Source organism: Flavobacterium geliluteum (assembly GCF_017948595.1).
Taxonomy (GTDB): domain Bacteria; phylum Bacteroidota; class Bacteroidia; order Flavobacteriales; family Flavobacteriaceae; genus Flavobacterium; species Flavobacterium flavipigmentatum.
This window is the reverse complement of record NZ_JAGFBV010000001.1, coordinates 57,672-115,342: the sequence shown is the minus strand read 5'-3', so window position 1 is coordinate 115,342 and position 57,671 is coordinate 57,672. Positions and strand designations below refer to the sequence as shown.

Here is a 57,671-nt window from a genome sequence, read left to right as displayed (position 1 = left end):
GGCCGTCATCATCATATTTGCTGTGGCAACAATTGAAGCTCCACTTGCTTTCTCTATCAGCTGCAACATTGGTTTTACTACCGAAGGATAACTTCTGGAATGCCCTGTAACCAATGCATCCGCTTCTCCTTCGTTTACCATCATCGCTGCAAAATAATTACGCTCACGCATTATCTTTTGTGAGTCAAGCAACGAAATTCCGCGTCTTTCTCTTGTTTTCCAGTATGAATTGGCAAATCTGTTTCTTCTACCTTCTTCTTCTTTAGTTTTAGGATCAATAATCTCAATATCGGCCTCAAAACCTAACTCTTCTTTAAGCTCCAGAATGATTTCTTTATTTCCTAATAAAATAGGGAATCCGATACCTTCTTCATACACAATTTGAGCTGCTTTCAATACATTCAAATGATCGGCCTCAGCAAAAACAATTTTCTTAGGATCCATTTTTGCACGATTTGTAATCAATCGAACCATTTTATTATCGTTTCCTAAACGCTCCAAAAGCTTGTCTTCGTAAGCTGCCCAATCTGTAATAGGATTTTTTGCAACTCCGGAATCCATAGCTGCTTTTGCAACTGCAGGCGCTACTACCGTAATCAATCTTGGATCAAATGGTTTTGGAATAATGTATTGTCTTCCGAAACCTAATTTTGTTGCTCCATACGCCACATTTACTTGCTCCGGAACTGGTTCTTTTGCTAAAATTGCCAAAGCTTTTACCGCAGCCATTTTCATAGCTTCGTTAATTTTTGTCGCTCTAACATCTAACGCACCTCTAAAAATATATGGAAAACCCAGAACGTTATTCACCTGATTAGGATAATCAGAACGGCCTGTAGCCATAATAACGTCATCACGAGTCGCTATGGCCAGATTATAATCGATTTCAGGATTTGGATTGGCCATTGCAAAAACAATAGGATTATCCGCCATACCTAATAACATTTCTGCAGACATGATATCTCCAGAAGATAATCCTAAGAAAATATCTGCGCCTTTTAATGCTTCTTTCAAATCAACCGAAGGAATATCAACAGCATATTTTAACTGCATTTCTGACAGCGAAGGATTATTTTTTGTCAAAAGTCCTTTGCTGTTAAACATTAAAATATTTTCAACTTTTACGCCTAATAACACATACAAATCAGCACAAGCCAAAGCAGCCGAACCTGCACCGGAAACCACCATTTTTACGTCTTCGGCTTTTTTACCGGCCAATTCAAGAGCGTTTATTAAAGCTGCCGAAGAAATAATTGCCGTACCATGTTGATCGTCATGCATCACCGGAATATCCAGTTCTTCTACCAGTCTTCTTTCAATTTCAAAAGATTCCGGAGCTTTGATATCCTCCAGATTAATACCTCCAAAAGTAGGTGCAATATTTTTTACTGTTTGAATAAATTCTTCAACATCTTTGGTATTTATTTCGATATCAAAAACATCTATATCAGAGAAAATTTTAAACAACAAGCCTTTTCCTTCCATCACTGGTTTAGAAGCTTCAGGACCAATATCACCAAGTCCTAACACTGCTGTACCGTTTGAAATTACGGCAACCAAATTGCCTTTGGCTGTATATTTGTAAACATCATCAATGTTTTTTGCAATCTCTAAACATGGCTCTGCAACACCTGGCGAATAAGCCAATGATAAGTCTCTTTGGGTTGCGTATTTTTTTGTTGGAACTACCTGAATTTTCCCTGGAGTTGGTTCTGAATGATACAGTAACGCTTCTCTTTTTTTATTGTCTTTACTCATTCGTTTTTAGCTTTTATTCTAGCTTACAAAGATAGAAGTCTTGGTTTAAAATGACATGATTTTATACATTTCTTTTCTCAAAAATAACTTTTTAACAAACGAGCAAAAAAAATAGCCCAACATATTTTAGACTATTTTATACATTTTATTTTTACTTTAATTTATTGCGAAATATAAGAGTTTAGATGGTTTATGGTATCTTTTTGAATTTCGATGATCGCTTTTACCACATCACTTATCGAGATGATTCCGACTACGGTTTCTTCATCTTTTACGGGCAAATGTCGAATTCTTTTTGTACTCATAATTTCCATGCAAGTATCAATATTATCCGTAGATTTTATGGTAAAAACATTGCTTTCCATGATTTCACTCACCAAAGTTTCCTTTGATGATTTGTCTTTCAAAACAATTTTTCGAGCATAATCTCTTTCCGATAATATTCCTTTTAGATCAGTACCTTCTATTACTAATATGGCTCCAATATTCTTTTCTCCCATCACCTTCAAGGCTTCATATACAGTTGTCGTTGGCAGTACCGAAAAAACATCTCTTCCTTTTGTGCTTAATATTTGATTTACAGTCATATTTGAAAAATTTTAGAAAGCTAAAGTTAAGAAAAATACCATAAAGAAAACAACCAAAAACTATTAAATAGTTGTTTTTGAATATAATACATCATTTTAGAGAGACAGAAAACATTCTTTTATCAAAAGAAATAAATTTGACTGCTTTTTTAATGAAATCTCAGACTTTTTGACTTTTTTCTAAAACATATACTACTTACAACTACCACTAAGCAAACAATGCCTTAACTACTTGTCCAGATTTAGTGACAGCTTTTAAGATGCATAATTACAGCCACATGGCAGAAACAAATAACCTAAATAAATGCGTTTTTAAGAGTAAAGTTTTGCATACGCCGCCTTGATTTGTGGAATACCACTATTGTAAAGAGATTGCTTCGAATTGAAAATTATCAGCAGAAATAAATTGAGCGAAATGAGGTAGAGATATATAAAGAGCTCTGAAATGAAGCTTTCGAAATTGATATAAAAAAAATATAAAGTGTAGACCATAGGTATATAGGTTCTAAGATTATGCTTACGCTTAAATTTGGTAGTTTTGGATGTGCTAAAGTATACAAAGACTTAACTAATCACTACATTAGTCGATAAAAAGCCTAATTAAACGTTGAATTACAGGTTTTAAGGAGTACAACGCAGGTATTTGTGGAAAAAACATAAATTTTCACTAACAAATGACCAAAAAAAGTCTTACAAATTCTTAATATCTCATCATTTGGTGTTATTTCTTATTAAAAATGTATTTTATATAAAATTAACGCCTTTTTTAATTTAAATGATGAGATAACATATTTAAAGTAATGAAAAAATATTAAACTAATATCTTAAAAAGTAGATTTCAAAAATGTAATATTGCGTTTCAGTCCCTCATATTTGGTTCTTTTGATGGGAGAATTTTTAAAAACAGCCCGAAAAGTTTCTTCCGTAATTTCTTCCCAGTCTTTTTTTGTAAAGGAGAGCAAATCTTGATTTGTATTGAATAAAGGTTCTGAATGAGGTTTTGAAAATCGGTTCCACGGGCAAACATCCTGACAGGTATCACAACCAAACATCCAGTCATCAAATTGTCCTTTCATCTCATAGGGAATATTCTCTTTGAGTTCGATCGTAAAATAAGAAATGCATTTGCTACCATCAACCACATACGGAGCTACAATGGCTTGCGTTGGACATGCGTCTATGCAGGCAGTGCAGGAACCACAATGATCTGTAGTAGCATGGTCGTATTCTAAATCTAAATCTATAATTAGCTCTGCTATAAAATAAAAAGAGCCTACTTTTTGGGTCAATAAATTACTGTTTTTACCTCTCCAACCCAAGCCACTTTTGGCCGCCCAGGCCTTGTCTAAAACGGGAGCAGAATCAACAAAAGCACGCCCAGAAACTTCACCAATATTTTCATTAATAGAATGCAGAAATTCTTTTAATTTTTCTTTGATAACAAAATGATAATCCTGCCCGTAGGCATATTTTGAAATCTTAAAGCTCTCTTCATTTTGCATCTCTGATGGATAATAATTCAACAAAAGTGAGACCACACTTTTAGCATCATCAACAAGCAAAGTTGGATCTAAACGTTTATCAAAATTATTTTCCATGTAAGTCATTTGGCCGTGATAATTATTATTGAGCCATTTTTCTAAACGTGGTGCTTCTTCTTCTAAAAAGCCAGCTTTCGATATCCCACAAGAAAGAAAACCAAGCCTTTTTGCCTCGGATTTTATGAATTTTGAATGATCACTTTTTTGGGAAATGAGGGTCATCTTTTAGAAAATATAACTTGTGCTCCTACCGGCTTTAAAGTTATCAAAGGATTAAGTTGGAGATCGGCTCCTGTAGCCTTTATTTCGTAATTTTTTACAAGATAGAAAAGTGTCAAACACATTTCGTAAATAGCAAATCCAACTCCGATGCACATTCTGGGACCCGCACCAAAAGGATAAAAATATTGCATCGATTCCTTTTTTTGCTCTCCCAAAAATCGTTCTGGATTAAATTCCTCCGGGTTTTTCCAGTATTTAGGATTTCTGTGTAATTCATAAAAAGAAACACCAATCAAAGTTGCTTTTAATAAATTATAATCTCCAATACTATCATCAGAAACATTCTCCCTATCCACAATCCAGGCAGGCGGATACAGCCTCATAGATTCGTTTAAAACAGCATTTATATACGTCATTTTTTGCAATCTGTCGACAACATTATCTGTTTCTGCTTCTATTTGATGGATTTCCTGTAAAATTTTATGCTGAATTTCCGGATGCTTAGCCAAAAGATAAAGTGTAAAAGTCATCGCATTGGCAGTTGTCTCGTGACCGGCTATAAACAAAATTTTGATTTCATCAATCAATTGATTTACCGACATTCCTTCGCCTGTATCTTCATATCGAGTTTCTAAAAGCATATTCAGCAAATCATTTACTTCTTGTTTTGAGGCTACTCTTTCCTCTACAATTTCCTTGATAATCTGATTGCTTTCTAAAGCCAGTAAACGATGTTTTTTTACCTGACCACTTAATGAAAACCACCACGCTTTATGAGGAAGACGTATTTCTTTGACTAAGAAATTTTGAACTTCTTCGATAATAAATTTTAATCGATCAAACTTGTTTTCTGCTGTCGAAATTTTAAATAAAGACTTTGCCACAACATCAAAAGCCAATTGACTCATTATAACAAAAAGATCAACAGGCTCATCCTTTGTCAAAAATGCTAATTCATTAGCAATGATAACTTCCATATTTTCGACTAGCTGATTCATTTTCTGTTTATGAAAAGCAGGCTGAATCAAACGTCTTTGTTTTAACCAGAAGTCACCATTGGCGGTCAAAAGCCCTTGTCCTAAATATTTTGAAAGATAAACCGTCTGGATTTGAGATTTCTGATAATTTTTTTGATTTTTTTGTAAAATATATTGGGCAACATCATTATCTCTTGATAATATTACATGTTTCGTTCTCCCTATTTTGATAGAAAAAGAATCACCCAATTTATCGAAATACTTTTTATGAAATGGAATTGGATTACGACGAATTCCTTCTGCATCTAAAAAGAATTTAGCTATTGAAAGTTTAGGCGGATACGTATATTTTTTATTTTCTAACATTCTAAATTATTAAAATAATCCGCCTTGAATATTGGTGTTTATTTTGCCCAAATGTTTATAAGCTTTATCGGTAACTTCGCGTCCTCGGGGCGTTCGCATAATAAATCCCTCCTGAATTAAGAATGGTTCATAAACTTCTTCGATAGTCTCGCTACTCTCAGAAACTGCTGTTGCCAAAGTAGAAAGTCCAACAGGACCTCCTTTAAACTTATTAATAATCGTTAATAAAATTTTATTATCCATTTCGTCAAGACCGTGCGCATCTACATTAAGCGCTTTTAAAGCATAACGTGCAATCTCGATATCTATAGTTCCATTTCCTTTAATTTGTGCAAAATCACGTACTCTTCGCAACAATGCATTAGCAATACGAGGTGTTCCACGGCTGCGTCCTGCAATTTCGATAGCAGCATCAAGTGAAATCGGCATTTTTAGTATGGATGCACTTCTTTCTACAATTGTAGTTAGAAGCTCTGTAGTATAATATTGCAAACGTGAAGAAATACCAAAACGCGCACGCATAGGAGCAGTTAATAATCCCGAACGAGTTGTTGCCCCAATAAGTGTAAAAGGATTTAAGTTAATTTGAACGGTTCTGGCATTAGGCCCAGATTCGATCATAATATCAATTTTAAAATCTTCCATTGCAGAATATAAATATTCTTCTACAATAGGACTTAAACGATGAATCTCGTCTATAAATAATACATCTCTCTCTTCAAGATTAGTCAGTAATCCTGCTAAATCACCGGGTTTATCTAAAACAGGACCAGAAGTAATTTTAATTCCAACTTCAAGTTCATTGGCCAAAATATTAGCCAAAGTGGTTTTTCCTAAACCAGGAGGCCCATGAAACAAAGTGTGATCAAGCGCTTCACCACGTTGATTGGCTGCTGCTACAAAAACTTTCAAATTCTCCAAAACCTGATCTTGCCCTGCAAAATCATCAAATGATAGTGGACGTAATCTTTTTTCGAGATCTAATTCTTCCGGATTGTATCCTTTTGCAGTAGGATCTAGATTTTCATTCATCTTACAAAGATATACAAACTAATCAGTTTGTAAAACATGAAATTTAGACATCGTAAACTTTAACTAAAACAAAAAAGACTATCATTACTGACAGTCTTTTCTATATTTTTTTAGTGATGTAAAACTTCTTCACCTTCTTTCATTGGTACATTTTGCGGTACAAAATCTACATCATGATTTGGATTACTATAATCGTAAGGCCAACGGTGTACGTGAGGAATTTCTCCCGGCCAGTTACCGTGAATGTGCTCTACAGGAGTAGTCCATTCTAAAGTTGTAGATCTCCAAGGATTTTGAACTGCTTTTTTACCATAGAAAATACTACTGAAAAAGTTGTACAAAAATACTAATTGGAAAGCTCCACCTATTAAAGCGAATGTAGTAATTAAAACATTCACATTTTGTAAATCATCAAATAATGGGAAGTTTGTATTGGTATAGTAACGTCTTGGCAAACCAGCTAATCCGATAAAGTGCATTGGAAAAAATACTCCGTAAGCACAAACTGCTGTTACCCAAAAGTGAATATAACCTAGATTCTTATTCAACATTCTTCCGTACATTTTAGGAAACCAATGGTAAATTCCACCAAACATTCCGTAAAGTGCAGAGATACCCATTACAAGGTGAAAGTGAGCAATTACAAAATAAGTATCATGAACATTAATATCTAAAGTACTATCTCCTAAAATGATTCCAGTTAAACCTCCAGTGATGAAAGTTGAAACCATTCCGATTGAGAATAACATAGCAGGATTGAATTGTAGGTTACCCTTCCATAAAGTTGTGATCCAGTTGAACGCTTTTACAGCAGACGGAATTGCAATCAATAAAGTAGTAAAAGTAAATACAGATCCTAAGAAAGGATTCATACCTGAAATAAACATGTGGTGACCCCAAACAATTGTAGATAAAAATGCAATTGCAAGAACCGACATGATCATCGCTCTATATCCGAAAATTGGTTTACGAGAATTCGTAGCCATAATCTCAGAAACTAGACCCATTGCTGGCAAAATTACAATATAAACCTCAGGATGTCCTAAGAACCAAAATAAGTGTTCGAATAAAACTGGCGAACCACCCTGGTAGTGTAAAACCTCTCCTGCAATATAAATATCAGATAAGAAGAAAGAAGTACCAAAACTTCTGTCAAAAATCAATAATAAGGCAGCAGACAATAAAACTGGGAACGAAATAACACCAATAATAGCAGTTACAAAAAACGTCCAGATTGTTAATGGAAGTCTGGTCATAGACATTCCTTTAGTTCTTAAATTGATAACCGTAACAATGTAATTTAAAGATCCCATTAATGAAGATGCAATAAAAATAGCCATCGAAACTAACCATAAAGTCATACCGGTTCCAGAACCTGGAATTGCTTGTGGTAAAGCACTTAAAGGAGGATAAATTGTCCAACCCGCAGAAGCCGGTCCTGCTTCGACAAACAATGAAGCCACCATGATAACAGCAGATAAGAAAAATAACCAATATGAAATCATGTTCATGAAACCTGATGCCATATCTCGTGCTCCAATTTGAAGAGGAATAAGCAAATTACTAAAAGTACCACTTAGACCAGCAGTCAATACAAAGAATACCATGATGGTACCATGTATGGTAACCAAAGCCAAATAAATATCGTTGGCCATTACACCATTTGGTGCAAATTTATCTCCTAATAATACATTAAAAATTTTGAAAGACTCTTCAGGCCAAGCCAATTGCATTCTAAAAAGCAAAGACATTGCAATACCTATGATTCCCATAATAATACCTGTAATCAAGTATTGTTTAGCAATCATTTTGTGATCAATACTAAAGATATATTTAGTAATGAAAGTCTCTTTATGATGATGTTCGTGCTCGTGATCGTGTCCGTGATCGTGTGCTTCTGCTGACATATATGTATACTTTAAATTTTCTTAATAAATATTATTTCATCGCTACTTTAGCCACAACTGCCTTAACAGTATCGATAACTGCTTTTACAGTATCATTTACAGCACTAGTACTATCTTTCGTTGATTCAGCTCCTTCAGCTGTTTTTTCTGCAGCTGCTGCAGCTTTGATATCCTGAGATAATGTAGTTTTCTCGCTCAACCATTTTTTGTATTCTGCCGGAGAATCAACCACAATTTTCATTTGCATGTTGTAATGCGATGCACCACAAATTTTATTACATAATAATAAATAATCAAATGTATAAGGATCTAAAGCCGTTCCGCCTTGTGCAACTAATTCAGCACTTTTTACAGCTCTAATTTTGTTGATGTTTGCTATTTTTTCAACCATAAAAGGCAACTCTCTGTATTCTGCAGTTGTATAAGTTGGAATAAAAGCAAATTCAGTTACCATACCAGGAACACAGTTCATTTGCGCTCTAAAATGAGGCATGTAAGCTGAGTGTAATACATCTTGAGAACGCATTTTGAAATGTACTTTTTTTCCTTTCGGAATATGCAATTCAGAAACAATAATATCATCCTGAGCGTTAGGATCAGACATATCAACACCTAAAGTATTGATACCTTCAATCAAACGAACATTTGCTTTTCCTAATACGTTATCTTGGCCTGCATATCTTGCTGTCCATTTAAATTGTTGTGCGTATAATTCGATTTCAATAACATCTTCATCTTTATCAACAAACATAATGTTATTCCAAGCATATAGCCCGTAAAGAATCAAAACTGCTAAAACAACTGAAGGGATAATACTCCAAATTGCTTCTAATTTATTACTATCAGCAAAAAACAATGCTTTTTTATCTTTATTCCCTTTATATTTAAAAGAAAACCAATATAGTAAACCTTGCGTAATAATTTGAACTGTAAAGATTAATACCCAAGTAATATTCATCAAACTGTCTACTAAAGAACCATGCTCTGAAGCTGGAGTATGAAGTGCTAAATTACCCCATTTTAATAAACCATAAATTGTAAATATATATATAAAGGCCAAAAACCCGAACATAATATATCCCTGAACATTATTATCATTATCTGATGCAACTTGTGAATCGTCCGAAGAAGATCCTACTTGAGTAAGATCAAAAATCTTGGTCAATTGCCACAAAGCAACTGCTAATAAAACTAAAACTATAATTACCAACAAACTTGTCATCTGTTTATTTCTTTAAATATTAATAATGAAAATGTTTACTTTCTTCTATAAAAGGATTTCTTTTTGCCAACAAAGGAGATTTAGTCAATGCTGTGAAAACAACAAAAATAAACAAACCTAGGAAGAAAAGAATAGATGCAATTTCAGAAACTCCAATGAACCATTTATCTCCAACTGTACCCGGCATAATCATATTAAAGAAATCAACATAATGACCTAATAGAATAACAATACCAGCCATTACAATAACCCAACTAATACGTTTGAAATCTGTATTAATTAATATCAATAATGGGAATACAAAATTCATCACGACAGCACCAAAGAAAGGCAAGTTGTATAATTGAATTCTTGTGACAAAATAAGTAACCTCTTCAGGAATATTTGCGTACCAGATCAACATAAATTGAGAGAACCATAAATATGTCCAAAATACACTAATCCCAAACATAAATTTAGCTAAATCGTGAATGTGACTTGTATTTACATATTCTAAATATCCTTTAGATTTTAAGTATATAGTAACCAAAGCGATTGTCGTAATACCACTTACAAAGAAAGAAGCAAATACATACCAACCAAATAATGTACTGAACCAATGTGGATCAAAAGACATAATCCAGTCCCAAGACATAATAGATTCAGAAACAATAAAGAAAACTAAAAATCCAGCAGATTGTTTGAAATTCTTTTTATAGTTTAAATCGTCATTAGCTTCATCCTGAGCCAAACAATTTTTTCTAGAATAGTAACGATATAAGTTCCATCCTAATAAAAATATTGCAGCTCTAGCGATCCAAAACGGAAAATTTAAATAACCCGCTTTACCAGCAATAATAGCATCATAATGCTCACTCTTAGGATCTGTAACTCCTTCACCCAACCATACAAAAATATGATTTAAGTGTAATCCACAAAGTACCAGAATAATAAAGAAGATCAAAGAACCAACAGGCAAATAAGCTGTAATACCCTGCATAACTCTAAAAAGTACCGGAGACCAACCTGCTTGAGCTACTTGCTGAATAGCATAAAATGCCAAAACACCCATAGAAAGCAACAAGAAGAAAATACAAGCAACATACAACGCAGACCAAGGTTTGTTTTGTAATTGGTGTAAAACGTGAGTTAAATGTTCTTTGTTTTCATCCTTAGCGCCAAATTTTGCGTGCTCTCCACCTTCGTGTGATTCATGCTCGGTAACAGCAACTTCGTGATGACCTGCTGCTTCTTTATGCGAAGTCTCTGCTGTCTCTCCGTGAGCAGCACCGTGTCCGCCATTTGCATCTGCAGCTAGTAATTTTTCAACTTCTTGAATATCTTTAGGAGCACTTAAAAAACCATACCCAATTCCTAATATACCAACGGCCATTAGAATGATAGAAAAAGTTTTTAATTTACTTGAAAATGTATACATATCTATTACGATCAGTTTGTTCAACAATTATAATTGGCTTTTTAGTTTTAGAACATAGTCAGCAACTAACCAACGTTCGTGGGCACTTAATTGATTTGCATGGGAACCCATTGAATTTAAACCATAAGTTACAACATGAAAGACACTTCCTTCAGTAATAACTCTGTCTTTATAACTAGGTACTCCAAGAAATTTTTCTCTCTCAACCAATTTACCTTTACCGTTTCCAGATGCACCATGACAACTGATACAATAAATTTCAAAAAGTTCTTTACCTTTTTCAGAATTTCTTTCAGCAGCAGCCAAAGGTGACATTAAATTAGCTTTAGCCAATTCATAACCTTCAGTGGTATTTGGGTATTCATAAGGCACAAAACCTCTATTGATAGTTCCTTCTGCAGGAAGTTGTCCTTCTTTTCCTCCCTTAAATACTTTTGCTTCTGAATAAGTTTCATACCCTACAGATTCATACATATTTGGGAAATACTGATAGTTTGGTGCCGAATTATTGTGGCAAGATGAAACTAAAATAGTTATACCAACTAAAAGTGTTATTTTATATATCCTTTTCATAGCTACAATTAATTCTTTTCAATTACTTTAACTTCAACTGCTCCTGTACCTTCGAAAAAAGAAACTAGTTCTGCTTCGTTATTGTTTACAGCAACTTCCATTAAAAAATGGTCATCTGTTGTTCTTACATCAGGATTTTCAGCTTCTTTAAATGGCCATAATCTACTTCTCATATAAAAAGTTATTACCATTAAGTGGGCAGCAAAAAATACTGTCATCTCAAACATAATAGGCACAAATGCAGGCATATTCTGAATGAAACTAAAACTTGGTTTTCCACCAATATCCTGAGGCCAGTCATGAATCATTATATAACTCATCATAGTTGTTGCAACAGAAATACCAACACAACCATATAAGAAAGCACAAATAGCTAATCTTGTTGGTGCTAAACCCATAGCTTTATCCAAACCGTGAACAGGGAATGGAGTAAAAACTTCTTCAATATGATGATGCGCAGCTCTGGTTTTCTTTACTGCATCCATCAAAATATCATCGTCATTATAAATGGCGTATATTACTTTATTACTCATGATGTGAATCTTTATTTGCTCTTTCTCTAATGTAATTATCTCCTGTTCCTTTCAAAATTGTTTTTACCTCTGCCTGAGCAATTACAGGGAATGTTCTTGAGTACAGTAAAAATAATACAAAGAAGAAACCAATTGTTCCGATGAAAATTCCAATATCAACAAATGTTGGTGAAAACATTGTCCAAGAAGATGGAAGATAATCTCTATGTAAAGAAGTAACGATAATTACGAATCTTTCAAACCACATTCCGATGTTTACCACAATCGAAATAATAAATGAAAACATGATACTTGTTCTTAGTTTTTTGAACCACATAAATTGTGGAGAAAAAACATTACAGGTCATCATTGACCAATATGCCCACCAGTAAGGTCCAGTAGCTCTGTTTAAGAAAGCGTATTGCTCATATTCAACTCCTGAATACCATGCTACGAATAACTCGGTAATATAAGCAACCCCTACAATAGAACCAGTAATCATGATTACTATATTCATCAATTCTATATGTTGTAAAGTAATATATGCTTCAAGATTAGAAACTTTTCTCATGACAATAAGCAAGGTATTTACCATAGCAAATCCTGAGAATACCGCTCCAGCAACGAAGTACGGAGGAAAAATGGTAGTATGCCATCCTGGAATTACAGAAGTAGCAAAGTCCATCGATACAATAGTATGTACAGAAAGTACAAGTGGTGTAGCCAAACCTGCAAGTACCAAAGATACTTCTTCAAAACGTTGCCAGTCTTTTGCTCTTCCACTCCATCCAAAACTAAGGATAGAATATACTTTTTTTGTAAAAGGTGTTACTGCTCTATCACGTAGCATTGCAAAATCAGGAAGTAAACCAGTCCACCAGAAAACTAATGATACCGAAAGATACGTTGAAATTGCGAATACGTCCCAAAGTAATGGCGAGTTAAAGTTTACCCAAAGAGATCCAAACTGATTTGGAATAGGTAAAACCCAATACGCTAACCATGGACGACCCATGTGAATAATTGGAAATAAACCAGCCTGAACTACTGAGAAAATAGTCATTGCTTCTGCAGAACGGTTAATAGCCATTCTCCAACGTTGACGGAAAAGTAATAATACCGCAGAAATCAATGTTCCAGCGTGACCAATACCAACCCACCAAACGAAGTTCGTGATATCCCAAGCCCAACCAACTGTTTTATTTAATCCCCAAGTTCCGATACCGGTAGATACGGTGTATATTATACAGCCTAATCCCCAAAGGAAGGCTATTAATGCGATTGAAAATACAATCCACCAATGTTTATTTGCAGGTCCTTCAACAGGCGCAGCTACATCTACTGTTACGTCGTGATAAGATTTATCACCTATAACTAAAGGTTTTCTAATGGGTGCTTCGTAATGAGACGACATAATCCTTTATATTGTTTCTTAATTAATAATTTTTTGTACTACGTATTTCTAACTTTAACATGGTAAACCACATTAGGTTTTGTTCCAACATGCTCCAACAAGTGATATGATCTTTCGTCAGCAGCCAACTTGGCAACTTTACTTTCTTTATCATTAACATCACCAAATATCATCGCTCCAGAAGAACAAGCACTTGAACATGCTGTTTGGAATTCTCCGTCAACAACTGGGCGACCTTCTTTTTTAGCTTTTAATATAGTAGCTTGTGTCATTTGAATACACATAGAACATTTCTCCATAACTCCACGAGAACGAACGTTTACGTCTGGGTTTAATACCATGCGACCTAAATCATCATTCATGTGATAATCAAATTCACTGTTTTTGTTGTACAAGAACCAGTTAAAACGACGTACTTTATAAGGACAGTTGTTGGCACAATAACGAGTACCTACACATCTGTTGTATGCCATGTGGTTTTGACCTTGACGACTGTGAGATGTTGCAGCAACAGGACAAACAGTTTCACATGGTGCGTGGTTACAATGTTGACACATTACAGGCTGGAAAGCAACTTGAGGATTATCTCCTGCTTTTTCCATCTCATTAAAAGTAGACAATGAACTAGATAAACCAGCAATATTCTCTTTTCTTTCATTATCCCCTTCAAAAGTACTTTCTGAAGAGTAATATCTGTCAATACGCAACCAGTGCATATCACGACTTCTTCTTACCTCTGCTTTTCCAACAACAGGAACATTGTTCTCAGCATGACAAGCAATAACACATGCTCCACAACCTGTACAAGCGTTCAAATCTATAGAAAGATTAAAGTGATGTCCTGTAGAACGATCAAATGATTCCCATAAATCAACTGTTGTAGCCTTAACTTCTTCGTGATCTAAAGATACCATTGGTTGTTCGTTCCAATATTCAGCATCCTCTTCATTGAAAATCTTAAGAGTAGTTTCTTTAATAATATCTCCTCTGCCCATTAATGTTTTCTGACCTTGAACACAAGCAAACTCATGCTCTCCATTTGCTTTCGCAATAGAAACAGATTGAACACTATTGAAATTTTTATATAAAGCGTAAGCGTTTAAACCTACCTGCATTTCGTCTTTTAAAGCAGCCTTACGACCATAACCAACAGCTAAACCTAGTGTACCAACAGCTTGTCCTGGTTGAACAATTACAGGTACTTTTTCAAGTTTTAAACCATCAGCAGTAGTAATTGTAGCATAGCTTCCGTTTAAACCACCGTTTGCAACAATTTCATTAGATAATCCAAGTTTTTTGGCATCTGCATTCGAAACGGTTACGTAATTATCCCAAGAAACTCTTGTAATTGGATCTGGAAACTCTTGCAACCAAGGATTGTTTGCTTGTTGCCCGTCACCTAAACCAGTTTTTGTGTACAATACTAACTCAAAATCACCAATAGATTTTGATTTAGACAAGGCACCAGCAGCTGCAGAATAGTCATAAGAACCTCCTGTTAAAGCTGTAGATCCTAACACAAAAACACCATCATGCAAAACTTGATTCCAAGAAGAACCTGCAATAATACCACCCGAATTGGCTTTGATATAATCGTAAAAAGTTCCAGGAGTTCCGTTTAATGATAGTAAAACATCTTGAAATTGTTTTGTATTGAAAATAGGACGAATGGTTGGCTGAGTCAAGCTATAAGTTCCTTTTGTAATCATAACATCACCCCAAGCTTCTAAATAATGAGGAGCTGGAGCAGCAATAGTAGTAAGTAAAGCTGTCTCATCTTCTTTTAAAGAAAATGCAACAGAAGTTTTTACTTTTTTCAATCCAGCTTCAAAAGAAGGGGCATCTGCCAAAGTATACACTGGATTAACTCCACTCATAATTAAAGTATGAACACTTCCTGCGTTCATGTCTTTTAATAGTTGTGCAACTGTAGCGTTAGAACCTTTTCTAATTTGTCTTGTACCAGCAGTATTAAAAGCTTCGCTAGACAATACCTGATTGATAGCCAAAACTAATAATTGTGCATTTTTATCTTCTAAGCCCGATACTAAAACTCCTTTAGAACCGGCAGCTTTAAGCTGTTGAGCAGCTTTTACAACTTCGTTTTTAAAGGCAGCCTCTAAAGAGACAGCAACATTAGCACCTACAACTATATTATATATTTGAACTAGAGCTTGCTTTTGATTAGCTATAGTCATTGGAACACGCTTATCAGCAGCAGCTCCAGATAATGTCATATTTGATTCGAACTGAAAATGACGAGACATTTTTCCGTTTTGAGGAATACGTCCTTTAGCATAACCAGCATCGTATCCACCACCTTGCCAATCTCCTAAGAAATCAGCTCCAACAGAAACAATTAAAGAAGCTTTTGAAAAATCATAATCAACCAAAGCTCTTTCTCCGTAAACAGTTTCGAATGCATCTAAAGCTTCCGAAGAAGAAACAGCATCGTAAACGACATGTTTTGCATTTGGATTTTTAGCAATAAATTCACCAATTAATTTCTCAGTTGATGGACTTGCCAAAGTATTAGTCAACAATACAACTTGTCCTCCTTTTGCTTTTGCATCAGCAATACTTGATTTAATTTTCAAATCAACTGCAGACCAAGTAGTATCTTTTCCTTCCAACTTAGGTTCTTTCAAACGCATACTATCGTATAATGACAGGATAGACGCATGAATTCTAGCATTGGCAGAAAACTTAGCTCCAGAAATAGTATTGTTATCAATTTTAATTGGACGACCTTCGCGAGTTTTTACCAAAAGGTTGGCAAAATCAAAACCATCAAAAACAGTAGTTGCATAATAATCTGCAACACCAGGAATGATTTGTTCTGGTTGCAACACATAAGGTATCGACTTGTGAACAGGACCTTCGCAAGCAGCAAGAGTTACGGCCGCAGTACTAAATCCTACGTACTTTAAAAAGTCACGACGTGAAGTTCCAGATGTAGCTAAAGCATCTGCATTCCCTAAGAATTCATCAGTAGGAATTTCTTCAACAAATTCGTTATTTCTAAGCGCCTCAACAATAGAACTATTTTCTAGTTCTTCAACACTTTTCCAGTATTTTTTGTTTGATGACATTTTATATAAATATTAAAATCTTAATAATTCGATTAATAGTGGCATTTGCCGCATTCTAAACCTCCCATTTGCGCTGCAGTCAATTTTTCTACACCGTATTTTTTAGAAAGTTCAGCATGAATTTTATCATAGTATGCATTTCCTTCCATCTTAACATCGGTTTTTCTATGGCAATCAATACACCATCCCATTGTTAATTTAGAATATTGCTTCATGATTTCAAACTCTTCAACCGGACCGTGACAAGTCTGACATTCAACACCTGCAACAGATACGTGTTGTGAGTGGTTAAAATATACGAAATCAGGCAAATTATGAATACGAACCCATTTTACAGGCTGTGTTTTTCCGGTATAAGTTTGTGTTGCCTTATCCCATCCAACAGCATCATATAATTTTTGAATTTCACCATCATAGAATGCTTTACTGTACTCAGGAGTAGCAGTAGTTTCAGCAACCTCAGCAATGTTTTTATGACAGTTCATACAAATATTTAAAGAAGGAATACCAGCATTTTTACTAACACGAGCAGCAGAGTGACAATACTTACAATTGATCTCGTTGTCTCCAGCGTGAATCTTGTGAGAATAATGAATTGGCTGAATTGGCTCATAGTTTTGATCCACACCCACTTGCATCAAGTATCCATAAACAAAATATCCACTAGCAAGAAGCAAAAATATAGATGTTACCAGTACTAAAAATTGATTTCTAGCAAAAGCTTTCCAAATTGGAGTTGTAGGTGCTTTGGGAGCAACCTCAATACCATTTTTACTCGCAACCTTGGTTAAAACTTTGTTCACCATGAACAACATCACAACCAAAATAGCCATCACAAGCGCTAGAGCACCTAAAATAATATTATTCGAAACACCTCCACCTTGAACTTTAGTATCTGGAGGAGTAGCCGAAGTCATTGCAACAGGCTCAGCTTTAACTTCTGAAGTATAAGCGATAATATTATCAATATCACCTTCTGACAATTGAGGAAAAGCAGTCATGACAGACTTGTTATATTCCTCAAACAATTTTACTGCAACAGCGTCTCCTGACTTAATCATTTCAGAGCTGTTGTGAACCCACTTGTAGATCCACGCCATATCATGCTTAGCAGCAACTCCTCTTAAAGCAGGACCCGTTGATTTGGCATCTAATTTGTGACATGCAGCGCAATTTGCATTAAAAAGTTCTTTCCCTTTTACTGGATCACCACCTGTAGTTGCAGCAGGAGCAGCAGCATCAGGGGCTGCCGGAGCAGCAGCTTCTTGAGCAAATGAAGTTAGGGAGAAAATAAACGTTAGCGATAAGCTAAACAGCAATTTTCTTGAGATCGAATTATGGTTACCCACCTTTTTCATATAGTATAAAATTATCTACTAATTTTTGGTATGATTTTTTCTGTAACAAATGAACAAAAAAACAATACCTTCTTTTAAAACTTGGACAAAAATACGACTTATGAACTATTCTTAAAACCTTAAAATACTCTTAAATATCAATTTATATTAATTCTAAATAATATTAAAATTTTACAAACAGACTTTAAATACTATTTTTGCACAAAAACCATCACATTATGAGAATTTTAACCCCATCTAGCAGAGTTTTCTTTACATTAACAATGTTCACTTTAGCATACAATATTAATGCACAAGACCAAAATTTAACAGTAAACCAAGATCCTAAATTTGAACAATTATTGAATGATAAACGCAAAATTAACACGTCAATAAATACAAATGAAACATATAAAATTCAAATATTTAGTGGCAAAAGCGAGGAAGCAAAAAAAACGTTAGCAGACTTTAAAAGAGAATTTAGCGATATCGATGGAACAATAATTTTTAATACTCCGAACTATAAAGTTATGGTGGGAAATTTTAAAACCCGAATCGAAGCCGAACGCAATTTGATCGAAATTAAAAAAAGATATAAAAGTGTTTTTCTTCTAAAACCTTCAAAATAATATCCTCATAACATATAAAAAATGCCACTTTTATGAGTGGCATTTTTTATATGCAAAATTTCAGCTTTTAGAACCTAAACTAATTTATTTTTTATATTACTTAGCTCTTTCCGTATTCGCTTGTACCTTTCACTCCCTTTTCCTACACAATCAAACAGAAGTCTTGCATCCATCATTAAATAAAAATCTATTATTTTCTTTTTTATCCTAAATAGCAATATAATCTGTCTCAACTGCCAAATACGGAAATACAACTGTTTTAATATAAAATGAATCGCCTTCTAGATTTTAGGTTCTAAAAGAGTAGTATTCTTCATCTGTTGTAAAAAATTTAAAATAAAAACTAAAACGATAAATTTATATTTTTTTATAATAATTAAATTTAACATCCTGCTCTTTTATCATTTTATCTACGACAGAATTAATCTTTCTTTTAATTCAAAAAAGATAATTTCTTCATTTTTAATATGATTCAAGAGTCAAACAAATGTACATTTAATTGTATCATTTTTCTTATTTCATAAATCGATGGAATTACTAAACTTCGAAAATGATCGATTTACTTTAAAGCAAAAAAAGCCCCAACTTTTGTTGAGACTTCATGTTGTAATTTTTAAAGCAGCTATATTTTCAGCAAACTTAATTTACCACTTTAATTCCATCCGCTAGAAAACTAATTTCTTCTTTTGGAGCCGTAATAGCATCTATTTCCGCCTTTGTTTTTTTAGCATCTTTTGCATAATGTTTCAATTCTTTAACAGAGGTGATTTTCTTCTCAGCAACACCTTCTAAAACCACATGTTTTCCTTTTAAAGCCGTTGGAACAAAAAAAGCATAATCCTTCATTTTTACAAAGAAAGGAGAACCGTCTTCTGTCTTAATAGTAAGCCAACATCCTTTCTTAGGACAAACATCGGTCACCAGACCTTTTACCACAACATTTTCTGCTTTACTGGTGCTTTCTAACTTACTTTCTAATTTTTCGACAGAGATTGCTTTCTCTTCTGATACTTTGTTAACATCGGCACCGTAATAATCACCAACCAAAGCATTACCCGCTGGCGGAGCAACTTTTATATCTTCACCTTCTTGTGAGAAGGAAACAGTTGACATACAGATCGACAAAAGAACTGAGTATAGGAATGGTTTCATAAACAAATATTTTTTATCAAAAATAATATAAAATTTAAAACAAATAACATATTATTTCAACCACAATCAACAAAGGAAACTGAAATTTTTATCGTGTATCCCAATAAAAAAAGTCCCAACTTTCGATGGGACTTTAAAATATAAATATTGAATTTTATTTCAATTTCTTTTTGATAGCAACTTCGTGATAAGCTTCAATAACATCTCTTTCTTCGATGTCGTTATAACCTTTTATTTGAATACCACAATCGTAACCTTTAGAAACTTCTTTTACGTCGTCTTTGAAACGTTTTAAAGCGATAAGGTCTCCAGTATGCACTACAACTCCTTCTCTAATAACTCTAATTTTAGAAGTTCTCATAATCTTACCATCCATCACCATACATCCGGCAATAGAACCTACTTTAGAAATTTTGAAAATCTCACGAATTTCAGCAGTTCCAAGAATTTCTTCTTTCATCTCCGGAGCTAACATTCCTTCCATCGCATCTTTTAAGTCATCGATAGCTGCGTATATAATAGAATAATAACGGATATCGATTTCTTCCTTATCTGCCAATTGTCTGGCATTTCCGGCTGGACGAACGTTAAATCCGATAATAATCGCATCAGAGGCAGAAGCCAACATAACGTCAGTCTCTGTAATTGCTCCAACACCTTTGTGTATGATATTAATTTGAATTTCTTCTGTAGAAAGTTTAGAGAACGAATCTGATAATGCTTCTACAGATCCATCAACGTCTCCTTTAAGGATTACGTTCAACTCTTTAAACTGACCAAGTGCAATACGACGACCAATTTCGTCAAGCGTAATATGACGTTGTGTACGTACAGATTGCTCACGCATTAATTGAGAACGTTTAGATGCAATTTGTTTCGCTTCTTTTTCGTCTTCAAAAACATTAAATTTATCTCCCGCTGTTGCAGCACCATCTAAACCTAAAACAGATACCGGAGTCGAAGGACCAGCTTGAAGAACTATATGCCCTCTTTCGTCATGCATTGCTTTGATCTTACCATGATGTTTCCCTGCCAACATGTAATCTCCAACTTTTAAAGTACCATGTTGTACTAAAATAGTAGACACATATCCTTTTCCTTTATCCAAGAAAGCCTCAACAACTGTTCCTTGAGCCGCTTTATTTGGATTCGATTTTAAATCTAAAATTTCAGCTTCTAATAATACTTTTTCTAATAATTCTTTCACACCTGTTCCTACTTTTGCAGAAATATCATGCGATTGAATTTTTCCACCCCAATCCTCAACAAGTAAATTCATACCTGCCAATTTCTCTTTTATCTTTTCAACGTTAGAGTTTGGTTTATCAATTTTATTGATGGCAAAAATAATTGGAACACCAGCTGCTTGAGCATGGCTAATTGCCTCTTTTGTTTGTGGCATGATATCATCATCCGCAGCAATTACAATAATGGCAATATCGGTAACTTGTGCTCCACGTGCACGCATCGCTGTAAACGCTTCGTGACCCGGTGTATCTAAAAATGCTATTTTTTGACCGTTATCCAAAGTTACTCCGTAAGCTCCAATGTGCTGTGTAATACCTCCCGACTCACCTGCGATAACATTTTCTTTACGAATATAATCCAGTAAAGATGTTTTACCGTGATCGACGTGACCCATTACAGTAACAATTGGCGCTCTAAATACTAAATCTTCTTCTTTATCAGCAACAACTTCGATAGCTTCTTCGATATCTACAGTTATAAACTCAACTTCGTAACCAAATTCATCCGCTACAATAGTTAACGTTTCTGCATCCAAACGTTGGTTCATGGTAACCATGATTCCAAGTGACATACAAGTTCCAATCACTTTCGTAATTGGCACATCCATCATGATAGCGATTTCACCTACTGTAACAAATTCTGTAACTTTAATAGTTTTACTTCCTTCATCAAGTGCTCTTTGCTCTTCATCAGATTTCTGACGGTGCGTATCTCTTTTATCTCTTCTGTATTTGGCCGCTTTTGATTTACCGCCTTTACCTTGAAGTTTTTCAAGAGTTTCTCTAATTTGGTTTTTTACTTCCTCTTCGGTAGGCTCTACTTTTGCAACAATTGCAGGACGGTTTCCTTTTACAAAACCAGGTCTTGCACTTCTATTCGCATTAAAACCACCTCCACCTGTATTTGGTGTAATTTTATTTGGGTTTGGAGTTCCCGGCGCATTTGCTGTCGCAGGTTTTGGCGCACCCGGAGCGCCTGGCTTAGGAGCAATTCTTTTACGCTTATTTTTGTTAGCGTTATTGTTTGCACCTTGTGCTCCAAGTTTATTTGGAGTTATCTTTGGATCTTCTTTCTTTTTCTTAGGTTTATTAAATTGAGATAAATCAATTGTTTGACCCGTAAGAGTAGTTCCAGATAATTTTTGATATTGCGTAGTAATCGTTTCTTCTGCAGTTCCTGGATCAGTTGACACAACTGGTTCAGGAGCTACTTTTGGAGACGCCACTTTTACTTCTTTTTTCTCAGTAATAATAGGTTTTTCTACTTTGTCTTGAGGAGTCGCAGGAACTTCTGCTTTTACCTCTTCTTTTTGAACAGGCTTTTCGACTTCTGGCTGAATCACAACTTTTGGTTCTTCAACCTTGGCTGGTTCTTGGGCAGCCGCAACAGCAACTGCAGGTTTTTTTGGATTTAGATCAATCTTACCTACTTGAACAGGTCCTGTTACAACGGCTCTCGCTTTTATAACTTCTTGCTGCTTCTGACGTTCTTCGTCTTGTCTGCGTTTGTCCTCAATTTCTTTCTCACGTTCAACACGTAATGCTTCTTTCTCTTTTCTCTTCTCTTCTCCAACTTCTTTAGAAGCTTCCTTATTCCCCTTATCGCCCGCAAATTGGCTTTGTAGGATATTAAATTCGCTATCAGAAATTTTTGCATTTGGATTTGCGTCAATAGCAATTCCCTTATCTTTTAGATAATCAACAGCTCTTTCTAACGAAATATTTAATTCCCTTAAAACCTTGTTTATTCTTATTACTCTCTCTTCAGACATATAACCTTTTTATTATTACCTTTTTCGTTGTGTTGTTAGAGCAGATAACTAGCTATCAAACTCTTCTTTTAGTATTTTCATAACATCAAGAATTGTTTCCTCTTCTAAATCTGTTCTTCTTACTAAATCTTCTACTTCTTGTTTTAGGATACTTCTAGCTGTATCCAAACCTATTTTTGCAAACTCTTCGATCACCCAGCCTTCAATTTCATCAGAAAACTCAGTTAATTCAACGTCGTCGTCCTCGCCACTAGCAACATCACCTTCTCTGATAACATCTAACTCGTAACCTGTTAGCTGACCCGCTAATTTGATATTGTGACCTCCTCTACCAATTGCTTTAGAAACTTCTTCTAATTTCAAGAAAACTTCCGCTCTTTTATTTTCCTCATCAATTTTGATTGAAGAAACTTTGGCAGGGCTTAACGCTCTTGTAATAAACAATTGAATATTGCTGGTATAATTGATGACATCGATATTTTCGTTTCCTAACTCACGAACAATTCCGTGAATACGTGATCCTTTCATACCTACACAAGCTCCAACAGGATCAATTCTATCATCGTAAGAATCGACTGCTACTTTTGCTTTTTCGCCAGGAATACGCACTACATTTTTTACAGTAATCAAACCGTCAAATACTTCCGGGATTTCTTGTTCAAATAATTTCTCTAAGAACTTTTCTGAAGTTCTAGACATAATAATCTGAGGTTTGTTTCCTTTTAACTCTACGCTTTCGATGATTCCGCGAACGTTATCTCCTTTACGGAAAAAGTCAGATGGAATTTGTTTCTCCTTTGGAAGCACAATTTCGTTTCCTTCATCATCTACCAAGATAACTACTCTAGGACGTACGTGGTGTACTTCGGCAGTATAAATATCACCGATAATGTCTTTAAATTGTTTGTAAAGATTGGTGTTATCGTGTTCGTGAATTTTAGATATTAAGTTTTGACGCAAAGCCAAAATAGCTCTTCTTCCTAAATCAATCAATTTTACCTCTTCAGAAACTTCTTCACCGATTTCAAAATCAGCTTCGATCATTCTTGCCTCTGTTAAAGTAATTTCTTCATTTTCAAAATCAAGATCTTCGTCAGCAACGATTACTCTTCGTCTCCAAATCTCCATATCTCCTTTATCAGGATTTATGATAATATCGAAGTTATCATCAGAACCGTATTTTTTCTTTAATGCATTTCTAAACACGTCCTCTAAAATTGCCATAAGCGTTACACGATCAATAAGTTTATTATCCTTAAACTCTGAGAATGAATCGATTAATGCTAAATTTTCCATGCGAATTCTTTAATTAAAATGTTACTGTAACAATTGCCTCTTTAATTTCTGTATAAGGTATTTGTTGCTTTTTTTGAACTGTTTCTTTTCCTTTTCCAACTTTTTTCGGTTCTCTTGCTTCCCAAGACAAAATTATAAAAACATCGTTAGCTTCTACCAATTCTGCTTCAATTTTTTCACTATTTGTAGTAACAATCAATGTTCTACCAATATTTTTGATGTATTGTCTTGTAAATTTCAATGGAGACCCTACTCCAACAGATGCTACTTCAAGAGAAAAATCCTGCTCTTCACGATCCAGATTATTCTCGATGGCACGACTGATGTCAATGCAATCCTGCAACGCCACTCCTTCATCTCCGTCTAACCCCACACTGATCTTGAATGAGTCTGAAATACTCAAATCAATCAAAAAGATCGATGGCTTTTCTAAAAGAGCCTCAGTTATTAATGTGTTTACTTTTTCTTTAAATGTCATAATTTTATAAAAAGAGGGGACACTTAGTCCCCTCATTATTTAGATTTTAATAAATAACGGTGCAAATATAGTGTTTTTTTTATAAATCAAAATAAATAGATTGCTCTAAAAATATTTCTTATCTTTATAGTAGCATTAAAACAAAAGATTTTTTATTATTTAACCCCAAAAACCATGAAACGAATTCTAGTACCCACTGACTTCTCTAAACACGCAGAAGACGCTTTAAAAGTAGCCGCACAAATTGCAAAAAAAAACGATGCAGAAATCGTTATTTTACACATTCTTGAATTACCAAGTCAAATGAGCGATGCAATCCTGGGTGGCGCAAGTATTCCGGAAACCATGCTTTTTATGAAAAAAGCCAACGAAACGCTGGACGAAATTGCATCCAAATCATTCTTAGACGGCATTCCTGTAACAGAAATTGCAAAAATAGACAAACCTATTCATGGAATCACTCAAATTAGCAAAGAACACAATATAGATTTGATTGTAATGGGATCTCACGGCTCTTCTGGACTTGAAGAATTACTCATCGGATCGAATACTGAGAAAGTAGTTCGAAATTCAGATATACCTGTTCTAGTGATCAAAAAAGACATCGCAAACTTTGATCCAAAGAATGTTGTTTTCGCATCTGATTTTACAGAAGAAACCAAAAAACCATTTGAAAAACTATTAAAATTCACAAAATTATTCGATACAAAACTACATTTAGTGATGATTTGCACACCTAACAGCTTCAAACCAACACATGTGGCAGAGAAAGCAATGAGTGATTTTGTTTCAGAATTTAATTTAACCAATTATTCAACGCAAATCTATAACGATACCAATATCGAAAAAGGAATTTTAAACTTTTCGAACAGCATCAATGCAGATATAATCGGGATGTCCACACACGGAAGAACCGGTTTTGCACATTTTTTTAACGGAAGCATTAGCGAAGGACTGGTAAATCATGCTGTAAGACCCGTTATTACTTTCAAAATTTAAATAGAACAAATTTTTGATTTTCTAATTATCGAAAATTTATTGCATAAAAAAAAGCCTCTCAATTGAGAGGCTTTTATGTTGGTCTACAAGGACTCGAACCTTGAAAGACTGCACCAAAAACAGTTGTGTTACCATTACACCATAGACCATCAGTGCGGTTAAGCGAGTGCAAATTTAAAGCTTTTTTTAGTTTGCGCAAACTTTTTGATAAAAAAATTTGATTTTTTTTTAATTTTTCTTCTTCTCAACCTCCAATATCTTCGCAAGTATTTCACAAACAATACATTACTTTTATCAAATAGTTTTATAGAATTTTTTGTTAATGCTCGTTTCTTTAAACAAAAAAACATTTTCTTTGTAGGATAGAAAACATACAAAATTTTAACACCAAAATATGGCACAATTCAATTTCAATAAATGGAATACAATTATTGGTTGGTTTGCATTTGCAATCGCTTTAATTACTTACACACTAACTGTTGAACCCACCATGAGTTTTTGGGATTGTGGCGAATACATTGCCACAGCAGCCAAACTTGAAGTAGGACATCCCCCGGGAGCTCCTTTGTACCAAATGATGGGTGCCTTTTTTGCTATGTTTGCCATAGATGACCAACATATTGCCTTAATGGTAAACATGATGTCTGTTTTTTCTAGCGCATTTACCATTCTATTTTTGTTCTGGTCTTCTTCTATGGTTTTGAAAAAAATCGTAGCTCGCTTTTCAGAAATTGACCAAAATAATTCGATTGTAATACTAGGAAGCTCTTTAGTTGGCGCGCTTGCTTATACTTTCTCAGACAGTTTTTGGTTTAATGCCGTAGAAGCCGAAGTATACGCGATGGCCTCTCTATTAATTGCATTGCTTTTTTGGCTTGGACTTCGTTGGGAACAAGACATGGATACACCTAAAGGAAACAGATGGTTGTTGATTATTTCGCTCGTGATCGGACTCTCATTTGGTGTTCACTTCATGGCATTATTAACAATTCCTGCCATTGGATTCTTGTATTATTTTAAACATTACGAAAAAGTAACGATAAAAAACTTCATCATTGCCAATGTTGTAGTAATCTCTATTTTATTGTTTATCTTTAAATTGCTGCTACCACTAACGATGGCTTCTTTTGGAAAAACAGAAGTTTTTATGGTAAACAGTATGGGACTTCCTTTTAATTCAGGAACTATTTTTGTTGCCTTGGTACTGATTGCTTTCTTTTATTTTGGATTAAAATATACCAAACAAAAAGGACTCGTTTTCTACAACACTATCATTCTTTGTGTGTTATTTATTTTAATTGGTTTCTCGACCTGGTTTATGTTGCCTGTGCGCGCGAACGCCAATACCGTAATCAACGAGAACAAACCATCGGATGCTGCCGAGGTTTTAGCCTATTACAATCGTGAGCAATATGGTGTAAACCCATTGTTTTACGGACCTCAATACACAGAAGTATTTGCAGGACTAGATGCTAAAACTCCTTATTTAGACAAAAATCCTAACTACGAAAGAGATTATAAAACCGGTAAATATATTATTACCAACAATTATAAAAACGCAGAACAAAATTCTGATGATAACCAAAAAACGATTCTGCCTAGAATGTGGAGTACCGAATCGGGACACATCGAAAACTATATCAATTTTTCTAATCCTCCTCAGTTTAAGATAAATCCGAATTATAATTATGATGATGATTTGGCCAAATACGGAATTGATCCGACACAACTAAGTGAGGAAGAGTACGCAGCAGCAACCGCTCAGGTACGCAACGAGATCGAAAAAGTAGTTTCTCAATTTAGACAAGCTTATGCGCAAAAACAAATTGACAACGAAGGTTATGTAAAATTCTTAAAAAGTTACGGCGACTATTTAATCATAGAAAAACCAACAACTGTAGACAATTTTAGTTTTATGTTCGAATATCAGTTTGGATATATGTACTGGAGGTATTTGATGTGGAATTTTGTAGGACGCCAAAACGACATTCAAGGAAAATACGACAACTTGGACGGTAACTGGATCAGTGGAATCAAATTTATGGATTCGCTACACCTCGGTTCTCAAGACAATTTACCAACCGATGTTTTGAATAATAAAGGACGAAATGTTTATTTTTTCCTGCCTTTCATCTTAGGACTAATCGGTTTGATGTGGCATGCAAATAAAGATCTTAAAAGTTTTTATGTATTATTGGTCTTGTTTTTATTCACCGGAATTGCCTTAAAAATATACTTAAACGAAAGACCATTTGAGCCTCGCGAAAGAGATTATGCGCTAGTAGGATCGTTTTATGTGTTCGCCATCTGGATTGGTTTTGGCGTTTATTCGCTTTACGAAACCATTCAAAAATACATCACTCCAAAAATTGCAGGACCCGTTATTATTGTCGCAAGTTTATTGGCTGCTCCTGTTTTAATGGCTTCTCAGAACTGGGATGATCATGACAGATCCAACAAATATACTGCTGTTGCAATGGCAAAAGCATATCTGAATTCTTGCGATAAAAATGCTATTTTATTCACTATTGGAGATAATGATACTTTCCCTCTTTGGTATGCTCAAGAAATTGAACACATTCGTACAGACGTAAAAATTGTCAATACGAGTCTTTTCATGACTGATTGGTATATTGACCAAATGAAAGCCAAATCATACGAATCTGAGCCTTTACCAATCTCTTTTACACATGCTGATTATGTTGGAGATAAATTAGATTATGTAGCCTATATTCCTAAAGTAGAAACACGTTGGGACATTAATGATTTCTTGAAATTTATCAAGCATCCAAAATCTACAGTTGGTCTGCAAAACGGGCAAACCATTCATTTTTATCCAACAAATAAAATTAGGCTAACCATCGATAAAAACAAGATCATCCAAAACAAGGTAGTCAATCCTAAATACAATGATTCTATTGTTCCTTATATGGATATCAATATCAAAGGCAGCGCTTTGTACAAAAACCGCCTGATGATGCTTGATATCCTAGCCAATAATGACTGGAAAAGACCAATCTATTTTAGCGGAGGAGCTTTTGATGACGAAGATTATCTTTGGCTGAAAGATTATTTGCAATTGGACGGAATGGTTTACAAATTGGTTCCGATTAAAAATACACCTTCTAAAGATGGCGGACCAATGGATATGGGGCAGATTGATGCCGATAAAATGTATGACATTGTCATGAAATGGGACTGGGGCAACAGCAATGGAGACATTTATCATGATCCAGAAACCAGAAGAAACAGTATTACTTACCGTACCAATCTTTCTCGATTGATGAATCAATTAATTGCAGAAGGAAAAATAGATAAAGCCAAAAATGTGATCAATCTGGCAATGACAAAATTACCTCTTGACAAATATGGTTATTACTCATTAGTTGAGTCTTTTGCAGACGGCTATTATAAAGTTGGTGAAAAAGCAAAAGCGCAGGATTTGCTAAAAAAATTGGTCAAAAAATACACAGAGAACCTAAATTATTACAGCAAATTAACCTCTGGAGACCAATCTGATCTGGCAATGGATATCATTACCGATATCGAGCGTTACAGAAGTCTTTTACAAGTTATGAAAGACAATCATGACCAAGCATTCTATGAGAATCAAAAAACAACATTTAACACTTACGTGAATGTTTTTGAACGATTTGGCAGAGAAAAAGAATAATTTTTTGAATAAATAACAATAAAAAATAGCGCTACCAATGGATAGCGCTATTTTTTTATCTCCTATTTCTTTTGGTTAAGAGACTGCAAAACACCTTTTCATTTCTCTTTTATCAAAAAAGCTACAACATATATCCTTTATTTTTGAATTTTCTCTTTCGAATAAATAAAAAAAATCGTAACTTTAATTAAGTCAAATGTATTTAAATTATTCAAAAAAAAATCAAAATGAGTTTCTACTGGATAAAAACAAACGCATTCATCAAAAGGGTATTTTCTAAATATTGCTGGGACATTCCTAACAATGAAAAGAAAATATACTTAACTTTTGATGATGGACCAACTCCTGAAGTAACCAATTGGGTTCTCGATGAATTAAAAAAATACGAAGCAAAAGCTACTTTCTTTTGCATCGGAAAGAACATCAACTCCAATCCCGAATTATTTTCAAAAATAAAGAGTGAGAATCATTCTATCGGAAACCACACCTTCAACCATCTTAACGGTTGGAAAAGTGATACTAAAGACTATGTGAAAAATATTGAAGATTGTGCTGAAATTTTAAAAGCAAAAAAAAACACGACACCTCTGTTATTTCGTCCTCCTTATGGAAAAATAAAAAAAGGGCAATCTAGAATTTTGCGAAATCTAGGCTACAAAATCATCATGTGGGACGTTTTAAGTGCCGATTTTGACCAAAATATAACACCTCAAAAATGTCTTGAAAATGTGGTGAAAAATGTAAAATCAGGAAGCGTTATCGTCTTTCATGACAGTAAAAAAGCAGCACAAAATTTAAAGTTTGCTTTGCCTAGGACCTTACATTATTTAAAAGAAAAAGGATTTGTTTTTGAAAGTATTCAGTAAACTTTAAAACTGTTCCTGAACGATTCCGATAATAGTATTTGCATCAAGTTCTCCAGATTGTCTCCAGATCATTTGTCCTTCTTTATAAATCATTAGCGTAGGAAGACCTTTGATTCTAAGTGCATCAGCCAGTTCTTGATTTTTATCTACATCAATTTTAATGACTTTTGCTTTATCACCAAGCGCAGCGGCAACATCCTTAATAACAGGATGCATAGATATTGACGATTCATTCCAGTCTGTGTAAAAATCTATTAACACAGGAACTTGGGCATTTATTAATTCTCCAAATTTTGACATAAAACCAAAAATTTAAATTTTTTTAAATCTACTAAAAGAGATAAATATTCTACAAATGTAGCATTTTTACCGAATTAAGCCACATTGTTCCCTTTTTTTAGTTCAATCACCGTTATTTCTGGCATAATTCCCACACGACCAGGATAGGCGTGAAAACCAAAACCACGATTTACATACACATAGCGACCAGCGTTCTCGTACAATCCTGCCCATTGTTTATAAATATATTGCGCCAAGCTCCACTTGAAATAGCCCGGAATTTCTATTCCAAACTGCATTCCGTGGGTATGACCCGAAAGTGTCAAATGAAAGTTTTTAGGATGCTCCTTTATTTCATACTCCCAATGACTTGGATCGTGGCTCATTACAATCTTAAAATCGTCTGGAGCCAGATTTTGAGAGGCTTTATTCAAATCTCCCGCTTTTTTAAAATTTTGCCCCCAATTTTCTACACCAACCAAGGCTATTTTATCTTCCCCTTTTTGAATATAAGTATGCTCATTTAGCATAAGATTGAAACCAATTTGACTGTATAATTTTTTGATTTCCTGAAAATTTTCATCTTTTTCCTTTTCAGATGGCCAAGTCACATATTCACCATAATCATGATTACCAAGCACCGAAAATTTTCCGTATTTGTAATTTTTTATTCTTTTAAAAGTCGTCAGCCACGGATGCATTTCTTTGGCATGTGTGTTGACAATATCTCCTGTAAACAAAATCATATCCGCTTCCTGCTCGTTTATCAAATCTATGGCATAATTGATTTTTTCGGGGTTATCAAAACTACCGCTGTGCACATCAGAAATCTGAGTAATTTTAAATCCGTCAAAAGCGTCTGGCAAATCTGGAAAAAATATGGTTTGTTTAATCACTTTATAATTGTACTTCCCTTCAAAAATTCCATAAATTAAAGACAAAAACGGCACTGCAGCCAATCCTAACGCTATTTGACTGATAAACTTTCGTCTGTCCGGCATCATCTCTTTACGAGGCGCATTGTACATCAAATAATTTAGAATGCTGGCTCCTATTCTAAAGACATCTTCGCCAAGTAAAATAACTGCGATTACAATTTTAGGAACATACACCAACAGCATCATACCCATCGTAAACATGGTTTGTTTTGTTTGACCAATAGAACGATCGAATTGCGTAAAAGAATAAACAATAAAAATTAAAACAAGCAAGCTTATCACTTGATAACTAACCAAAACCCATCTAATTTTGATTAAAGTTCGAAGAGCCTGATAAGAATATATTTCTACGAATAAAAAAAGAGCACAAAGAATTAGAAAACGAAAGATCATGTGTTAAAAATTTTGAACAAAGTAACAAAGAATGAAAATTTTATCGCTTTTTATTATCAAAATTTTAACTAGAAATCATGCATTTTTTGGTAAATTCAAATTGGTTTTTGAATTAACCCTAAAGTGCTAGATAATTTCAAACAAGAAATTAGTTTTTAAAACCCAATTGTTTATTTTTACCGACTAATATTTTTTTTATGTCTACTCAAAAACGTCTTTTTCTTCTTGATGCCTACGCCTTAATTTTTCGTGGTTATTATGCTTTTATAAAAAACCCAAGAATCAATTCTAAAGGAATGGATACCTCTGCGATTATGGGTTTCATGAATTCGCTTTTAGATGTTATTAAACGCGAAAGACCGGATCACTTGGCAGTAGCCTTCGACAAAGGCGGAAGTCAATTGCGTAACGAAATATTTCCCGAATACAAGGCCAACCGTGATGAAACGCCAGAGGCAATAAAAATTGCAGTTCCTTATATCTGCGAATTATTAAAGGCAATGCATATTCCTATTATAGAAGTGGCCGGTTTTGAAGCCGATGACTTAATTGGAACTATTGCCAAACAAGCCGAAAAAGAGAATTATAAAGTGTTTATGGTAACGCCCGATAAAGATTTTGCGCAATTGGTTTCTGAAAACATATTTATGTACAAACCAGCCCGAATGGGTAATGGAATAGAAATTTGGGGTGTACCAGAAGTGCTGGCAAAATTTGAAATCGAAAGACCTGAACAAGTAATTGATTTTCTTGGAATGATGGGTGATGCCGCCGATAACATCCCGGGACTTCCCGGTGTGGGAGAAGTAACGGCAAAAAAATTACTGAAAGAGTTTGGCTCCATGGAAAACCTTCTGGCAAATACCGATAAGCTGAAAGGAAAAATGAAAGAAAATATCGAGGCCAATAAAGAAAAAGGGATTCTATCTAAAACACTCGCCACTATCCTATTAGACTGTCCAGTAACTTTTAACGAAACTGACTACGAATTAACACGTCCTGATATCGAGAAAACCGATGCCCTTTTTAATGAATTAGAGTTTAGAAGGATGGCCGAACAATTTGATAATCTATTCAACCCGGACAAAGTACCAACTGCAAGTACAACAGAAACTGCTGATGCCAAATTGTACAAAAAACCACAACCTAAAAACGAAGATCAATTTGACCTTTTCGGAGGAGGATCTTCAGATGAAAACCCTGATGTTGCTAGAACTTCATTTTACAATACTTTAGAAAACACACCACACTCCTATCAAGCTGTAGAAGGTGACTTAGGCATAAAATTGCTGCTGCAAAATTTACAAAAACAAACCTCTGTTTGCTTTGATACCGAAACGACCGGCTTAGATGCTTTACATGCTGAGTTGGTTGGGATTTCTTTCTCTTATGAAAAAGGAAAAGGATATTATGTTCCGTTTCCGGAAAGTCAGGAAGAAGCTCAGGTTTTGATCAACAAATTTCTTCCGTTTTTTGAGAATGAAAACATCGAAAAAGTGGGTCAGAATTTAAAGTATGATTTGAAAATTCTTTCTAATTATGGCGTTACTGTAAAAGGAAAACTTTTTGACACCATGATTGCGCATTATTTGATCAATCCAGATATGCGTCATAATATGGATATTTTAGCAGAAACATATTTGAAATATTCTCCGAAATCTATTGAAACTTTAATTGGGAAAAAAGGTAAAAACCAAATGACGATGCGTGACGTCGCATTAGAAGAAATCAAGGAATATGCCGCCGAAGACGCTGATGTAACACTACAATTAAAAGAAATTTTTACCACAGAATTAGACAAAACCGAGACTAAAAAACTATTTGATGAAATTGAAATTCCGCTGGTAAGTGTTTTGGCCGACATGGAAACTGAGGGAATCAGACTAGATGTTGACTTCTTAAAACAGATGTCAACAGAAATTGATGTCGAGATTAAATCTTTAGAACAAAAAATATACGAAACTGCTGGAGAGAAATTTAATTTGGCCTCTCCAAAACAGCTTGGAGATATTTTATTTGATAAACTAAAAATTGGTGGAGCAAAGCAAAAGAAAACCAAAACTGGCCAATATGCTACTGGGGAAGAAATTTTATCGTATTTAGCCAACGACCATCCGATTGTGAAAGAAATTCTCGATTGGCGCCAAATGGTAAAATTGCAGAGCACTTATATTTTGGCTTTGCCAGAACAAGTAGACAAAAAAACATTGCGCGTTCATACTGATTACATGCAAACTGTTGCTGCAACAGGACGTTTGAGTTCGAATAATCCGAACTTGCAAAATATTCCGATTCGTACCGAAAGAGGACGTCAGATTCGTAAAGCTTTTGTTGCTCGTGATGAAAACCATACCTTAATTTCTGCCGATTACTCGCAAATAGAATTAAGAATTATTGCCGCTTTAAGCGGAGAAGAAAATATGATTGCCGCCTTCAAAAACGGAGAAGACATTCACAAAGCAACTGCCGCAAAAGTTTTTGATGTTCCGTTGGAAGAAGTTTCTAGAGAACAAAGAAGCAATGCAAAAACTGTAAATTTCGGTATCATCTACGGTGTTTCGGCTTTTGGATTGAGCAATCAAACCTCGATGTCACGCAGTGAAAGTGCCGCTTTGATCGAGGCATATTACAAAACGTATCCGAGATTGAAATCGTACATTCAGGAACAAATTGAGTTTGCACGCGAAAAAGGATATGTGCAGACCATTTTGGGTCGTCGACGTTATTTGAAAGATATCAACTCGGCAAATGCAGTGGTTCGTAGCGCCGCAGAAAGAAATGCTGTAAATGCTCCAATTCAGGGAAGTGCTGCCGATGTAATTAAGATTGCCATGATCAACATTCATAAAAAATTAAAAGAAGAAAACTGGAAATCTAAAATGTTGCTGCAGGTACATGATGAGCTTGTGTTTGATGTGCACAACGACGAATTAGAAAAAATTCAGCCGATGATCAAACACGAAATGGAAAATGCCTTTATGATGAGTGTTCCTCTGGATGTTGAACTTGGTTTGGGTAAAGATTGGCTAGAAGCGCATTAAGCAATTTTAGATTTTTGAGTTTAGATTTTAGATTTGTCGATACTAAAAAATAAAAAAACCTCGAAGTAAAATTCGAGGTTTTTAGTTTTTTTATTTTTTACGAGTCGATTCTCGTTCTTTCAGTTTTGTTTTAATGACGATGGTTTCGTAATTCGAAGTTTCTTCTTCTGTTTCTTCCAGCCTTTCGATTAATTTTTTGGCAGCTACTTCTCCAATTTCAATTCCGTGCTGACTTACAGTGGTTAAACTTGGTGATAAACGTCTTGAAGCTAAAATTCCATCTGCAAAACCAATAATAGAAATATCTTCGGGTACTTTGAATCCTTTTTTCAAACTCATTCGCAATGCTGCAACAGAGTCATTTTCCTCCAAAGCAAAAATACCATCAATTTTATGATCAAAAATACCATCAATTTTACTTTTCATATCTTCTTCAGAATCCGTACGAATGATGATGTTGTCGTTTACCGAGATGTTATTATCTTTAAGTGCTTTCAAATAACCATCGGCTCTAAGTTTTCCAACACTCAGATTATCTACAGAAGAAATTAGGGCTATATTTTTACATCCTAAATCAATTAAATGCTGCGTAGAGTTAAGTGCCGAATCAAAATCATCCACAACCACTTTGTCACATTCTACTTCGTCAGCAATACGATCAAACATTACGATTGGTGTTCCATCGTTTATAATTGCCGAAAAATGGCTGTAATCCTGAAGCTTCTGCGCCTCTTCTGAAACCGAAAGAATAAATCCGTCAATGGTTCCGTTACTTAACATTTCGAGTGTATGAATTTCTTTTTCTAAAGATTCATTCGAAATACAAGTGATCACATTATACCCTTTTTTATCGGCTACTTTTTCGATACCACTAAAAACTTTGGCAAAAAATGAGTTTAATATATTAGGTATAATAACTCCAATCGTTTTGGTTTTACGATTTTTCAAATTCAAACCAATAACATTCGGTTTGTAATTCTTGAGTTTAGCATACTCTTTAATCTTCACCTTTGTTTGCTCACTAATTTCTGGGCTATCATTCAGTGCCTTAGACACTGTAGATACAGAAACGTTAAGTTCTTTCGCAATTTGCTTTAGAGTTGCTTTTGCTTTCATTTAAAAATATTTTTTATCTAATTAATACAAATATAGTAGAATTAGTGATAATAAAACAAAAATGTAGCGCAGGTAGTCGAAAACGTTTTCATAATTTTGAAAGTTACCCTACACTGAATTGTTTTCTAAAATCAATATTACTAAATAACTAAACGTACTTTGCTTTATTGTGAAGGTAATTTTTTTTATTGTTTTAAATAAAAAACTGATGTGCTGATTTTCAGCTTATAAAATAATCTTTAAGGTATTTGGTTTTAAAATAATTAATTGTACTTTTGCATCCCCTTTATTGGGGATGGAATGTTTAATTAAAATAATATTATGGACGCATTAAGCTACAAGACAATTTCAGCTAGCAAAGCCACTGTAACGAAAGAGTGGATCGTTGTAGACGCTGAAGGTCATAACTTAGGTCGTCTTGCTTCAAAGGTTGCAATGATCTTAAGAGGTAAGTACAAACCAAGTTACACACCGCACGTTGACTGTGGAGATAACGTAATTGTTATCAACTCAGAAAAAATTAACCTTACAGGTACAAAAATGAATGACAAAATTTACATGCGTCATACAGGTTACCCAGGAGGACAAAGAACTTTAACTGCTAAAGTATTGCAATCTAAAAACCCTGCATTATTAGTAGAGAAAGCTGTAAAAGGAATGTTACCTAAAAATAAATTAGGAGCTGAACTTTTTAGAAATCTAAATGTTGTTGTAGGATCTGAGCACAAACAAGGAGCTCAAAAACCTAGAACTGTTAACCTAAACGATCTTAAGTAATGGGAGTTATTCACAAAATCGGTAGAAGAAAAACCGCTGTTGCACGTGTATATGTTTCTGAAGGAACAGGAAAAATCACTGTAAACAAAAAAGAATTCGCAACTTACTTTCCAACTGCAACTTTACAATACAAAGTTTTACAACCAATGTCTATGACAGAAAATGTAAACAACTTTGATGTAAAAGTAAACGTTTACGGAGGTGGTTCAACTGGTCAGGCAGAAGCTGTAAGAATGGCATTGGCACGCGTTATGTGTGAAGTAAATGCTGAAAACAGAGCAATCCTTAAACCAGAAGGTTTATTAACAAGAGATCCAAGAATGGTTGAGCGTAAGAAATTCGGTCAGAAGAAAGCTCGTAAGAGATTCCAATTCTCTAAACGTTAATATTACCTGTCTTGTGCACATGGTACAAGACATCATCAATTTATTGAAATTAAAAAACACAGTTGTTGTTGCTCTCCTACCGAGGTAGGAAATAGTTTAGCATCTAAATGTATAAAGCCTGGGAAACCGCCATTTATACATTGCTAATCAACAGAACGTAAACTAGTACAAAAATGGCAAACAAAATAGAAGTAAAAGACTTACTAGAAGCAGGTGTTCACTTTGGACACATGACTAGAAAATGGGATCCAAATATGGCCCCTTACATTTATATGGAGCGTAATGGTATTCACATTATCAATCTATATAAAACTGCAGCAAAAATTGAAGAAGCTAATGAAGCTTTGAAAAAAATCGCTGCATCAGGTAGAAAAATCTTATTCGTAGCTACCAAAAAACAAGCGAAAGACATCGTTGCTGAAAAAGCAAAAGCTGCAAACATGCCTTACATCACTGAAAGATGGCCTGGTGGAATGCTAACTAACTTTGTAACTATCAGAAAAGCCGTTAAAAAAATGTCTTCTATTGATAAAATGAAGAAAGATGGTACTTTCATGACGTTATCTAAAAAAGAGCGTTTGCAAGTTGATCGTCTACGTGCTAAATTAGAGAAAAACTTAGGTTCAATCGCTGACATGTCTAGACTACCAGCTGCATTGTTCGTAGTAGATATCAAAGCTGAACATATCGCAATAAAAGAAGCACAAAAATTAAACATTCCAGTTTTCGCAATGGTTGATACGAATTCTGACCCAAGAGAGGTTGATTACGTTATTCCTGCAAATGATGATGCTTCTAAATCAATTGACAAAATTTTATCTTTAGTTACTGCTGCTGTAATCGACGGTCTTTCTGACAGAGGTTCTGACAAAGAAACTGAAGTATTTACAGAAGAAGCTGCTGCTGAAGCTGCTCCTGCTGTAGAGGCTGCACCAGCTGCTGAAGCTGCTGCTGCTCCTGCAACTGAAGAATAAATAAATAATTTAAATTCCAAATTTTAAATTCCAAAATCCAAGAATAATTAAAAACATAATGTTGATAATTTATTAAAATTGGAGTTTGGGATTTAAGAGTTGGAATTTTTACTTTTAACATTAAAATTCAAAATATTATGGCAACAATTACTGCTGCAGACGTAAATAAATTAAGACAAACTACAGGTGCCGGAATGATGGACTGTAAAAAAGCTTTAGTTGAAGCTGAAGGAGATTTCGATAAAGCTATACAAGTCCTTAGAGAAAAAGGCCAAAAAGTTGCTGCTAACCGTTCTGACCGTGAGTCTTCTGAAGGAGCTGCTGTTTCTTTTATCAATGCTGACAATACTAAAGGAGCTATCATCACTTTAAACTGCGAAACTGATTTCGTAGGTAAAAATGAGGCTTTCGTAACTTTAGCTAAAGAATTAGTAGAAAAAGCTATCAATTTCTCTTCTAAAGAAGAATTCTTAGCGTCAGACTTCAACGGAATTACTGTTGCTGAAAAATTGATCGAGCAAACTGGTGTTATCGGTGAAAAAATCGAAATCGGTGGTTTTGAAATTTTAGAAGGTGCTTTTGTTGGATCTTATGTTCACGTTAACAAAATTGCTGCATTAACAGCAATTTCTGCTGCAATTCCTAACGCTGACGTTTTAACTAAAGATGTTTCTATGCAAGTTGCTTCTATGGGAGCTGATACATTATCTTACAAAGATTTTGATCCTGCTTTTGTTGAATCTGAACTTGCTGCTCGTATTGCTGTAATCGAAAAAGATAATGAAGAAGCAAAACGTTTAGGAAAAACTTTAAAAAATGTTCCTAAATATATTTCTTTCTCTCAATTGACTGAAGAAGTTTTAAAACAAGCTGAAGAGGATGCTAAAGCTGAATTAAAAGCGGAAGGTAAACCAGAACAAATTTGGGATAAAATTATTCCAGGAAAAGTGCAACGTTTCATCTCTGACAATACTACTTTAGATCAAGAGAAAGCTTTATTAGATCAAAACTTTATCAAAGATGATAGTAAAAAAGTTGGTGATTATGTTAAAGGATTCAACGTTGAAATTTCAGGTTTCAAAAGAGTTACTTTAGGTTAATATATTATTTCAATATAAAAAGCCCGAATATTTATTTATTCGGGCTTTTTTATTTCCAGTAGTACTGCTTTTATTTTTTTATCGGAAAATTTCTAGCACGCATTAACGCATCAGATTTAGGAGCTCTTCCTCTAAAATTTTCATACGCTTTTTCCTGATCGATAGTATTACCTACACTAAAAACAGTTTCATACAAACGTTTTGCTATCTCTTTATCATAAGGGCCTTTTCCTTCTGTAAAAGCTTCATAGGCATCTGCATTGATCGCATCTGCCCATAAGTAACTGTAATAACCTGCCGCATAACCATCACTTGAGAAAATGTGCCCAAATTGAGGAATTCTGTGACGCATTACAATTTCTGATGGCATGTGTAATTTATCTAAAGTCTCTTTTTCAAATTTATGCGGATCAATAGTCTCCGTAGTCAAATGCAATTTCATATCAATTAAAGAGCTAGAAATTGTTTCTACAGTAGCAAAACCTTCTCCAAAATTACCTGCTCTTTCAATTCTTTCTACCAAAGTCTTTGGCAAAGGTTCATTGGTTTTATAATGCAAAGCAAATTTGTTTAAAACCTCTGGAGTTGCCAGCCAATGCTCTAACAATTGCGACGGAAACTCAACATAATCTCTTGCAACAGCCGTTCCTGCCAAAGTAGGATAGGTAACATTTGAACACAAACCGTGAAGCGCGTGACCAAACTCGTGAAACAAAGTCGAGGCATCTTCCCAAGAAATTAAAATAGGCTCATTATCTGCTCCTTTGATAAAATTACAGTTATTAGACACAATTGTAAGTACATCTCCATCTAATTTTTGTTGCTCTCTGTACGAATTCATCCAAGCGCCAGAACGTTTTCCTGCACGTGCATAAGGATCAAAATACCAAAGACCAACCAGTTTTCCTGTTACTTTATTACTTACTTCCCAAACACGTACATCAGGATGATAAACCGGAACATTGGTAATTTGTTTGAAATTTAAATCAAACAATTCGCCAGCAACCCAAAACATTCCCTCACGCAGTTTTTCCAGCTGCAAATATTGTTTTACTTCATTCTGATCTAAGTCGTATTTTGCTTTTCTAACTTTTTCAGCATAATAACGGTAATCCCAAGGCTCAATTTTAAATTTTCCTCCTTCGGCATCTACGATTTTTTGCATTTCTGCAACATCTTCCTTCACTTTTGCAACTGCCGGTTCCCAAACAGACTCCATTAAATCTAGTGTCTTTTGTGGATCTTTTGCCATTTTATTAGATAAATTCCAATGTGCAAATGTAGGGAAACCAAGTAATTTTGCTTTTTCCTGACGCAATTGTAAAATCTTTACCAACGTTGCATTATTATCATTTGCGTTACCGTTATCGCCACGTTTTACAAAAATATCAAAAGCTTTTTCTCTTAAATCTCTACGGGTAGAAAAGGTTAAAAATGGCTCAATAGACGAACGCGTGTTCGCCACACAACCTAAAACATCCAATTTTCTGGTTTTTGCTTCAGCGATAGCGGCATTTTTTACTTCGTTTGGCAATCCTGCAAAATCTGCTTCTGTTGTTAACGCAACATATTGGTTATGCTCTTCGGCTAATAAATTTTGACTGAATTTGGTAAATAGAGAAGCTAATTCCTGATTAATGGTACTTACTTTAGACTTTGTAGCATCATCTAATTTTGCTCCTTCACGAACCAAACGCGTATAATACAACCAAATTAAACGTTGTTGCTCGCTGGTTAGTTTTTTGCTTTCTTTAGCATTATACAAAGTTTCAATTCGAGCAAAAAGCTTTCTGTTTTGATTGATTTTATCATTAAAAGCAGACAATTTCGGAGACATCTCAGTGTCAATTTTATTAAATTCTGGACTACTCAAATTGGATCTGTAAATACCATAAACTGTAAAAATTTTCGAAATCGTTTTACCTGAAAGCTCAAGCGCGGCAATGGTATTATCAAAAGTTGGTGTTTTCGAATTATTGGCAATCGCATCTATTTCGCTTAATTTCTCCTGAATCGCAAACTCAATCGCTGGTTTAAAATCCGAAACTTTATAGGCGTCAAAAGCAGGAACACCGCCATAAGGACCTTCCCATTTTTTGAGCAAAGGGTTATCTGCATTGGTTTGCGCATTTGCCGCAAAAATTGTTGTGCTCATGATAAAAATCGTTATTAATTTCTTCATATTAGTAATTTGATTTAATGATCAATTAAATTTGTTATTCTGTAAAAGTAACCAAAAAAGACAAATTTAACCCTACTACGATTTGCATAAAAAGCAACAAAAGCTCCAATTTCACATCATTTAAAGCTAATTTACTATTCTTAAGAAAATCCTTTATAATAAATTTTAGAAAAACTAAAAATCCTCAACGGATTGATTAATTTCTATTCTATATTTGTTTATCCAATCCAAAAACCTAATCCTTTGAAAAAATTACTTTTTATATTGTTTTTTATAACTTCCTTTTTGCAAGCACAAGACAATAGTTTATTTTGGGAAATATCCGGAAATGGCCTAGCCAAAAATTCCTACTTATACGGCACAATGCACGTTAGTGAGAAAGTCTCTTTTCACTTATCCGATTTGTTTTTTAAAAATCTCTTAGCCTCAGATATTGTCGCAAATGAGAGCAATCCCGAAACCTGGAGTGACTTGAATGATTTAATGAAAAACAATTACGATAACACGTATTTAAATTACAAAAACAATAGCCAATACTCAGATTTTTACTTGTTCCCTACTGATAAAGAAACGATTAAAACAATATTTGTAAATGATAATAGTTTTTTTAGAAATATGCTTTCGGGTGTTGAGGGCGATCAAGCTGACTTTCAGGAAAACACGGTTTTGGACATGTTTATCTACCAAACAGGAAGAAAATATAAAAAAAGAATAACAGGCCTTGAAGACGCAAAAGAATCGATGCTTTCGTTACTTCAAATAATGGATGATGGCGCCAAACCGAAAGAGGAAAATCGTCTTCTTTTGATGAAAATCGTCAAAAACAGAAATCCAACCGAGGTCATGAAAGAATTTTACAGAGAAAAAGACATCGTGATGCTGGACTCCATTTATAAATTGATGTTTTCAAAACAAGCACATGATTTATTAATTGTCAACCGCAATAAAATAATGACCAAAAGCATTGATTCTATTGCAAAAACGGGTAGTTTATTCTCTGCCGTGGGCGCAGCGCACTTAGCGGGAAAAGAAGGTATAATAGAATTGCTGAGACAAAAAGGATACACTGTAAAACCTTTGATTGATGTATTTACAGAGAAAGGAAAAAACCAAAAAAAAGACATCGAGGCCTATTTTCCTTATCCTAATTTTGTCACTGCAAGCACCAGCGATGGAATGGTAACGCTTCCGTTGTACAAAAAAACCATTGAAGAAAATCAAAACGTAGGATCGCCTGATTTTACCAATGGCGGGGCGATCAATATCAAAAGAATTCCTCTCAATCAATTTCTAAAAAAAGATAATGAAGTTTATAAAGCGACATCGCTGGACAGCCTGTTTTTTGAAAAAATTGCAGGTGACATTATTCAGAAGAAATATTTTGAACAAGAGAATTTCTCGGGTTACGACATTAAAAACATCACAAAAACCGGCAACAATCAACGTTCGAGATTTTACATAACGCCTTTAGAAATTATCTCTATTTCGATGACGGGTCCGACAAATTATGTGCGTCAATATGAAAGCGAAGTTTTCGAAAACATTAAAATAAAATCATTTAAAACAAATTGGGAAAAAATTAAACCCAAAAAAGGTGGGTTCGAAATAGAATTGCCAGCTTTTAATTTTGTTTCCGGAAATACTCCCGAAAAACCGAATGATATTGAAATGCAAGCGTACGATCATCAGGAAAAAGGATACTATTTTCTAACCGAAAAAACGGTAAACGACACCAATATTCTAGAAAATTCAGAATACGAGCACAAGCAAATTCATTATCAGTTTTATCTGCAACATGATATTGATTCTACACAGACAAAGCTTGATAAAGACAAAAACTCGTATGCTTCTGCCTCAAAATTAGGCCAAAAAGAAATAAATCTTAAATCGTATATCGTAGGCAACAAATATTACCTGCTTGGCTCTATTAATGCTTCGGGCGCCAACTCGCAACGTTTTTTTAATTCATTTTCTGCAGCACCTTATCTGTATCAGTCAAAAACCAGAATACTTACTGATAGTCTGGCAGGTTTTAGTATTGAAATTCCCGAAAAACAAAATGAAAAACTTTTTTTAAACATTAAAAAAGACAAAATAACTTCTAAAAACACGTTTGAAGATTCCAGCAAGTTTTACTCTTTTGATTCTGAATCGAAAAAAACTGTGGATATGCAATATTATAAATACTCCAAGTACGAGAGCACCGTTAGCAATGATACTGTGTATGCCAGATTTAAAAAAACATTCCTAAATTTTAGAGACAATAGAGAAGAGGACTTTGATGATGAAGAGTTTAACGAAGACTATTCAGAAAACCAAGGCAACACTACTTCTCTATTGAACAGTGCTTTATATTCGAAAAAGGGATTTTCAAAATCGTCATGGAATAAAAATTTACAAGATAAAAATAATGATTATGAATTTGTAAAAGAGACCACTTCGTTTGATAAGGACAAAAACATCTATACTTATGACGCTTTAGTCTCCAGACCAAACACTTCTCAATCTGTAAAGTATAAAATGATTTATCATGACAACTCTTATTATTTATTGAGCAGCCTGGTAGAAAAAAACAATCCTGATAAAGATACTTTTATAGAAAAAACATATCAAACATTGCGTTTGAAAGAAACACAGAAAAAAGAGTTGACTGAAGATAAAGTATCTCTTTTTATCGAAGATGCTAAAAGTGAAAAAGACACTATTCGCTACTCTGCACTTAAATCTGTTGGGGCATTAAAAATAGAAAAAAAGGATTTAGATCAAGTAACCAACTTTCTGAATACTTTTAATTTTAAAGATAACGAAACAGATGCTATCTCGACCTTACTTGAAAAAGTAGGCAGTATTGAAGATCCAAAAGTGATTCCGTTTCTGGATCGCTTTTACAAAAACGAAAACACCAAAACAACCGTAAGAATTAGTATTCTAAAAGCACTTTCTAAGCAAAAATCTAAAAACGGTTACAAAAAAATAAACGAATTACTTGATTTTGATTTACCACTTCCGGACAATCAGTATGAGATAACCGGTCTTTTTTACACCTTTCAAAATGATGCAACAAACAGTAAAGATTTGTTTCCCGATATTTTTCAATATTACAGCATTACAGAATACAATAAGCCTATTTTAGATTTTACAAATGACTTATTAGAGAAAAACCTCATTCCGGCCAAGAAGCTAAATGCATTTAAGAAAATCATTTTGACCAACGCTAAATTAGAATACAAAAGGGTTTTAAGCTGGAACCAGAAAAAGAAAATAGATTCAGAAGATGGTGAAGATTCTATAGAAATGTATAACGATTATGAAGTGACAAATTCATTAGAAAACATCATCAATTATATTGATTTGCTTTCTAATTTTGGCAACAATGACAGTACCACAAAGGAGTTATTTGATAAAATTAAAAAATTAGATATCCTTGAACTTAATGTCGAATTAATGCGACTCGGAATCATACAAAATACCGTGTCACAGGAGGAAATCAAAGCCTCTTTAGACAATCCTAAAACAAGATTCCTTACGATCAATTTGTTACTGAATGCAGGAAAAAGAGAGTTAATTCTTTTTTCTGATGATGAAATCGCAGAATCGGCAGTACTTAATTTTATCAATCCTGCACAAAAAGATTCTATTCAGTTGCTGCACAAAAAAATCGTTGAAAATAACGGAAAACAAATTACCTATTACTTTTATCAAATATCAAAAAAAGACAAAGATTCTGAAATCACTAAAAAACAATTGTCCGCCATCGCTTTTATTAACCAAAACAACAGGATTAATCCGCTGGCTTATGCTGCATTATCACTAAAAGAAATGGTTGAGGACGAAAGCCTGGAAGACGAATATCAGTTAATTATCAATCAATCTCTCAACGACCATCATCCGAGAGCGAGCTTTGTAAAAGTAAAAAACAATAAAGAAAACAATATCGATTTTGGATTTTAAAACTCCAGTAAGATTAATTAACTTTAACACTTAAAAATAATTAACAGATTATATGTTCAAAACCAAGAAAGAAATTGTTTTTGTAGTCCTTGCTGGTATCTTTATAACCAATGCTGTAGTGGCAGAACTCATTGGAGGAAAATTAATTCAGGTTGGCCCTTTTGTCATGAGTATCGGTATCTTGCCTTGGCCGGTTGTATTTCTAACTACCGATTTGATCAATGAATATTTTGGAGAAAAAGGGGTTAGAAAACTTTCTTTTATAACAGCGTGCCTGATTGCCTATGCTTTTGTCATTTTAATCATGGCGATGATAGTGCCCGCCGCAAAAGGAATTAGCCCGGTAAATGACGAACAATTTCAAGCCGTGTTTGGCCAAAGTATGTGGATCATTGTTGGTAGTATCATTGCATTTATGGTCTCTCAATTGATTGACGTCAGCGTTTTTTGGTTCTTTAAAAACAAAACAGGCGACAAAAAAATATGGTTGAGAACAACTGGTTCTACTGTAATTTCGCAACTTTTTGATTCGTTTATTGTTCTCGGAATTGCATTTTGGCTTCCGGGAAAAATAAATTTCGACACCTTTATATCCTCTGCATTGACAGGCTATGTTTTTAAACTTTCGGTGGCCGTTTTACTAACTCCGTTAATTTATGTCGGACACCATCTCATTAAAAAATATTTAGATGAAAACAATTCGGATAAAGATTAAATTTGACGATAAATAAATAACCTGCAAAACCTCAAACCTAAACCATTTGAGGTTTTTTTATGTATTATTTTTTATAATTTTCATTTTTTTATTAATAAAAAACTTATATTTTTGTAATTTTAAACCAAAAATTTATAATTATGAAAAAAGTATTATTAGCAATTTTATTATTAGTTGTAACAAGTGTAGCATATATAAGCTGTACTAAAGAACAATCGGAGGAACAACAATCTATCACAGGAAGAGATGTAATTCCTTTAGCAGATTATGGTTTTTATCACAATGAAGCATTAGCATTATATTACAAAAATCAAAATGGAGTAAATCAGAAAACAACTAATATAATAATTGATGAAATGACTGCTGATCTTACAGCAAAATATCCCGAAAAATTTAAAAACGTTGATGTTAGCGATATAAAAGAGGCTTTTAAAGATATTGATCCTAGAAATTTTGATATCGCTTTATTTTGGAATTCAAAAAAAGAAGAATTATACAGATCAAATAAATTATCAAGAAAATTGGGTAGTTTTGTTGATGCAATATTGAAAAAAGATATGGAATATGATCAGTATGTGGTAGAAATTGAAAATTTTAAAAAAAGTAATTCATTAAATTTAGAAGAACAAAACAAACTAGTTGTTTTCGAAAGTGTTTTAAAAAGTTCTAACGAATATTGGAGTTCTACACATAATTCAACAAACAAATCTAACAGTAAGCCAGGTAGTAAAGTAATAGTCGCTGACACTTTGGGAGCACTTATTTTTGCATATAGCGGACCTGGAGCAATAATTGCAGGTGGTATTTCGTCACTATTTGTTAATGAAGCTTTACCTCCTTATGAAGTCGCACCATTAGAACCAGAAAATCCAGAAATCCTCACACCAACAATAGAATAATATAAAAATGAGAAGAGACGAAATCCTTAAAATTCTCGAAGAGAATAATTATAAATATAATTTAAAGAATGACGTAATAATTGTTAATCTTGAGTTTTGTCAAAATATAATAATTGATTTATCGAGTCCTCAAAAAACCGTAATAACTGATCAACTTGTAAACTGGAATTTTTTAACAGGTGCTATCAAAATGAGCCTTAAAAACGCAGTACTTTACAATTTTTTCTTACTTATCTTTTTTGGTTTTTTTTGCCAATATGCTGAATTTATAAATCAAAACTATACAAGTTTACTTTTGATTTTTATTGGTTGGGTTTTATTATTTACTATATTTTATTTAATTAAATTAGAAAGTTTCAAACTACAATTTATAGCAATGATGAAATAAATTCATTAAAACAAAAAACAACCTGCAAAACCTCAAACCTAAACCATTTGAGGTTTTTTTATATATTTGAAATAAAAAAATGGAACTCAACCGATGTGGCTGGTGCTCAGCAAGCGATTTATACAAAAAATACCACGACCACGAATGGGGGGTTCCTGTCTATGATGATGCCTCGCTATTTGAATTCCTCATCCTCGAAACCTTTCAGGCAGGCCTAAGCTGGATTACCATTTTAAATAAAAGAGAAAATTTTAGGGCTTCTTTTGATGCTTTCGATTACAAAAAAATAGCACAATATTCCGAAGAAAAAATAGAGACTTTATTACAAGACACCGGAATTATTCGCAACAAACTCAAAATAAGATCGGCTGTAACCAATGCTCAGGCTTTTATAAAAATACAGGAAGAGTTTGGCAGTTTCTCCAATTACATCTGGAAATTTACCAACGGAAAACCGATAGACAATAAACCAAAAACGCTAAAAGACGTTCCCGCCACCACCGCCCTTTCTGACGAAATTAGCAAAGATTTAAAAAAAAGAGGCTTCAAATTTGTGGGGTCAACCGTCATTTACGCGCACATGCAAGCAACGGGAATGGTCAACGATCATGTCGAAGATTGCTGGACAAGAACACTATAAACATTCGTGATTTTCAGTTTTCCAAATCCTAAAACTGGATTTTTTTTAACTTTCAAATATTTTTTACTTACATTTGCTTCACACTTTAGGGGTGTCTACAATTTGTAGGCTGAGATTTTACCCTCTGAACCTGATCTAGTTCATACTAGCGTAGGGAAAAGTAAGATGACTTCCGATCGCATTTTTGTGCGTAGTTGTAGCCATTCCTAAGGTAAAGATTTATAATCGTGAATCTTTAAATAAATTTAAAATTTATAAAGGAATGGAACTAAAAATCAACCACCAAATCAAACAATTCAGTGCCGAAACGCTCAGCGTGCAGTCATTGCTTGATCTCGAAATTCCCAGCAAACAAACCGGAATCGCTGTTGCCATCAACAATACCGTTGTTCCAAAAATCAATTGGAACCAGCATCTCGTACAAGAAACTGACGAAATACTCATTATTTCTGCCACGCAAGGAGGATAATTGGGCTGCTCGAGCGGGCTATCCGTTCCAAGTCCGCAGTCGGCAACCAAAAAAACAAAGAACAAAAAAGCTTCCGCTGGTCGCTTATTTGTTCTTTGTTTTTTTAAGGTTTTCTCCTTTACGGGCTTTCCACTTCTATCCCTAGCAGAAAAAAAAAATCAAATTACAATTATAAAAACATTCTGAATAAAACCTAGAAAAAACATACCGCTGTCTGCCTCTACAAAAAACCTGAAACTTGAAACAAAAAACTTTAAACCTCCCTTTATGACTAACGAAGAACAAATATCCCGAACGCCTTTTTCAAACTCAAAAAAAATTTACGTAAACGGCGAAATTCATCCTATAAAAGTCGCTATGCGTGAAGTAGTCTTAAGCGACACCAAACTCTCCAACGGTGGTATCGAAAAAAATCCTCCCGTTACTATTTACGATACTTCTGGGCCTTACACCGATCCAAAGATAACTATTGATATTAGAAAAGGGCTTCCTCGCCTACGCGAAGAATGGATTTTGAACAGAAACGATGTCGAAATTCTAAAAGAAATCAGCTCAGATTACGGGCAAACCCGCCTAAAAGATGAAAGCTTAAATCACCTTCGATTTGAATATTTACACCAACCCAAAAGAGCCCAAAAAGGAGCCAATGTAACACAATTGTATTACGCCAAAAAAGGTATCATAACTCCCGAAATGGAGTATATCGCTATTCGTGAAAATCAACGAATTGAGTTGTTAAACCAGCAAACTCCTACTATGCAATGCCAGCACGCAGGCCATAGCTTTGGAGCCAATACGCCAAAAAGCAAAATCACTCCCGAATTTGTGCGCAGCGAAGTTGCGTGCGGAAGAGCTATTATTCCAAACAATATCAACCATCCGGAAAGTGAACCCATGATTATTGGGCGCAATTTTTTAGTAAAAATAAATGCCAATATTGGCAATAGCGCTGTGACTTCCACCATCGAAGAAGAAGTAGAAAAAGCGGTTTGGGCCTGCCGATGGGGTGCCGACACAATTATGGATTTATCCACAGGAAAAAACATTCACGAAACCCGAGAATGGATTATCCGCAATTCCCCAGTACCCATTGGAACTGTACCCATTTACCAAGCCTTAGAAAAAGTAAAAGGAATTGCAGAAGATTTAACTTGGGAGATTTTTCGTGATACTTTAATCGAGCAAGCTGAACAGGGCGTCTCCTATTTTACTATTCATGCTGGCGTACTTTTACGCTACATTCATTTGACCGCCAATCGTGTTACCGGAATCGTTTCGCGCGGTGGTTCTATTATGGCAAAATGGTGTCTCTTTCATCATAAAGAGAACTTTTTATATACGCATTTTGAGGAAATCTGTGAAATCATGAAACAATATGACGTTGCCTTTTCATTGGGCGATGGGCTTCGTCCGGGTTCTATCGCAGATGCCAATGATGCAGCGCAATTTGCCGAATTAGAAACCTTGGGAGAATTGACAAAGATTGCCTGGAAACACGATGTTCAGGTATTTATAGAAGGCCCAGGTCACGTTCCGATGCACATGATAAAAGAAAATATGGACAAACAATTGGAGCATTGTCATGAAGCGCCTTTTTATACGTTAGGCCCTTTAACGACTGACATTGCACCGGGTTACGACCACATCACTTCGGCCATCGGAGCGGCTATGATTGGCTGGTACGGCTGTGCGATGCTGTGTTATGTAACACCTAAAGAACATCTGGGTTTGCCCAACAAAAAAGATGTAAAAGATGGCGTGATTACGTATAAAATAGCAGCACACGCAGCCGATTTAGCCAAAGGTCATCCTGGAGCACAATATCGTGACAATGCGCTAAGCAAAGCTCGTTTTGAATTCCGTTGGGAAGATCAGTTTAATTTATCGTTAGATCCCGATACAGCAAGAGAATTTCATGACGAAACCCTTCCTGCTGATGGCGCCAAAGTTGCTCACTTTTGTTCGATGTGTGGTCCTAAATTTTGCTCTATGAAAATATCACAGGAAATTAGAGATGTGGCTGCCGCCGAAAAAGGCATGAAAGAAAAATCAGAGGAGTTTATTGAGCAGGGTAAAGAAATCTATATTTAGTGAGATGTGGATTGTAAAATGTGAATTGTTTTGCATCACACATTTTACAATTCACAATATACATTCAAAAAAATGATCGTATTCTCTAATCCAGTAGCGTTGCAAAATGAAACAGAAATTATACATTCTCTTTTTGAGAATGGTTTGAATCTGTTTCATATTCGAAAACCCGGCTATTCTTTAGTAGAAATGAAGCAATTTATTGAGCAAATACATCCAGATTGGTGGGGAAAATTGGCGTTGCATCATCATCATGAATTAGCAGATGAGTTTGGAATCAATCGTATTCATTTTTCAGAAAGAGAGCGCAATAATGGTATTGGAAATAATTTTCAAAAAAAGATAATTTCGACATCAACACATGCTATCGAAGATTTTAATGCTTTGGATACTACTTTTGAATATGCTTTTTTAAGCCCTGTTTTTAAAAGTATTTCGAAAGAAAACTATCTACCTGAAATCGATCTTTTTGAAGCTCTGAAATTACGAACCAACTTTAAAACTAAAGTCATCGGTCTGGGCGGAATACAAGCTGATAACATTACCGAAACGCTTCAAAATGGTTTTGATGATATTGCGCTATTGGGAACTATCTGGAATAATGAAAACCTTTTAAAACAATTCAAATTATGTCAAAAAATCGTCCATTCGTACTCTCAATAGCAGGTCTTGATCCTTCGGGAGGCGCCGGTATTTTGGCTGATGTCAAAACATTTGAGCAACTTCAAGTGACCGGTTTTGCCATTTCGACCGCCAACACAATTCAGACCGAAAGTCGCTTTTATGAAATTCTATGGACTGACTTGGATTTTGTAATTCGTTCGATCGAAACTTTATTCGAAAACTATAAAATTGAAACTGTAAAAATTGGGATCATCCCTTCGTTGTCTTATCTCAACTCCATTGTTTCGACAATAAAACAGCTTTCGCCAAACACAAAAATCGTATGGGATACGGTCTTAAAATCCTCTACTGAATTTGATTTTATTTCGATTAAAAACCAAGAATTATTAGAAGCCATTTTATCCAAAATAGATTTGATAACACCAAATTATAACGAAATAAGACAACTTTTTCCTGACTTCCTTTCGGGTAATTTTGAGGCAAAAAAAGATAGTACTACCCCAATTTTATTAAAAGGAGGACACAATGCTGAAGAAGTTGGAACCGATTATTTGTATCTACAAAATGAAACCCATAAACTCCTGCCCTCTGCTACTATTTGTTACGAGAAACACGGTTCAGGCTGTGTACTTTCTTCCGCTATCACAGCCAATTTAGCACTCGGTCAATCTGTTGAAAAAGCTTGTAAAAATGCCAAAATTTATATCGAAAAATACCTGAATTCCTCCACAACTTTAATCGGATATCATTATGTACCCTAAACTGCAATACATCTCGCAAGGAAAAACAATCGAAGAACAATTGTATAATATTCATCAAGCACTGGACGCTGGCTGTGAATGGATACAAATGCGGTTTAAAAATCAAACCGAAAAAAACACTTTTGCTTTAGCAGAATCAGTAAAATTTTTGTGCGAAGAATATCTCGCCCACTTTATCATCAATGACGATGTTTATCTCGCCCAGCAGATCGCTGCCGATGGTGTTCATTTGGGTTTAACCGACATGAAAATTACAGAAGCACGAACTTTTTTAGGAACCACCAAAATTATCGGCGCCACAGCCAACACCTTTGAAGATATCGTTTTTCAGACACAAAATGGTTGCGATTATATCGGTTTAGGGCCTTTTCAATTTACAGAAACCAAGGAAAAACTGAGTCCAATTTTAGGAATTGAAGGTTATGCTTATATTTTTAATAAATTGAAAGCAGAAGATATCCAGATCCCTATTTATGCTATTGGAGGGATTACTTTAGAAAATATAGAAAGCCTCATTACTACAGGAGTTCATCGTGTTGCCGTTTCCGGGATGATTACAAAAAGCTCTCAAAAAGAAAAACTGATTCAACAACTTAACGAAAAATTATATGCAAACATCATTGTTTAATATTGGAGACAAAACCTTAACCTCTCGCCTATTTTTAGGAACAGGAAAATTTGGTTCGAATAAAGAAATGGAGCAATCTATTTTGGCCTCGGGAAGTGAGTTGGTAACGGTGGCCCTAAAACGAATCGATCTTGAAACCGAAACAGATGTTCTCTTATCACATTTGCAACATCCAAATATTCATTTATTGCCCAATACTTCTGGTGCAAGAAATGCTAAAGACGCTGTTTTTGCAGCACAATTAGCACGCGAGGCACTCGAAACCAACTGGGTAAAACTGGAGATTCATCCTGACCCAAAATATTTAATGCCTGACCCTATAGAAACCCTAAAAGCCACAGAAGAACTGGCCAAACTAGGTTTTTTTGTATTGCCTTATGTTCATGCAGATCCTGTTTTATGCAAACATTTAGAAAATGCAGGAACAACGGCCGTAATGCCATTAGGATCTCCTATTGGCAGTAACAAAGGTCTAAAAACATTAGATTTTTTAGAAATTATTATCGAACAAAGTAAAGTTCCTGTGATTGTAGATGCGGGAATTGGCGCTCCTTCTGATGCTGCAAAAGCAATGGAAATAGGTGCTGATGCCGTTTTGGTAAATACCGCCATTGCCATTGCCGGGAATCCAAAACTTATGGCAGAAGCGTTTAAAGAAGCGGTGATTGCTGGCAGAAAAGCATTTGAAGCTAAACTGGCAAATCAGCAAAATCACGCTATCGCTTCTAGTCCATTGACGGCATTTTTGTATGAATAAAACTTTTAAAATAGCATGTGACTTTTAAAAATACTAGCACGAAAATAAAAAAAATGAAAACATTCAAGTGGGTTTTTGATCAGTATAATTGGGATGCTGTTCAGAAAAAAATATACCAAACATCAGCGCAAGATGTTGAGCGATCTTTGGGCAAGACCAAAAGAAATCTAGACGATTTTTTAAACTTAATTTCTCCCGCTGCGCAATCGTATCTGGAGCAAATGGCTCAGGAATGTCACGAAATAACGAAAAAACGCTTCGGCAAAACGATTCAAATGTATGCACCGCTTTATTTGAGTAATGAATGTCAAAATATTTGCACCTATTGTGGTTTTAGTTTGGATAATAAAATCAAACGAAAAACACTTTCTGAAGCGGAAATCGAACTAGAACTGGCAGCTCTTAAAACAGCAGGTTTTGATCATATCTTGCTGGTCACTGGCGAGGCAAATTATACCGTGAATATTCAATATTTTTTGAAAGCTATCAGCCAAATTAAAAATACTTTTTCTCTAATTTCTGTAGAAGTACAGCCTCTTTCTACCGAAGAATATGAGCAATTGCATCAGGCTGGCGTATACTCAGTTTTGGTTTATCAGGAAACCTATCATCAGCAAGTTTACAAAAAATACCACACAAAAGGTAAAAAATCAAACTTCGATTTTCGCCTCGAAACACCCGACAGAATTGGAACTGCAGGAATTCATAAAATAGGTTTAGGGGTTTTATTAGGACTGGAAGATTGGCGTACCGATAGTTTCTTTAATGCTTTACATTTAGATTATTTGCAAAAAGAATATTGGCAAACCAAATATGCTGTTTCTTTCCCGAGATTGCGTCCTGCAGAAGGCATTATTGAGCCTAATTTTATTATGGATGATAAAGATTTAACGCAACTTATTTGTGCCTATCGCCTGTGGAATGAAGATTTAGAGATTTCGATTTCTACCCGAGAAAATGAAAAATTCAGAAATAATATTATTCCAATTGGAGTTACGAGCATGAGTGCTGGCTCTAAAACAAATCCGGGTGGCTATGCTGTAGACCCACAATCTTTGGAACAATTTGAAATTAGCGACGAGCGTTCAGCACAAGAAATTGCCAAAATCATTACTCAAAAAGGCTATGAACCAGTTTGGAAAGATTGGACCAAGAGTTTCTTCCAACAAATCTAACCTCTTACATTTCACAAAATATATTTTACCAAGATGAGTATTATTCAAGAATTTTTACGTTATAATCGACAAACCATACTGCCCGAAATTGGAGAGGAAGGCCAAGAAAAACTCAAAAAATCCAGTGTTTTGGTCATTGGTGCTGGCGGTTTAGGTTGCCCTATTTTGCAATACATTGCCACCGCAGGCGTTGGTTGTATAGGCATTATGGATTTTGACAGTATCGAAATTCATAATCTGCACAGGCAAATTTTATATAGTGAGAATGAAATTGGAGCGTTGAAAGCGACTGTCGCAAAAGCAAAAACTTCGGCGCTCAATCCGTTGATTGAAGTCGTAGCCATTCCTGAAAAATTAACGGCTCAAAATGCTGACCAAATTATGCAACAATACGATGTAATTGTTGATGGTTCTGATAATTTTGCTACACGTTATTTGGTTAACGATACTTGTGTAAAATTACAAAAGCCATTGGTGTATGGAAGTATTTTAAATTTTGAAGGTCAGGTAGCTGTTTTTAATCACCATGAAAGCAAAAATCTTCGGGATTTATTTCCGGAAATACCTGACTCAAAAGAAGTTCCGAATTGTAATTTGAATGGAGTTTTAGGAACTTTACCCGGAATTATTGGCAGCATGATGGCACATGAAACATTAAAATTAATTTTGGAATTACCAACTTTAAGGAACGAATTAGTGCTTTTTAATACTATGAATTGGAGTTTTAGAAAATTAAATTTTTAACAAAAAACAATACAGTTGATCTTTAAAATGCCTTCTTATTTTCTAAAATAGACATAAACTCCTCACGATCGATTTCGCGGCAGCCTAAACTCTCTAAATGAGGATTGTAAACCTGACAATCCAATAATTTGTAATTCTCTTTTTTTAAATGTTCAACCAAGGCAATAAAAGCTACTTTTGAAGCATTCGACACTTTAGAAAACATACTTTCACCGCAAAAAACAACTCCTAAATCTATGCCGTACAAACCTCCAACCAGAACGTCATCCTGCCAAACCTCAACCGATTTTGCAAGGCCTTGCGCATTCAATTGGCAATAGGCATCAATCATTTTGTTTGAAATCCAGGTTCCGTTTTGACCATCTCGTTTTATTTTCTGGCAGTTTGAAATAACAGCTGCAAAATTTTGATTAAAAGTCAGCTTAAACTGATTACTTTTTAGAATTTTTCGCATACTTTTTGACACGATTAATTCATCAAAAAATAATACCATTCGTGGATCTGGCGCCCACCAAAGAATGGGTTCTCCCTCATTAAACCAAGGAAAAATACCGTTTTTATAAGCCAATTCTAAACGTGCAGGAGACAAATCACCACCGACAGCAAGAATTCCGTCCTCATCGGCTTCTGAAACTGGTGGAAAAAACAACTCTTCAAATATATAATGCATCTTTTAAAAAAATAACCGTAGAAATTCCAATATTTGAAATTCCAAATTTTAAAATGTGTTTACTTAATTTTCAAAACAAAAAATTCCAAATCCCAAATGCACTTGTAATGATTTGGAATTTGGAATTTATTATTTGAGATTTAATCTTTTTTAGAAAGGTAAATCGTCTGGCTCATCTTCATTTAAATTCGTAGCAGGTGCAAAAGCTTCTGCTGCCGGCATTGGTGGCGTCTGAGCAGGACCTTCCGGTGCCAATCTTTCGATTCTCCACCCTTGAATACTATTAAAATACCTTGTTTCTCCCTGTGGATTTACCCACTCTCTTCCTCTTAAATTAATAGAAACTTTTACTGCTTCACCTTGTTTGTAGCTACTTAATAAATCACATTTATCCTGAGTAAATTCGATTAAGATATGTTGAGGATATTGCTCGTCTGTTGTAACAACCAACTCTCTTTTTTTGAATGCAGCGCTAACTTGTTGCTCTGGATTAACCACTTTTACTTTTCCTGTAACTTCCATCTTCTTCTTTATTTATTATTGTTTCTTTTCTTATTTTTTGGCTAAAAGCACTTTCCAAGCCGATGCAATATCGTCTTTATTGAGATATTTTTTTGCTTCTAAATGAATTTTTTCCTGATCATCTGAACTTAAAACTCCTTTTACAGAAAAATTTTCTTTCACAAATATACTAACTTCTTCTGTTGTAGGCAAGGCTTCAATATTTCCTAATTTTCCGAGATCATTACCATTAAAAACCGTACTTTCTTTGATAAAATTTGGAATCGCATCTACCCCAACACCCAAAGTAGTAAGTGGTTTTGGCACTTCAAAAAGCCCTTGATTAGACCTTGAGTACCAATTACTTCCTAATCTCGAAACCAAATCTATCTTGTGTTGATCAATAGCACCGTTTTCGTCTAAAATCGATTCATGAATATGAATTTTTACCACTTCGCATAAAATTAAATTTCCCGCTCCGCCTTCTGTTCCAAGCGGAATAATTTGCGTGACTTTGCACTCAAACTGTACTGGAGATTCCTTAACTCTGTATGGTTTTACCAAATCAGACGGAATTTGTGTAAGACCCGCTTTCAAAAACTCATTCACTCCATCACCATATTCAGTGCTTGCCAACGAGGTTTGTTGTACCAAATCATAATTGACCACATTTATCACAACTTCGCCAGTAGCCTCGGCATTGATTAAAGTATGTTTAATCGTATTGTCACGCACGCGACGCGATGGAGAAAAAACTAAAATTGGCGGATTGGCACTAAATACATTAAAGAAACTAAACGGTGACAAATTGGGAATCCCTTTTGCGCTTATAGTACTTGCAAAAGCAATAGGTCTAGGCCCAATAGCACTTTGTAGGTAACCTTGTAATTTTGCGGTCGGAATCTCTTTTGGATTAATGCTAATCATATTTTTGTTGGTTTTAACCGAATCTCATTTTGATAACTGCAAAAATAGATAAATCGTTTAAGTCAGAGAAATAGTTTTAGATTTAAAAGCAAAAAATGTTTAGAAGCCCATAAAATATTTGCTGTGTTTAATTCGTTATATTTATACCTCAAAATTAGTTTATGCAATTTTCTGAACCAAGAAATACCACCCGTTGGATCATTATTTTTATATCCTTTTCAATCATTTCTCTGATTCTCTGGAACACTTATATCTTTTTTCAAATTTTTAAAAATGAAGAACGTGTAAAAATGAAGCTTTTGGCAAATGCCCAAATTGCCTTAATTAACGCCGACGAAAATACCGATCTTGATCTGCCTCTCCAAATTTCGAGTAACAACACCTCTATTCCTGTCATTTTGACGATGTACGGAAAGATTTTAAGTACCCGAAATGTTCCTGAAGAAATTCTGAAAGATGAAAAAAAAACCATGTCG

47 protein-coding genes, 1 tRNA gene and 1 riboswitch (2 of these 49 cut by a window edge) are annotated in these 57,671 nt (G+C 34.6%); of the genes, 23 read left to right on the top strand and 25 right to left on the bottom strand.

Annotation, left to right across the window (positions count from 1 at the left end; translation table 11 throughout):
- The 13 genes from J3495_RS00435 to J3495_RS00375 all read right to left on the bottom strand — a co-directional run.
- Positions 1 to 1,758, bottom strand: partial view of an NADP-dependent malic enzyme gene (locus tag J3495_RS00435; RefSeq protein ID WP_210664590.1) — the 5' portion only. The gene continues 534 nt to the left of window position 1, outside the view; only the first 1,758 of its 2,292 coding nucleotides appear in the window; the start codon lies at positions 1,756 to 1,758; the stop codon falls past the left edge of the window.
- 161 nt (positions 1,759 to 1,919) lie between these two features.
- The gene (locus tag J3495_RS00430) at positions 1,920 to 2,345 is read right to left on the bottom strand and encodes a CBS domain-containing protein (RefSeq protein WP_210664589.1); all 426 of its coding nucleotides are present in this window, start codon (positions 2,343 to 2,345) and stop codon (positions 1,920 to 1,922) included.
- Positions 2,346 to 3,169: 824 nt separating this feature from the next.
- Complete coding sequence (gene queG / locus J3495_RS00425; protein ID WP_210664588.1) at positions 3,170 to 4,108, bottom strand: tRNA epoxyqueuosine(34) reductase QueG; 939 nt, start codon at positions 4,106 to 4,108, stop codon at positions 3,170 to 3,172.
- Positions 4,105 to 5,451: a cytochrome P450 gene (locus J3495_RS00420; RefSeq protein ID WP_210664587.1), complete on the bottom strand. Its 1,347-nt coding sequence runs from the start codon at positions 5,449 to 5,451 to the stop codon at positions 4,105 to 4,107. Before J3495_RS00420 ends, queG begins: the two co-directional genes overlap by 4 nt.
- A gap of 9 nt (positions 5,452 to 5,460) precedes the next feature.
- Positions 5,461 to 6,483: a Holliday junction branch migration DNA helicase RuvB gene (ruvB, locus tag J3495_RS00415; RefSeq protein ID WP_210664586.1), complete on the bottom strand. Its 1,023-nt coding sequence runs from the start codon at positions 6,481 to 6,483 to the stop codon at positions 5,461 to 5,463.
- Positions 6,484 to 6,593: 110 nt separating this feature from the next.
- Positions 6,594 to 8,390, bottom strand: a complete 1,797-nt coding sequence (locus tag J3495_RS00410) for a cytochrome c oxidase subunit I (RefSeq protein WP_210664585.1) — start codon at positions 8,388 to 8,390, stop codon at positions 6,594 to 6,596.
- A gap of 31 nt (positions 8,391 to 8,421) precedes the next feature.
- Positions 8,422 to 9,612, bottom strand: coding sequence for a cytochrome c oxidase subunit II (locus J3495_RS00405; RefSeq protein WP_210664584.1), 1,191 nt, complete (start codon positions 9,610 to 9,612; stop codon positions 8,422 to 8,424).
- Positions 9,613 to 9,631: 19 nt separating this feature from the next.
- Complete coding sequence (locus J3495_RS00400; protein WP_210664583.1) at positions 9,632 to 11,029, bottom strand: cation-translocating P-type ATPase; 1,398 nt, start codon at positions 11,027 to 11,029, stop codon at positions 9,632 to 9,634.
- A 27-nt stretch (positions 11,030 to 11,056) separates the two neighbouring features.
- Positions 11,057 to 11,602 (bottom strand): c-type cytochrome, encoded by a 546-nt coding sequence (locus J3495_RS00395; protein ID WP_210664582.1) that lies wholly within the window; start codon positions 11,600 to 11,602, stop codon positions 11,057 to 11,059.
- 8 nt (positions 11,603 to 11,610) lie between these two features.
- Positions 11,611 to 12,135, bottom strand: a complete 525-nt coding sequence (locus J3495_RS00390) for a DUF3341 domain-containing protein (protein ID WP_074660560.1) — start codon at positions 12,133 to 12,135, stop codon at positions 11,611 to 11,613.
- On the bottom strand, positions 12,128 to 13,528 hold the full coding sequence (gene nrfD / locus J3495_RS00385) for an NrfD/PsrC family molybdoenzyme membrane anchor subunit (protein WP_210664581.1): 1,401 nt from the start codon (positions 13,526 to 13,528) through the stop codon (positions 12,128 to 12,130). The genes J3495_RS00390 and nrfD overlap by 8 nt, the downstream gene beginning before the upstream one ends.
- Before the next feature lie 38 nt (positions 13,529 to 13,566).
- A complete protein-coding gene (locus J3495_RS00380) occupies positions 13,567 to 16,620 on the bottom strand; it encodes a TAT-variant-translocated molybdopterin oxidoreductase (protein WP_210664580.1) in 3,054 nt (1,017 codons plus the stop codon).
- A gap of 32 nt (positions 16,621 to 16,652) precedes the next feature.
- Positions 16,653 to 17,978 (bottom strand): c-type cytochrome, encoded by a 1,326-nt coding sequence (locus J3495_RS00375; RefSeq protein WP_210664579.1) that lies wholly within the window; start codon positions 17,976 to 17,978, stop codon positions 16,653 to 16,655.
- Between the two features lie 218 nt (positions 17,979 to 18,196).
- On the opposite strand from J3495_RS00375, the gene J3495_RS00370 reads away from it, so the two are divergent.
- Positions 18,197 to 18,586, top strand: coding sequence for an SPOR domain-containing protein (locus J3495_RS00370; RefSeq protein ID WP_210664578.1), 390 nt, complete (start codon positions 18,197 to 18,199; stop codon positions 18,584 to 18,586).
- A gap of 639 nt (positions 18,587 to 19,225) precedes the next feature.
- Here J3495_RS00370 and J3495_RS00365 read toward each other — a convergent pair.
- The 4 genes from J3495_RS00365 to rimP form a co-directional block, all read right to left on the bottom strand.
- Entirely contained in the window at positions 19,226 to 19,738 is a 513-nt protein-coding gene (locus J3495_RS00365) for a DUF4920 domain-containing protein (protein WP_210664577.1), read from the bottom strand.
- Positions 19,739 to 19,892: 154 nt separating this feature from the next.
- The gene (gene infB, locus J3495_RS00360; protein WP_210664576.1) at positions 19,893 to 22,757 is read right to left on the bottom strand and encodes a translation initiation factor IF-2; all 2,865 of its coding nucleotides are present in this window, start codon (positions 22,755 to 22,757) and stop codon (positions 19,893 to 19,895) included.
- Positions 22,758 to 22,805: 48 nt separating this feature from the next.
- Positions 22,806 to 24,053 (bottom strand): transcription termination factor NusA, encoded by a 1,248-nt coding sequence (nusA, locus tag J3495_RS00355; RefSeq protein ID WP_041516381.1) that lies wholly within the window; start codon positions 24,051 to 24,053, stop codon positions 22,806 to 22,808.
- Between the two features lie 13 nt (positions 24,054 to 24,066).
- Positions 24,067 to 24,531: a ribosome assembly cofactor RimP gene (gene rimP / locus J3495_RS00350; protein WP_210664575.1), complete on the bottom strand. Its 465-nt coding sequence runs from the start codon at positions 24,529 to 24,531 to the stop codon at positions 24,067 to 24,069.
- Between the two features lie 174 nt (positions 24,532 to 24,705).
- Between rimP and J3495_RS00345 the strand changes: the two genes are divergently transcribed.
- A complete protein-coding gene (locus J3495_RS00345) occupies positions 24,706 to 25,530 on the top strand; it encodes a universal stress protein (protein ID WP_210664574.1) in 825 nt (274 codons plus the stop codon).
- 78 nt (positions 25,531 to 25,608) lie between these two features.
- Here J3495_RS00345 and J3495_RS00340 read toward each other — a convergent pair.
- Positions 25,609 to 25,679: transfer RNA gene (locus J3495_RS00340), tRNA-Gln, on the bottom strand.
- 245 nt (positions 25,680 to 25,924) lie between these two features.
- Between J3495_RS00340 and J3495_RS00335 the strand changes: the two genes are divergently transcribed.
- A complete protein-coding gene (locus J3495_RS00335) occupies positions 25,925 to 29,203 on the top strand; it encodes a glycosyltransferase family 117 protein (protein WP_210664573.1) in 3,279 nt (1,092 codons plus the stop codon).
- A gap of 227 nt (positions 29,204 to 29,430) precedes the next feature.
- Positions 29,431 to 30,069, top strand: coding sequence for a polysaccharide deacetylase family protein (locus J3495_RS00330; protein ID WP_210664572.1), 639 nt, complete (start codon positions 29,431 to 29,433; stop codon positions 30,067 to 30,069).
- A 3-nt stretch (positions 30,070 to 30,072) separates the two neighbouring features.
- On the opposite strand, the gene J3495_RS00325 is transcribed toward J3495_RS00330, so the two are convergent.
- Positions 30,073 to 30,369, bottom strand: a complete 297-nt coding sequence (locus J3495_RS00325; protein WP_210664571.1) for a thioredoxin family protein — start codon at positions 30,367 to 30,369, stop codon at positions 30,073 to 30,075.
- A gap of 74 nt (positions 30,370 to 30,443) precedes the next feature.
- Positions 30,444 to 31,679: a metallophosphoesterase gene (locus J3495_RS00320; RefSeq protein ID WP_210664570.1), complete on the bottom strand. Its 1,236-nt coding sequence runs from the start codon at positions 31,677 to 31,679 to the stop codon at positions 30,444 to 30,446.
- Between the two features lie 197 nt (positions 31,680 to 31,876).
- Between J3495_RS00320 and polA the strand changes: the two genes are divergently transcribed.
- On the top strand, positions 31,877 to 34,720 hold the full coding sequence (polA, locus tag J3495_RS00315) for a DNA polymerase I (protein WP_210664569.1): 2,844 nt from the start codon (positions 31,877 to 31,879) through the stop codon (positions 34,718 to 34,720).
- Between the two features lie 90 nt (positions 34,721 to 34,810).
- Here polA and J3495_RS00310 read toward each other — a convergent pair whose 3' ends face one another.
- A complete protein-coding gene (locus tag J3495_RS00310) occupies positions 34,811 to 35,836 on the bottom strand; it encodes a LacI family DNA-binding transcriptional regulator (protein ID WP_210664568.1) in 1,026 nt (341 codons plus the stop codon).
- A gap of 321 nt (positions 35,837 to 36,157) precedes the next feature.
- Here J3495_RS00310 and rplM point away from each other — a divergent pair, with 321 nt between their 5' ends.
- The 4 genes from rplM to tsf all read left to right on the top strand — a co-directional run bounded on the left by rplM (position 36,158) and on the right by tsf (position 39,073).
- Positions 36,158 to 36,613, top strand: coding sequence for a 50S ribosomal protein L13 (gene rplM / locus J3495_RS00305; RefSeq protein WP_007808911.1), 456 nt, complete (start codon positions 36,158 to 36,160; stop codon positions 36,611 to 36,613).
- Positions 36,613 to 36,999 carry a 30S ribosomal protein S9 gene (gene rpsI / locus J3495_RS00300; protein ID WP_007808909.1) on the top strand — a complete coding sequence of 129 codons (387 nt, stop codon included), beginning with the start codon at positions 36,613 to 36,615 and terminating at the stop codon, positions 36,997 to 36,999. Before rplM ends, rpsI begins: the two co-directional genes overlap by 1 nt.
- 173 nt (positions 37,000 to 37,172) lie before the next feature.
- On the top strand, positions 37,173 to 37,973 hold the full coding sequence (rpsB, locus tag J3495_RS00295) for a 30S ribosomal protein S2 (RefSeq protein WP_210664567.1): 801 nt from the start codon (positions 37,173 to 37,175) through the stop codon (positions 37,971 to 37,973).
- 137 nt (positions 37,974 to 38,110) lie between these two features.
- Complete coding sequence (tsf, locus tag J3495_RS00290; RefSeq protein ID WP_210664566.1) at positions 38,111 to 39,073, top strand: translation elongation factor Ts; 963 nt, start codon at positions 38,111 to 38,113, stop codon at positions 39,071 to 39,073.
- A 70-nt stretch (positions 39,074 to 39,143) separates the two neighbouring features.
- Here tsf and J3495_RS00285 read toward each other — a convergent pair whose 3' ends face one another.
- Positions 39,144 to 41,255, bottom strand: a complete 2,112-nt coding sequence (locus J3495_RS00285) for a M3 family metallopeptidase (protein ID WP_210664565.1) — start codon at positions 41,253 to 41,255, stop codon at positions 39,144 to 39,146.
- Between the two features lie 243 nt (positions 41,256 to 41,498).
- Between J3495_RS00285 and J3495_RS00280 the strand changes: the two genes are divergently transcribed.
- The 13 genes from J3495_RS00280 to J3495_RS00220 all read left to right on the top strand — a co-directional run bounded on the left by J3495_RS00280 (position 41,499) and on the right by J3495_RS00220 (position 55,097).
- A complete protein-coding gene (locus J3495_RS00280) occupies positions 41,499 to 45,206 on the top strand; it encodes a TraB/GumN family protein (RefSeq protein WP_210664564.1) in 3,708 nt (1,235 codons plus the stop codon).
- A 52-nt stretch (positions 45,207 to 45,258) separates the two neighbouring features.
- Positions 45,259 to 45,921, top strand: coding sequence for a queuosine precursor transporter (locus J3495_RS00275; RefSeq protein WP_210664563.1), 663 nt, complete (start codon positions 45,259 to 45,261; stop codon positions 45,919 to 45,921).
- Positions 45,922 to 46,061: 140 nt separating this feature from the next.
- A complete protein-coding gene (locus J3495_RS00270; RefSeq protein WP_210664562.1) occupies positions 46,062 to 46,820 on the top strand; it encodes a hypothetical protein in 759 nt (252 codons plus the stop codon).
- Between the two features lie 7 nt (positions 46,821 to 46,827).
- Entirely contained in the window at positions 46,828 to 47,208 is a 381-nt protein-coding gene (locus tag J3495_RS00265) for a hypothetical protein (protein ID WP_210664561.1), read from the top strand.
- 79 nt (positions 47,209 to 47,287) lie between these two features.
- Positions 47,288 to 47,848 (top strand): DNA-3-methyladenine glycosylase I, encoded by a 561-nt coding sequence (locus tag J3495_RS00260; RefSeq protein WP_210664560.1) that lies wholly within the window; start codon positions 47,288 to 47,290, stop codon positions 47,846 to 47,848.
- Between the two features lie 77 nt (positions 47,849 to 47,925).
- A riboswitch (TPP riboswitch) is annotated at positions 47,926 to 48,022 on the top strand.
- 88 nt (positions 48,023 to 48,110) lie between these two features.
- Positions 48,111 to 48,317: a sulfur carrier protein ThiS gene (gene thiS, locus J3495_RS00255; RefSeq protein ID WP_210664559.1), complete on the top strand. Its 207-nt coding sequence runs from the start codon at positions 48,111 to 48,113 to the stop codon at positions 48,315 to 48,317.
- A 267-nt stretch (positions 48,318 to 48,584) separates the two neighbouring features.
- The gene (gene thiC / locus J3495_RS00250; RefSeq protein WP_210664558.1) at positions 48,585 to 50,408 is read left to right on the top strand and encodes a phosphomethylpyrimidine synthase ThiC; all 1,824 of its coding nucleotides are present in this window, start codon (positions 48,585 to 48,587) and stop codon (positions 50,406 to 50,408) included.
- Positions 50,409 to 50,480: 72 nt separating this feature from the next.
- Positions 50,481 to 51,071, top strand: a complete 591-nt coding sequence (locus J3495_RS00245; protein WP_210664557.1) for a thiamine phosphate synthase — start codon at positions 50,481 to 50,483, stop codon at positions 51,069 to 51,071.
- Positions 51,038 to 51,793, top strand: a complete 756-nt coding sequence (locus tag J3495_RS00240) for a hydroxymethylpyrimidine/phosphomethylpyrimidine kinase (RefSeq protein WP_210664556.1) — start codon at positions 51,038 to 51,040, stop codon at positions 51,791 to 51,793. The genes J3495_RS00245 and J3495_RS00240 overlap by 34 nt, the downstream gene beginning before the upstream one ends.
- Positions 51,783 to 52,421, top strand: a complete 639-nt coding sequence (locus J3495_RS00235) for a thiamine phosphate synthase (RefSeq protein ID WP_210664555.1) — start codon at positions 51,783 to 51,785, stop codon at positions 52,419 to 52,421. The genes J3495_RS00240 and J3495_RS00235 overlap by 11 nt, the downstream gene beginning before the upstream one ends.
- The gene (locus J3495_RS00230; RefSeq protein ID WP_317192623.1) at positions 52,402 to 53,178 is read left to right on the top strand and encodes a thiazole synthase; all 777 of its coding nucleotides are present in this window, start codon (positions 52,402 to 52,404) and stop codon (positions 53,176 to 53,178) included. The genes J3495_RS00235 and J3495_RS00230 overlap by 20 nt, the downstream gene beginning before the upstream one ends.
- 53 nt (positions 53,179 to 53,231) lie before the next feature.
- A complete protein-coding gene (gene thiH / locus J3495_RS00225; RefSeq protein WP_210664554.1) occupies positions 53,232 to 54,353 on the top strand; it encodes a 2-iminoacetate synthase ThiH in 1,122 nt (373 codons plus the stop codon).
- A gap of 33 nt (positions 54,354 to 54,386) precedes the next feature.
- Entirely contained in the window at positions 54,387 to 55,097 is a 711-nt protein-coding gene (locus J3495_RS00220) for a HesA/MoeB/ThiF family protein (protein WP_210664553.1), read from the top strand.
- Positions 55,098 to 55,119: 22 nt separating this feature from the next.
- On the opposite strand, the gene aat is transcribed toward J3495_RS00220, so the two are convergent.
- The 3 genes from aat to J3495_RS00205 all read right to left on the bottom strand — a co-directional run bounded on the left by aat (position 55,120) and on the right by J3495_RS00205 (position 57,195).
- The gene (aat, locus tag J3495_RS00215; protein WP_210664552.1) at positions 55,120 to 55,767 is read right to left on the bottom strand and encodes a leucyl/phenylalanyl-tRNA--protein transferase; all 648 of its coding nucleotides are present in this window, start codon (positions 55,765 to 55,767) and stop codon (positions 55,120 to 55,122) included.
- A 150-nt stretch (positions 55,768 to 55,917) separates the two neighbouring features.
- Entirely contained in the window at positions 55,918 to 56,289 is a 372-nt protein-coding gene (locus tag J3495_RS00210; protein WP_160375588.1) for a DUF3127 domain-containing protein, read from the bottom strand.
- Between the two features lie 30 nt (positions 56,290 to 56,319).
- On the bottom strand, positions 56,320 to 57,195 hold the full coding sequence (locus J3495_RS00205; RefSeq protein ID WP_210664551.1) for a flavin reductase family protein: 876 nt from the start codon (positions 57,193 to 57,195) through the stop codon (positions 56,320 to 56,322).
- Positions 57,196 to 57,356: 161 nt separating this feature from the next.
- Here J3495_RS00205 and J3495_RS00200 point away from each other — a divergent pair, with 161 nt between their 5' ends.
- Positions 57,357 to 57,671, top strand: partial view of a sensor histidine kinase gene (locus J3495_RS00200; protein WP_210664550.1) — the start only. Its footprint extends 834 nt past the window's final position; only the first 315 of its 1,149 coding nucleotides appear in the window; its start codon is at positions 57,357 to 57,359; the stop codon falls past the right edge of the window.

Excerpts from the sequence above, each read along its gene's own strand:
- J3495_RS00370 (WP_210664578.1), top strand. The coding sequence starts at position 18,197 with ATGAGAATTTTAACCCCATCTAGCAGAGTTTTCTTTACATTAACAATG.
- J3495_RS00365 (WP_210664577.1), bottom strand. The coding sequence starts at position 19,738 with ATGAAACCATTCCTATACTCAGTTCTTTTGTCGATCTGTATGTCAACT.
- tsf (WP_210664566.1), top strand. The coding sequence starts at position 38,111 with ATGGCAACAATTACTGCTGCAGACGTAAATAAATTAAGACAAACTACA.
- J3495_RS00275 (WP_210664563.1), top strand. The coding sequence starts at position 45,259 with ATGTTCAAAACCAAGAAAGAAATTGTTTTTGTAGTCCTTGCTGGTATC.
- J3495_RS00420 (WP_210664587.1), bottom strand. The coding sequence starts at position 5,451 with ATGTTAGAAAATAAAAAATATACGTATCCGCCTAAACTTTCAATAGCT.
- polA (WP_210664569.1), top strand. The coding sequence starts at position 31,877 with ATGTCTACTCAAAAACGTCTTTTTCTTCTTGATGCCTACGCCTTAATT.
- J3495_RS00320 (WP_210664570.1), bottom strand. The coding sequence starts at position 31,679 with ATGATCTTTCGTTTTCTAATTCTTTGTGCTCTTTTTTTATTCGTAGAA.
- J3495_RS00240 (WP_210664556.1), top strand. The coding sequence starts at position 51,038 with ATGTCAAAAAATCGTCCATTCGTACTCTCAATAGCAGGTCTTGATCCT.
- J3495_RS00270 (WP_210664562.1), top strand. The coding sequence starts at position 46,062 with ATGAAAAAAGTATTATTAGCAATTTTATTATTAGTTGTAACAAGTGTA.
- J3495_RS00430 (WP_210664589.1), bottom strand. The coding sequence starts at position 2,345 with ATGACTGTAAATCAAATATTAAGCACAAAAGGAAGAGATGTTTTTTCG.
- J3495_RS00325 (WP_210664571.1), bottom strand. The coding sequence starts at position 30,369 with ATGTCAAAATTTGGAGAATTAATAAATGCCCAAGTTCCTGTGTTAATA.
- queG (WP_210664588.1), bottom strand. The coding sequence starts at position 4,108 with ATGACCCTCATTTCCCAAAAAAGTGATCATTCAAAATTCATAAAATCC.
- J3495_RS00210 (WP_160375588.1), bottom strand. The coding sequence starts at position 56,289 with ATGGAAGTTACAGGAAAAGTAAAAGTGGTTAATCCAGAGCAACAAGTT.
- J3495_RS00400 (WP_210664583.1), bottom strand. The coding sequence starts at position 11,029 with ATGTATACATTTTCAAGTAAATTAAAAACTTTTTCTATCATTCTAATG.
- thiH (WP_210664554.1), top strand. The coding sequence starts at position 53,232 with ATGAAAACATTCAAGTGGGTTTTTGATCAGTATAATTGGGATGCTGTT.
- J3495_RS00205 (WP_210664551.1), bottom strand. The coding sequence starts at position 57,195 with ATGATTAGCATTAATCCAAAAGAGATTCCGACCGCAAAATTACAAGGT.
- J3495_RS00260 (WP_210664560.1), top strand. The coding sequence starts at position 47,288 with ATGGAACTCAACCGATGTGGCTGGTGCTCAGCAAGCGATTTATACAAA.
- infB (WP_210664576.1), bottom strand. The coding sequence starts at position 22,757 with ATGTCTGAAGAGAGAGTAATAAGAATAAACAAGGTTTTAAGGGAATTA.
- aat (WP_210664552.1), bottom strand. The coding sequence starts at position 55,767 with ATGCATTATATATTTGAAGAGTTGTTTTTTCCACCAGTTTCAGAAGCC.
- J3495_RS00410 (WP_210664585.1), bottom strand. The coding sequence starts at position 8,390 with ATGTCAGCAGAAGCACACGATCACGGACACGATCACGAGCACGAACAT.
- J3495_RS00245 (WP_210664557.1), top strand. The coding sequence starts at position 50,481 with ATGATCGTATTCTCTAATCCAGTAGCGTTGCAAAATGAAACAGAAATT.
- J3495_RS00380 (WP_210664580.1), bottom strand. The coding sequence starts at position 16,620 with ATGTCATCAAACAAAAAATACTGGAAAAGTGTTGAAGAACTAGAAAAT.
- rpsI (WP_007808909.1), top strand. The coding sequence starts at position 36,613 with ATGGGAGTTATTCACAAAATCGGTAGAAGAAAAACCGCTGTTGCACGT.
- ruvB (WP_210664586.1), bottom strand. The coding sequence starts at position 6,483 with ATGAATGAAAATCTAGATCCTACTGCAAAAGGATACAATCCGGAAGAA.
- nrfD (WP_210664581.1), bottom strand. The coding sequence starts at position 13,528 with ATGTCGTCTCATTACGAAGCACCCATTAGAAAACCTTTAGTTATAGGT.
- J3495_RS00375 (WP_210664579.1), bottom strand. The coding sequence starts at position 17,978 with ATGAAAAAGGTGGGTAACCATAATTCGATCTCAAGAAAATTGCTGTTT.
- J3495_RS00230 (WP_317192623.1), top strand. The coding sequence starts at position 52,402 with ATGCAAACATCATTGTTTAATATTGGAGACAAAACCTTAACCTCTCGC.
- J3495_RS00265 (WP_210664561.1), top strand. The coding sequence starts at position 46,828 with ATGAGAAGAGACGAAATCCTTAAAATTCTCGAAGAGAATAATTATAAA.
- thiC (WP_210664558.1), top strand. The coding sequence starts at position 48,585 with ATGACTAACGAAGAACAAATATCCCGAACGCCTTTTTCAAACTCAAAA.
- rpsB (WP_210664567.1), top strand. The coding sequence starts at position 37,173 with ATGGCAAACAAAATAGAAGTAAAAGACTTACTAGAAGCAGGTGTTCAC.
- J3495_RS00235 (WP_210664555.1), top strand. The coding sequence starts at position 51,783 with ATGTACCCTAAACTGCAATACATCTCGCAAGGAAAAACAATCGAAGAA.
- J3495_RS00405 (WP_210664584.1), bottom strand. The coding sequence starts at position 9,612 with ATGACAAGTTTGTTGGTAATTATAGTTTTAGTTTTATTAGCAGTTGCT.
- rimP (WP_210664575.1), bottom strand. The coding sequence starts at position 24,531 with ATGACATTTAAAGAAAAAGTAAACACATTAATAACTGAGGCTCTTTTA.
- J3495_RS00395 (WP_210664582.1), bottom strand. The coding sequence starts at position 11,602 with ATGAAAAGGATATATAAAATAACACTTTTAGTTGGTATAACTATTTTA.
- J3495_RS00220 (WP_210664553.1), top strand. The coding sequence starts at position 54,387 with ATGAGTATTATTCAAGAATTTTTACGTTATAATCGACAAACCATACTG.
- J3495_RS00330 (WP_210664572.1), top strand. The coding sequence starts at position 29,431 with ATGAGTTTCTACTGGATAAAAACAAACGCATTCATCAAAAGGGTATTT.
- J3495_RS00390 (WP_074660560.1), bottom strand. The coding sequence starts at position 12,135 with ATGAGTAATAAAGTAATATACGCCATTTATAATGACGATGATATTTTG.
- J3495_RS00285 (WP_210664565.1), bottom strand. The coding sequence starts at position 41,255 with ATGAAGAAATTAATAACGATTTTTATCATGAGCACAACAATTTTTGCG.
- J3495_RS00310 (WP_210664568.1), bottom strand. The coding sequence starts at position 35,836 with ATGAAAGCAAAAGCAACTCTAAAGCAAATTGCGAAAGAACTTAACGTT.
- J3495_RS00345 (WP_210664574.1), top strand. The coding sequence starts at position 24,706 with ATGAAACGAATTCTAGTACCCACTGACTTCTCTAAACACGCAGAAGAC.
- nusA (WP_041516381.1), bottom strand. The coding sequence starts at position 24,053 with ATGGAAAATTTAGCATTAATCGATTCATTCTCAGAGTTTAAGGATAAT.
- J3495_RS00335 (WP_210664573.1), top strand. The coding sequence starts at position 25,925 with ATGGCACAATTCAATTTCAATAAATGGAATACAATTATTGGTTGGTTT.
- thiS (WP_210664559.1), top strand. The coding sequence starts at position 48,111 with ATGGAACTAAAAATCAACCACCAAATCAAACAATTCAGTGCCGAAACG.
- rplM (WP_007808911.1), top strand. The coding sequence starts at position 36,158 with ATGGACGCATTAAGCTACAAGACAATTTCAGCTAGCAAAGCCACTGTA.